The organism is Dendrosporobacter sp. 1207_IL3150 (genome assembly GCF_036763085.1).
Classification (GTDB): Bacteria; Bacillota; Negativicutes; order DSM-1736; family Dendrosporobacteraceae; genus JBAIYU01.
The window spans coordinates 230,685-287,349 of the sequence record NZ_JBAIYU010000007.1; the positions used below are offsets into that span (position 1 = coordinate 230,685).

At 37.5% G+C, this 56,665-nt stretch carries 64 protein-coding genes and 1 tRNA gene (2 of these 65 only partly in view); 35 read left to right on the plus strand and 30 right to left on the minus strand.

Annotated elements, in window-relative coordinates; genetic code table 11:
- The 9 genes from recF to V6C17_RS02440 form a co-directional block, all read left to right on the plus strand.
- Positions 1 to 1,052 carry the 3' portion of a DNA replication/repair protein RecF gene (gene recF / locus V6C17_RS02400; protein WP_333520946.1) on the plus strand. It extends 46 nt beyond the left edge of the window, so only the last 1,052 of its 1,098 coding nucleotides appear in the window; its start codon lies off the left edge, out of view; its stop codon occupies positions 1,050 to 1,052.
- 5 nt (positions 1,053 to 1,057) lie between these two features.
- Positions 1,058 to 1,912 carry a DUF721 domain-containing protein gene (locus V6C17_RS02405; RefSeq protein ID WP_333520947.1) on the plus strand — a complete coding sequence of 285 codons (855 nt, stop codon included), beginning with the start codon at positions 1,058 to 1,060 and terminating at the stop codon, positions 1,910 to 1,912.
- Positions 1,890 to 2,147 carry an extracellular matrix regulator RemB gene (remB, locus tag V6C17_RS02410; RefSeq protein WP_333520948.1) on the plus strand — a complete coding sequence of 86 codons (258 nt, stop codon included), beginning with the start codon at positions 1,890 to 1,892 and terminating at the stop codon, positions 2,145 to 2,147. Before V6C17_RS02405 ends, remB begins: the two co-directional genes overlap by 23 nt.
- A gap of 88 nt (positions 2,148 to 2,235) precedes the next feature.
- Complete coding sequence (gene gyrB, locus V6C17_RS02415) at positions 2,236 to 4,152, plus strand: DNA topoisomerase (ATP-hydrolyzing) subunit B (protein WP_333520949.1); 1,917 nt, start codon at positions 2,236 to 2,238, stop codon at positions 4,150 to 4,152.
- A 443-nt stretch (positions 4,153 to 4,595) separates the two neighbouring features.
- Complete coding sequence (locus V6C17_RS02420; protein ID WP_333520950.1) at positions 4,596 to 5,921, plus strand: hemolysin family protein; 1,326 nt, start codon at positions 4,596 to 4,598, stop codon at positions 5,919 to 5,921.
- A gap of 211 nt (positions 5,922 to 6,132) precedes the next feature.
- Positions 6,133 to 6,714, plus strand: coding sequence for a CBO0543 family protein (locus tag V6C17_RS02425; RefSeq protein WP_333520951.1), 582 nt, complete (start codon positions 6,133 to 6,135; stop codon positions 6,712 to 6,714).
- Positions 6,715 to 6,947: 233 nt separating this feature from the next.
- Positions 6,948 to 7,547 carry a DUF421 domain-containing protein gene (locus V6C17_RS02430; RefSeq protein WP_333520952.1) on the plus strand — a complete coding sequence of 200 codons (600 nt, stop codon included), beginning with the start codon at positions 6,948 to 6,950 and terminating at the stop codon, positions 7,545 to 7,547.
- 21 nt (positions 7,548 to 7,568) lie between these two features.
- On the plus strand, positions 7,569 to 8,468 hold the full coding sequence (locus tag V6C17_RS02435; RefSeq protein WP_333520953.1) for a YIEGIA domain-containing protein: 900 nt from the start codon (positions 7,569 to 7,571) through the stop codon (positions 8,466 to 8,468).
- Positions 8,465 to 8,674 (plus strand): capping complex subunit for YIEGIA, encoded by a 210-nt coding sequence (locus V6C17_RS02440; protein ID WP_333520954.1) that lies wholly within the window; start codon positions 8,465 to 8,467, stop codon positions 8,672 to 8,674. Before V6C17_RS02435 ends, V6C17_RS02440 begins: the two co-directional genes overlap by 4 nt.
- 314 nt (positions 8,675 to 8,988) lie before the next feature.
- Here V6C17_RS02440 and V6C17_RS02445 read toward each other — a convergent pair whose 3' ends face one another.
- Entirely contained in the window at positions 8,989 to 9,615 is a 627-nt protein-coding gene (locus V6C17_RS02445; RefSeq protein WP_333520955.1) for a DUF421 domain-containing protein, read from the minus strand.
- Positions 9,616 to 9,754: 139 nt separating this feature from the next.
- Here V6C17_RS02445 and V6C17_RS02450 point away from each other — a divergent pair, with 139 nt between their 5' ends.
- Positions 9,755 to 10,486 (plus strand): DUF421 domain-containing protein, encoded by a 732-nt coding sequence (locus V6C17_RS02450; protein WP_333520956.1) that lies wholly within the window; start codon positions 9,755 to 9,757, stop codon positions 10,484 to 10,486.
- Between the two features lie 91 nt (positions 10,487 to 10,577).
- On the opposite strand, the gene V6C17_RS02455 is transcribed toward V6C17_RS02450, so the two are convergent.
- From V6C17_RS02455 to V6C17_RS02470, 4 genes are all read right to left on the minus strand, one after another.
- On the minus strand, positions 10,578 to 11,111 hold the full coding sequence (locus tag V6C17_RS02455) for a CBO0543 family protein (protein ID WP_333520957.1): 534 nt from the start codon (positions 11,109 to 11,111) through the stop codon (positions 10,578 to 10,580).
- Between the two features lie 262 nt (positions 11,112 to 11,373).
- Positions 11,374 to 11,823: a GNAT family N-acetyltransferase gene (locus V6C17_RS02460; RefSeq protein ID WP_333520958.1), complete on the minus strand. Its 450-nt coding sequence runs from the start codon at positions 11,821 to 11,823 to the stop codon at positions 11,374 to 11,376.
- A gap of 54 nt (positions 11,824 to 11,877) precedes the next feature.
- A complete protein-coding gene (locus V6C17_RS02465; RefSeq protein ID WP_333520959.1) occupies positions 11,878 to 12,288 on the minus strand; it encodes an arsenate reductase ArsC in 411 nt (136 codons plus the stop codon).
- Positions 12,289 to 12,328: 40 nt separating this feature from the next.
- Positions 12,329 to 12,640 carry an ArsR/SmtB family transcription factor gene (locus V6C17_RS02470; RefSeq protein ID WP_333520960.1) on the minus strand — a complete coding sequence of 104 codons (312 nt, stop codon included), beginning with the start codon at positions 12,638 to 12,640 and terminating at the stop codon, positions 12,329 to 12,331.
- Positions 12,641 to 12,898: 258 nt separating this feature from the next.
- Here V6C17_RS02470 and V6C17_RS02475 point away from each other — a divergent pair, with 258 nt between their 5' ends.
- From V6C17_RS02475 to arsA, 3 genes are all read left to right on the plus strand, one after another.
- Positions 12,899 to 13,213, plus strand: a complete 315-nt coding sequence (locus V6C17_RS02475; RefSeq protein ID WP_333520961.1) for an ArsR/SmtB family transcription factor — start codon at positions 12,899 to 12,901, stop codon at positions 13,211 to 13,213.
- A gap of 89 nt (positions 13,214 to 13,302) precedes the next feature.
- On the plus strand, positions 13,303 to 13,659 hold the full coding sequence (arsD, locus tag V6C17_RS02480; protein ID WP_333520962.1) for an arsenite efflux transporter metallochaperone ArsD: 357 nt from the start codon (positions 13,303 to 13,305) through the stop codon (positions 13,657 to 13,659).
- A gap of 1 nt (position 13,660) precedes the next feature.
- On the plus strand, positions 13,661 to 15,433 hold the full coding sequence (arsA, locus tag V6C17_RS02485) for an arsenical pump-driving ATPase (RefSeq protein WP_333520963.1): 1,773 nt from the start codon (positions 13,661 to 13,663) through the stop codon (positions 15,431 to 15,433).
- A gap of 50 nt (positions 15,434 to 15,483) precedes the next feature.
- Here the strand turns inward: arsA and V6C17_RS02490 are convergent, their stop codons facing one another.
- From V6C17_RS02490 to V6C17_RS02535, 10 genes are all read right to left on the minus strand, one after another.
- A complete protein-coding gene (locus V6C17_RS02490; protein WP_333520964.1) occupies positions 15,484 to 16,674 on the minus strand; it encodes an anaerobic nitric oxide reductase flavorubredoxin in 1,191 nt (396 codons plus the stop codon).
- Positions 16,675 to 16,919: 245 nt separating this feature from the next.
- A complete protein-coding gene (hcp, locus tag V6C17_RS02495; protein ID WP_333520965.1) occupies positions 16,920 to 18,212 on the minus strand; it encodes a hydroxylamine reductase in 1,293 nt (430 codons plus the stop codon).
- Between the two features lie 145 nt (positions 18,213 to 18,357).
- A complete protein-coding gene (locus V6C17_RS02500) occupies positions 18,358 to 19,638 on the minus strand; it encodes an ammonia-forming cytochrome c nitrite reductase subunit c552 (protein WP_333520966.1) in 1,281 nt (426 codons plus the stop codon).
- Positions 19,631 to 20,104: a cytochrome c3 family protein gene (locus tag V6C17_RS02505; RefSeq protein WP_333520967.1), complete on the minus strand. Its 474-nt coding sequence runs from the start codon at positions 20,102 to 20,104 to the stop codon at positions 19,631 to 19,633. The genes V6C17_RS02500 and V6C17_RS02505 overlap by 8 nt, the downstream gene beginning before the upstream one ends.
- 24 nt (positions 20,105 to 20,128) lie before the next feature.
- Complete coding sequence (gene ccsA / locus V6C17_RS02510; protein ID WP_333520968.1) at positions 20,129 to 22,333, minus strand: cytochrome c biogenesis protein CcsA; 2,205 nt, start codon at positions 22,331 to 22,333, stop codon at positions 20,129 to 20,131.
- Positions 22,330 to 22,698 (minus strand): cytochrome c maturation protein CcmE domain-containing protein, encoded by a 369-nt coding sequence (locus V6C17_RS02515; protein WP_333520969.1) that lies wholly within the window; start codon positions 22,696 to 22,698, stop codon positions 22,330 to 22,332. The genes ccsA and V6C17_RS02515 overlap by 4 nt, the downstream gene beginning before the upstream one ends.
- Positions 22,695 to 23,351, minus strand: coding sequence for a cytochrome c biogenesis protein (locus tag V6C17_RS02520; RefSeq protein ID WP_333520970.1), 657 nt, complete (start codon positions 23,349 to 23,351; stop codon positions 22,695 to 22,697). The genes V6C17_RS02515 and V6C17_RS02520 overlap by 4 nt, the downstream gene beginning before the upstream one ends.
- A gap of 15 nt (positions 23,352 to 23,366) precedes the next feature.
- Positions 23,367 to 24,038 (minus strand): heme exporter protein CcmB, encoded by a 672-nt coding sequence (locus V6C17_RS02525; protein WP_333520971.1) that lies wholly within the window; start codon positions 24,036 to 24,038, stop codon positions 23,367 to 23,369.
- The gene (locus tag V6C17_RS02530; protein WP_333520972.1) at positions 24,013 to 24,618 is read right to left on the minus strand and encodes an ABC transporter ATP-binding protein; all 606 of its coding nucleotides are present in this window, start codon (positions 24,616 to 24,618) and stop codon (positions 24,013 to 24,015) included. The genes V6C17_RS02525 and V6C17_RS02530 overlap by 26 nt, the downstream gene beginning before the upstream one ends.
- 227 nt (positions 24,619 to 24,845) lie before the next feature.
- The gene (locus V6C17_RS02535) at positions 24,846 to 25,055 is read right to left on the minus strand and encodes a DUF1858 domain-containing protein (protein WP_333520973.1); all 210 of its coding nucleotides are present in this window, start codon (positions 25,053 to 25,055) and stop codon (positions 24,846 to 24,848) included.
- A gap of 94 nt (positions 25,056 to 25,149) precedes the next feature.
- On the opposite strand from V6C17_RS02535, the gene V6C17_RS02540 reads away from it, so the two are divergent.
- Entirely contained in the window at positions 25,150 to 26,367 is a 1,218-nt protein-coding gene (locus V6C17_RS02540; RefSeq protein WP_333520974.1) for a DUF438 domain-containing protein, read from the plus strand.
- A 39-nt stretch (positions 26,368 to 26,406) separates the two neighbouring features.
- Here the strand turns inward: V6C17_RS02540 and V6C17_RS02545 are convergent, their stop codons facing one another.
- From V6C17_RS02545 to V6C17_RS02570, 6 genes are all read right to left on the minus strand, one after another.
- Positions 26,407 to 28,089 carry an FAD-dependent oxidoreductase gene (locus tag V6C17_RS02545; RefSeq protein ID WP_333520975.1) on the minus strand — a complete coding sequence of 561 codons (1,683 nt, stop codon included), beginning with the start codon at positions 28,087 to 28,089 and terminating at the stop codon, positions 26,407 to 26,409.
- A gap of 35 nt (positions 28,090 to 28,124) precedes the next feature.
- On the minus strand, positions 28,125 to 28,757 hold the full coding sequence (locus tag V6C17_RS02550; RefSeq protein WP_333520976.1) for a 4Fe-4S binding protein: 633 nt from the start codon (positions 28,755 to 28,757) through the stop codon (positions 28,125 to 28,127).
- 35 nt (positions 28,758 to 28,792) lie between these two features.
- Positions 28,793 to 29,068, minus strand: a complete 276-nt coding sequence (locus tag V6C17_RS02555) for a metal-sensitive transcriptional regulator (protein ID WP_333520977.1) — start codon at positions 29,066 to 29,068, stop codon at positions 28,793 to 28,795.
- Between the two features lie 169 nt (positions 29,069 to 29,237).
- Positions 29,238 to 30,116 carry an MBL fold metallo-hydrolase gene (locus V6C17_RS02560; protein WP_333520978.1) on the minus strand — a complete coding sequence of 293 codons (879 nt, stop codon included), beginning with the start codon at positions 30,114 to 30,116 and terminating at the stop codon, positions 29,238 to 29,240.
- A gap of 48 nt (positions 30,117 to 30,164) precedes the next feature.
- Entirely contained in the window at positions 30,165 to 30,419 is a 255-nt protein-coding gene (locus V6C17_RS02565) for a hypothetical protein (RefSeq protein ID WP_333520979.1), read from the minus strand.
- Between the two features lie 306 nt (positions 30,420 to 30,725).
- Positions 30,726 to 31,145, minus strand: coding sequence for a hypothetical protein (locus V6C17_RS02570; protein WP_333520980.1), 420 nt, complete (start codon positions 31,143 to 31,145; stop codon positions 30,726 to 30,728).
- A gap of 206 nt (positions 31,146 to 31,351) precedes the next feature.
- Between V6C17_RS02570 and V6C17_RS02575 the strand changes: the two genes are divergently transcribed.
- Positions 31,352 to 31,428: transfer RNA gene (locus V6C17_RS02575), tRNA-Pro, on the plus strand.
- 196 nt (positions 31,429 to 31,624) lie between these two features.
- Here V6C17_RS02575 and V6C17_RS02580 read toward each other — a convergent pair.
- On the minus strand, positions 31,625 to 32,248 hold the full coding sequence (locus tag V6C17_RS02580; protein ID WP_333520981.1) for a lactate utilization protein: 624 nt from the start codon (positions 32,246 to 32,248) through the stop codon (positions 31,625 to 31,627).
- 136 nt (positions 32,249 to 32,384) lie between these two features.
- On the opposite strand from V6C17_RS02580, the gene V6C17_RS02585 reads away from it, so the two are divergent.
- Together V6C17_RS02585 and V6C17_RS02590 are read left to right on the plus strand one after the other, a co-directional pair.
- Positions 32,385 to 32,762, plus strand: a complete 378-nt coding sequence (locus tag V6C17_RS02585) for a winged helix-turn-helix transcriptional regulator (RefSeq protein WP_333520982.1) — start codon at positions 32,385 to 32,387, stop codon at positions 32,760 to 32,762.
- A gap of 77 nt (positions 32,763 to 32,839) precedes the next feature.
- Positions 32,840 to 33,106, plus strand: coding sequence for a LysM peptidoglycan-binding domain-containing protein (locus tag V6C17_RS02590; protein ID WP_333520983.1), 267 nt, complete (start codon positions 32,840 to 32,842; stop codon positions 33,104 to 33,106).
- A 307-nt stretch (positions 33,107 to 33,413) separates the two neighbouring features.
- On the opposite strand, the gene V6C17_RS02595 is transcribed toward V6C17_RS02590, so the two are convergent.
- The gene (locus V6C17_RS02595) at positions 33,414 to 33,653 is read right to left on the minus strand and encodes a hypothetical protein (protein WP_333520984.1); all 240 of its coding nucleotides are present in this window, start codon (positions 33,651 to 33,653) and stop codon (positions 33,414 to 33,416) included.
- A 182-nt stretch (positions 33,654 to 33,835) separates the two neighbouring features.
- On the opposite strand from V6C17_RS02595, the gene V6C17_RS02600 reads away from it, so the two are divergent.
- The 7 genes from V6C17_RS02600 (at position 33,836) to V6C17_RS02630 (ending at position 39,982) form a co-directional block, all read left to right on the plus strand.
- Entirely contained in the window at positions 33,836 to 34,243 is a 408-nt protein-coding gene (locus V6C17_RS02600) for a carboxymuconolactone decarboxylase family protein (protein WP_333520985.1), read from the plus strand.
- Between the two features lie 15 nt (positions 34,244 to 34,258).
- Complete coding sequence (locus V6C17_RS02605) at positions 34,259 to 35,182, plus strand: DMT family transporter (protein WP_333520986.1); 924 nt, start codon at positions 34,259 to 34,261, stop codon at positions 35,180 to 35,182.
- A gap of 303 nt (positions 35,183 to 35,485) precedes the next feature.
- Entirely contained in the window at positions 35,486 to 36,079 is a 594-nt protein-coding gene (locus V6C17_RS02610) for a TetR/AcrR family transcriptional regulator (RefSeq protein WP_333520987.1), read from the plus strand.
- Between the two features lies 1 nt (position 36,080).
- Positions 36,081 to 37,055, plus strand: coding sequence for an HlyD family secretion protein (locus V6C17_RS02615; RefSeq protein WP_333520988.1), 975 nt, complete (start codon positions 36,081 to 36,083; stop codon positions 37,053 to 37,055).
- On the plus strand, positions 37,052 to 37,978 hold the full coding sequence (locus tag V6C17_RS02620) for an ABC transporter ATP-binding protein (RefSeq protein WP_333520989.1): 927 nt from the start codon (positions 37,052 to 37,054) through the stop codon (positions 37,976 to 37,978). Before V6C17_RS02615 ends, V6C17_RS02620 begins: the two co-directional genes overlap by 4 nt.
- Positions 37,950 to 38,861, plus strand: coding sequence for an ABC transporter ATP-binding protein (locus V6C17_RS02625; protein WP_333520990.1), 912 nt, complete (start codon positions 37,950 to 37,952; stop codon positions 38,859 to 38,861). Before V6C17_RS02620 ends, V6C17_RS02625 begins: the two co-directional genes overlap by 29 nt.
- Positions 38,858 to 39,982, plus strand: a complete 1,125-nt coding sequence (locus V6C17_RS02630) for an ABC transporter permease (protein ID WP_333520991.1) — start codon at positions 38,858 to 38,860, stop codon at positions 39,980 to 39,982. The genes V6C17_RS02625 and V6C17_RS02630 overlap by 4 nt, the downstream gene beginning before the upstream one ends.
- Here V6C17_RS02630 and V6C17_RS02635 read toward each other — a convergent pair.
- Positions 39,979 to 40,755, minus strand: coding sequence for a carbon-nitrogen family hydrolase (locus V6C17_RS02635; RefSeq protein WP_333520992.1), 777 nt, complete (start codon positions 40,753 to 40,755; stop codon positions 39,979 to 39,981). The genes V6C17_RS02630 and V6C17_RS02635 overlap by 4 nt on opposite strands.
- Before the next feature lie 162 nt (positions 40,756 to 40,917).
- Between V6C17_RS02635 and V6C17_RS02640 the strand changes: the two genes are divergently transcribed.
- Positions 40,918 to 41,472 carry a guanylate kinase gene (locus V6C17_RS02640; protein WP_333520993.1) on the plus strand — a complete coding sequence of 185 codons (555 nt, stop codon included), beginning with the start codon at positions 40,918 to 40,920 and terminating at the stop codon, positions 41,470 to 41,472.
- 99 nt (positions 41,473 to 41,571) lie between these two features.
- On the opposite strand, the gene V6C17_RS02645 is transcribed toward V6C17_RS02640, so the two are convergent.
- Positions 41,572 to 41,841 carry a hypothetical protein gene (locus V6C17_RS02645; RefSeq protein ID WP_333520994.1) on the minus strand — a complete coding sequence of 90 codons (270 nt, stop codon included), beginning with the start codon at positions 41,839 to 41,841 and terminating at the stop codon, positions 41,572 to 41,574.
- A gap of 155 nt (positions 41,842 to 41,996) precedes the next feature.
- Between V6C17_RS02645 and V6C17_RS02650 the strand changes: the two genes are divergently transcribed.
- The 4 genes from V6C17_RS02650 (at position 41,997) to V6C17_RS02665 (ending at position 45,435) form a co-directional block, all read left to right on the plus strand.
- Positions 41,997 to 42,359: an ArsR/SmtB family transcription factor gene (locus V6C17_RS02650; protein ID WP_333520995.1), complete on the plus strand. Its 363-nt coding sequence runs from the start codon at positions 41,997 to 41,999 to the stop codon at positions 42,357 to 42,359.
- A gap of 13 nt (positions 42,360 to 42,372) precedes the next feature.
- Entirely contained in the window at positions 42,373 to 44,496 is a 2,124-nt protein-coding gene (locus V6C17_RS02655) for a heavy metal translocating P-type ATPase (RefSeq protein WP_333520996.1), read from the plus strand.
- Between the two features lie 116 nt (positions 44,497 to 44,612).
- Entirely contained in the window at positions 44,613 to 44,999 is a 387-nt protein-coding gene (gene crcB / locus V6C17_RS02660; protein ID WP_333520997.1) for a fluoride efflux transporter CrcB, read from the plus strand.
- Positions 45,000 to 45,024: 25 nt separating this feature from the next.
- On the plus strand, positions 45,025 to 45,435 hold the full coding sequence (locus V6C17_RS02665; protein WP_333520998.1) for a gamma-glutamylcyclotransferase family protein: 411 nt from the start codon (positions 45,025 to 45,027) through the stop codon (positions 45,433 to 45,435).
- A gap of 42 nt (positions 45,436 to 45,477) precedes the next feature.
- Here V6C17_RS02665 and htpX read toward each other — a convergent pair whose 3' ends face one another.
- The 3 genes from htpX to cidR form a co-directional block, all read right to left on the minus strand.
- Complete coding sequence (htpX, locus tag V6C17_RS02670; RefSeq protein ID WP_333520999.1) at positions 45,478 to 46,329, minus strand: zinc metalloprotease HtpX; 852 nt, start codon at positions 46,327 to 46,329, stop codon at positions 45,478 to 45,480.
- Positions 46,330 to 46,346: 17 nt separating this feature from the next.
- Positions 46,347 to 47,054, minus strand: a complete 708-nt coding sequence (locus V6C17_RS02675; RefSeq protein WP_333521000.1) for a TerC family protein — start codon at positions 47,052 to 47,054, stop codon at positions 46,347 to 46,349.
- Between the two features lie 465 nt (positions 47,055 to 47,519).
- Entirely contained in the window at positions 47,520 to 48,419 is a 900-nt protein-coding gene (gene cidR / locus V6C17_RS02680) for a cidABC operon transcriptional activator CidR (protein ID WP_333521001.1), read from the minus strand.
- 282 nt (positions 48,420 to 48,701) lie between these two features.
- Between cidR and bioB the strand changes: the two genes are divergently transcribed.
- The 6 genes from bioB to bioA are packed head-to-tail and all read left to right on the plus strand — an operon-like array spanning position 48,702 to position 54,251.
- Positions 48,702 to 49,703 (plus strand): biotin synthase BioB, encoded by a 1,002-nt coding sequence (gene bioB, locus V6C17_RS02685; protein ID WP_333521002.1) that lies wholly within the window; start codon positions 48,702 to 48,704, stop codon positions 49,701 to 49,703.
- A 17-nt stretch (positions 49,704 to 49,720) separates the two neighbouring features.
- Positions 49,721 to 50,215: a hypothetical protein gene (locus V6C17_RS02690; protein ID WP_333521003.1), complete on the plus strand. Its 495-nt coding sequence runs from the start codon at positions 49,721 to 49,723 to the stop codon at positions 50,213 to 50,215.
- Positions 50,199 to 50,963, plus strand: coding sequence for a 6-carboxyhexanoate--CoA ligase (locus V6C17_RS02695; protein ID WP_333521004.1), 765 nt, complete (start codon positions 50,199 to 50,201; stop codon positions 50,961 to 50,963). The genes V6C17_RS02690 and V6C17_RS02695 overlap by 17 nt, the downstream gene beginning before the upstream one ends.
- Positions 50,963 to 52,138, plus strand: a complete 1,176-nt coding sequence (gene bioF, locus V6C17_RS02700; protein ID WP_333521005.1) for an 8-amino-7-oxononanoate synthase — start codon at positions 50,963 to 50,965, stop codon at positions 52,136 to 52,138. Before V6C17_RS02695 ends, bioF begins: the two co-directional genes overlap by 1 nt.
- Positions 52,138 to 52,872, plus strand: coding sequence for a dethiobiotin synthase (gene bioD, locus V6C17_RS02705; protein ID WP_333521006.1), 735 nt, complete (start codon positions 52,138 to 52,140; stop codon positions 52,870 to 52,872). The genes bioF and bioD overlap by 1 nt, the downstream gene beginning before the upstream one ends.
- Positions 52,872 to 54,251 carry an adenosylmethionine--8-amino-7-oxononanoate transaminase gene (bioA, locus tag V6C17_RS02710; protein WP_333521007.1) on the plus strand — a complete coding sequence of 460 codons (1,380 nt, stop codon included), beginning with the start codon at positions 52,872 to 52,874 and terminating at the stop codon, positions 54,249 to 54,251. The genes bioD and bioA overlap by 1 nt, the downstream gene beginning before the upstream one ends.
- Positions 54,252 to 54,365: 114 nt before the next feature.
- Here the strand turns inward: bioA and V6C17_RS02715 are convergent, their stop codons facing one another.
- Positions 54,366 to 56,084 (minus strand): B12-binding domain-containing radical SAM protein, encoded by a 1,719-nt coding sequence (locus V6C17_RS02715; RefSeq protein WP_333521008.1) that lies wholly within the window; start codon positions 56,082 to 56,084, stop codon positions 54,366 to 54,368.
- A 23-nt stretch (positions 56,085 to 56,107) separates the two neighbouring features.
- Positions 56,108 to 56,665: the final stretch of a GNAT family N-acetyltransferase gene (locus V6C17_RS02720; RefSeq protein WP_333521009.1), read on the minus strand. Its footprint extends 564 nt past the window's final position; the window shows 558 of its 1,122 coding nt (coding positions 565-1,122); its start codon lies off the right edge, out of view — the gene reads right to left on this strand; its stop codon occupies positions 56,108 to 56,110.

Sequence of the window (56,665 nt, forward strand, 5' to 3'; positions counted from 1 at the left end):
ACTTGTCATTAAATTTTACGCAAAATATAAATATTTTTTTAGGACAAAATGCTCAAGGAAAAACCAATGTCCTTGAAGCAATCTATTATGGTGCTATGGGACGTTCACATAGAACCAATATTGATGCAGAGTTAATTCGTTGGAACGAAAATGCTGGCAGTGTAAACATTGTTTTTAATAGGTTGGATGTTGAAAATAATCTTAATTTTCGTTTTATAAATGACCAAAATAAAGAAATAATATATAATGGACAAGCTATTAAACCCCGTGAGCTTATTGGGGCTTTGAATGTTGTACTGTTTTCTCCAGAAGATTTATTACTAATAAAAGGAGCGCCTGTTGGACGCAGGCGCTTCCTTGATACAGAAATATCACAGGCAAACCCGGCTTACTATCGGCAGCTAATGCAATACAACCGAATTATTTCGCAGCGTAATACTTTACTTAAGAAGATTAGAGAGAAAAAAGCTAAGCCTGATTTATTGGATTCATGGGACGAGCAATTAGCTGTTTTGGCCGCTAACTTGGTAAATAAAAGGCTAAATGCAGTAAAAAAATTAGCGATGCTCGCTAACTTAATGCATAGAAGAATTACTAATAGTAAAGAGAATTTATTAGTTAACTATCAGACTAGTTGTATTGAACTTAACGATCAAAAAAATATTGCAGAATGCTATATCGAACAGCTTAATTCTATGAGAAATGTTGATATAATTCGCGGAAGCACCGGAGTTGGGCCACATCGTGATGATTTAGTATTGACTGTAAATGGTGTTAACTTGAGATCATTTGGATCACAGGGGCAGCAGCGAACTGGTGTATTAGCTCTAAAATTAGCTGAGCTCGAATTTATAAAATCAGAAACCGGTGAGTATCCAGTTTTGCTATTGGATGATGTTATGAGTGAACTAGATGCTAATCGAAGAGAACAGCTTCTGGCTTTTATTAAAGATAGAGTTCAGACCTTTATCACTGCTACTGATGATAAGTTTTTCCCTGAGTGGAAACCGGGAAAATATTATACCGTCACTGCGGGCACTATAACGGAGTGATTAGTATGAAACAATTAAGGGAAATAATACCAAATACAATAAAGAATCTAGGAATAGCAAAAAAGTATAATACAGAATGGGCAGTTTTAAATTGGCCTAAGATTGTAGGTGATGATATAGCAGCTCATGCATCACCTACTTCAGTGCAGCGGGGCGTTATGATTATCGCTGTTAATAATTCGGTCTGGTGCCACCATTTATCAATGATGAAAGATGAAATTATTAACAAGGTAAACGATTTTATCGGAGAAAAACTAGTTAATGATATAAGATTTCAAGCAGGATATTTCAAAAAATACCAGAATTATGACGAAGATCAGGAAAATTATGAAACTATTAACCAAAAGCTTAAAATGATAAAACTTGATGATACCGAATTAAGTCAAGCTAATAATTTAGCAAATGTTGTTAGTGATGATAATTTACAGCGAAAAATATTGCGAATTGCTAAGAAACATTTAGCCTTTAAAAAGTTAAAAAAAATAAATAACTGGCATAAATGCGCTAATTGTGATAGTTTATGTCCTAGTGATGTTTTATATTGTACTGTTTGCTCAATTGATAATAGAGAAAAGAAAATTTGCGATATTAGAAAGATGTTGAGTGAAGCTCCATGGTTGACTTATGCAGAACTAAACAAATACATTGATTGTTTGCCTCACGAATTTATAAACGCAAAAACATCGTTAATGATGCTTGTAGCTGCCGAAATAAATAATGGCAAAAATGATAATTTAAACTTATTAACACTAGTTATGTTATCTACTGGAGCAAAACCTGAAGAGGTTAATGAGAAACTGATTAAGAGAACGCTGGACAAGTTTGGGAGGAAAAACTATGTTTCTACACCTAGGCTCTGATACTGTTGTTGCACTAAGAGATGTAATCGCCATAAATGATCTCAAATCATTTCGCTCTGGAATAAATAAAGAATTTATCAAAAATATGCAAGATAAAAATCTTGTAGTTGATATTTCGACCGACAATGCAAAAAGCTTTGTAATAACTAATAAAAAAATATTTTTGTCAGCTATATCTTCGGTAACATTAAAAAAACGAGCTGAATCTTTCCTATATCATGATGATGATGAGTAATTAATCATTTTCTATAGATGATTATAACGATTAAGCTTTCGCCTAGTTTTTCGCATGGTGATAGCCTTTTTCTAATTGGGGGTTGAATATGAGTAATAACGAAACTACTACTGTAAGCGGTAGTTATGGTGCTGGTCAGATACAAGTACTAGAAGGTCTAGAAGCTGTTCGTAAGCGTCCGGGTATGTATATTGGTAGTACCTCATCAAAAGGTTTACATCATCTTGTTTATGAAGTTGTAGATAATAGTATTGATGAAGCTTTGGCTGGGTATTGCGATAAAGTTCAGGTTGTCATACATAACGACAACAGCATTACAGTTACAGATAATGGCCGCGGTATTCCAGTTGATATGCATGAAATTGGAAAGCCCGCGGTTGAAGTCGTTCTTACTGTTCTGCATGCAGGCGGTAAGTTTGGCGGAGAAGGTTATAAGGTGTCAGGAGGTTTGCATGGCGTAGGTGTATCAGTTGTTAATGCCTTGAGCAGCATTCTAGAAGTTGAAGTTAAACGTAATGGTAAGATCCATCAAATAACGTTTGAACGCGGTAATACTGTAAAAGAATTAGCTGTAATTGGTACTACGCAGGAAACGGGTACTAAAGTCACATTTAAACCTGATTCAGAAATATTTGAAGAAACTGAATATAGTTTTGATATCCTAAAACAGCGATTAAGGGAATTAGCCTTTCTGAATAAGGGCATTAATATTACTCTTTCTGATGAACGAGATAATAATAGTGAAACCTTCTATTTTGAGGGTGGTATTCGCTCGTTTGTCCAGCATTTAAACAAAAACAAAGATGTTGTTCACCCTGAACCTATATATTTTAGTGGTATTAAAGATACAACGATGGTTGAAATTGCAATTCAATATAATAACAGTTATGTTGAAAATATTTTCAGCTTTGTAAATAATATCAATACTCAAGAGGGTGGAACACATCTTAGCGGTTTTAAAATTGCTCTGACGCGTACAGCAAATGATTTTGCCCGTAAGTTCAATATGCTTAAGGAAGCTGATGAAAACTTAAGCGGCGAAGATATACGCGAAGGTTTAACCGGAATTATTAGTGTTAAAATTCGCGAACCTCAATTTGAAGGACAGACTAAAACTAAACTTGGTAATAGCGAAGTTCGTGGAATAGTGGATTCTATTGTAAGTGAAGGACTTAACGAGTTCTTTGAAGAGAATCCGGCTGTAACTAAGAAAATAATTGAGAAAGCCGTTATGGCGGCTCGTGCTCGTGAAGCAGCTCGTAAGGCTCGCGAATTAACTAGACGTAAAAACGCTTTAGAATTTAGTTCGTTACCAGGAAAACTTGCAGACTGCTCCCTTAAAGATCCGATGCAAACAGAAATTTATCTTGTTGAGGGTGACTCTGCCGGCGGATCAGCTAAACAGGGTCGTGACAGAAGATTTCAGGCCATTCTCCCTTTGCGCGGAAAAATAATAAACGTTGAAAAAGCACGTCTTGATAAAATACTAAATAACGAAGAAATCAGAACAATGATTACTGCTTTTGGTAATGGCATTGCTGATGAGTTCGATTTAGATAAAAGCCGTTACGGCAAAATAATTATAATGACAGATGCTGATGTCGACGGGGCACATATACGCACCCTATTGCTTACTTTCTTTTATCGCTATATGCAGCCGCTTTTAGAAGCGGGAAGAATTTATATAGCTCAGCCGCCTCTTTATTTAGTAAAAAAAGGCCGCGAAAGTTGGTATTTATATAGCGATGATGAGCTTGATAACCTGCTTAACAGAATCGGTCGTGAAAATATTAATGTTCAACGATATAAGGGTCTAGGTGAAATGAATCCGGATCAGCTATGGGAAACAACTATGAATCCCGAAGGCCGAACAATCCTCCAGGTAACCCTTGAAGATGCTATTAAAGCAGATGAAATTTTCTCCATACTAATGGGAGATAAAGTTGAACCACGCCGTAAATTTATAGAGGATCATGCTGAGGAAGTAAGAAACTTAGATATATAATTTTTATTGTGCGCAATGTAATACAAAAGCAATAACTTGTTCTTCAAAATGTAAAAAAATGTATAAAACGTGGATAGTTACAAACTATCCACGTTTTATATTATATTTTTCATGCTTTATAAAACATAAATAGCTCCTGTCGTTTTATATACAACTGCCGACAAATTTAATATTTATATGGCTAAATAATAATGATCCAAAATTAATGTTAAAAAATTCATTTGGTTTTGCTAACTAATCGTTATATCTTAACTGATATCAATATTAACCTGGAAATTACTCATGTTAATCAGTTTACCAAACAGTCCCCAATAATTATTCGAAGCACTTTTGTTACCGTTCCATAATTTACTATTTAATTATGTTCTGATATAATGGAGTATGTTTTAAGATAAAAGGAGGTGAACCGATACTCCTATGTTAGATTAGGAGTTCGGAATTTATTGGACCCTGCGTCTATTTTGTGGAATATATCACTGGTTATATTTTTAGTACTTTTAAATGGTTTTTTTGTTGCTGCTGAATTTGCAATGGTTAAAGTGCGAAGTACAAGAATTGATACTCTTGTACTGGAGGGTAATACGCGTGCCAAATATGCTAAAAAGTTGGTAGACAGTCTAGATGCATATTTATCGGCCTGTCAGCTTGGGATAACATTAGCCTCATTGGGGTTAGGATGGGTCGGCGAGCCAGCCATAGCGAGTATGATAGAGCCGGTTTTGGTAGAGTTAGGCTTGTCAGAAACAATGATTCACACTGTTGCCTTTACAATTGCTTTTTCTATTATTACAGCACTTCATATTATCCTTGGCGAATTGGCTCCGAAATCGTTAGCTATACAAAAGGCAGATAGTGTAACTATTTGGACATCTTTACCTCTTATTGCTTTTTATAAGTTGATGTATCCGTTTATATGGATATTGAATGGTATCGCTAACTGGATACTACGTTTGGTTGGCATTCAAGTGGCAGGTGAGCATGAAGCAGCACATACTGAGGAAGAAATTCGTATCCTTATGGAAGAAAGCCATAAACAAGGTTTTATTAATAAAACAGAATTAACTTATGTAGATAATATTTTTGATTTTGCCGAACGGCATGTAAGTGAGGTCATGATTCCGCGTACAGATATGTTTTGTCTTTATGTGCAGGACTCATTTGAGGAAAGTTTAGAAAAAGCCTTAACGGAGCAGCTTACCCGATACCCAGTCTGCGATCCAGATAAAGATAATATTATTGGGTTTGTTCATATCAAAGATTTACTCGCAGCGTTAGCAAGAGGACAAAAGCCAACTCTACGAGAGATAGCAAGAGATATAATGGCTGTACCTGAGTCAATGCCAATTAGTAACTTACTAAAAGCTATGCAAAAAGATAGGGCTCAAATAGCTATAGTAATCGATGAATACGGTGGTACTGCTGGATTGGTAACGGTAGAAGATATATTGGAAGAAATCGTCGGAGAAATCCAGGATGAATTTGATGAAGAGCGTCCTATAGTAGAAATCAGAGATAATAATGTTCATTCTGTAGATGGTCGCCTCCTAATAGAGGAAGTAAATGAAATTTTTGAATTAGACTTGAATGCAGAAGATGTTGATACTATAGGTGGCTGGGTGTCATCGCAGGTGGAAATGCCTCCTCCGATTGGCAAGCAAATCAGCTATGGGAAATATCAATTTATTATCGAGGAAGTAGACAATATGCGTATTACACGAGTGTTAATTCGTAAAAGTGAAAAATCATTGGGTGAAAAGGTTGATTATTAATATTGGGTTATGGCTCAATTAATAGTTAAATTATATTAAATAATCCAATAATCATAAATCTAGTACTAATTTAAAGGGCTATCCAGAGATACGAGTATCTTGGATAGCCCTTTAAATTATAAAGAAAATTAATAAAAAGATGGAAATTGAATAAGACTAGTATATAATTCCTTGGCAATATGGAAACAAGCGTAGTTGGGAGAGGTAGTTAATGAACGAGGCAGAATCATTAAAACAGATTTTAAATATGCATGCACTTTTCCTTAAGTTACGGCAAGATCATTGGCTACACTATGAAGCATTTACCTGGCAATGGTGGTCATTAGTGTTCTTTCTATTTGCACCTTGGTTGTTGTGGATCAAAATCGTAAACAAAAAGAAAATAGTTGAAATTTCACTTTTTGGAATATTGATTTTTGTACTTACTACAGGCATGGATGCGATTGGGGTATCCTATCAACTATGGAATTACCCTATAAAACTAGCAGCTAAACTACCTCATATGTTTTCCATGGATACTACCGTTTTTCCAATAACATTTATGATAATATATCAATACTATCCCACATGGCATTTGTATCTTAAGGTGACTATTATTATATCAGCAATATTCTCGTTTATCGGCGAGCCTCTTTTAGAATACTTAAAAGTATATAATACAACTGGTTGGAAATATATTTATTCTTTCCCGATATTTATTTTAATTGGAGCTGTTTGTAAGTATATTGTCGATTGGCTAATCTTGATACAACTAAAGCTAAGAAATACAAATAACTTTTACTGTTTATGGTAATTACTCATAATATGATAAAGTTAAAAGTTCAAATCAATAATAACAAAAGGCTAACAATTTTTAATTGGTGCCTTATTATAGAGAAAATATATCTTTTAAATGGGTAATTTGTTTTCTTGTAAACCGTATAAAAGTCTCTATATTTCACATTATATTTGAGTAAATGCGTAAAGGATTATATACCAGTTTATATTAGTAAATAAATAATCCTTAATGGAGTAAGGAAGATATATTTGGATTGGTTATCATTAGTTTTTAAAACTATGGCTACTATTATTTATGGTACTTTATTATTGCGTATAGCAGGTAGAAAGTCACTTGCACAAATGACGATTGCCCAGACTGTAGTTATGTTGGCGATAGGAACAGTACTTATAGAGCCTTTAGTTGGTACTTCACTTACAAATACATTCTTTATTGTTGGTATTGCGGTTGCGACACTCATTATCATTGAGTTTTCTGAGATAAGATTTCCATATATGAAAAAGCTGTTTACTGGCGAACCAGTGATTCTGATTAAAGATGGAAAGATAAATAGAGAAAACTTAAAGCGAGTACGAATGACAATTGAACAGTTAGAAATGGAACTTAGACAAGCAAGTATAGCAACTGTGGATGAGGTGAGATGCGCAACGATTGAACCTAATGGTCAATTTGGCTACGTTCTAAAAGATGATTATCAGCCAATCAGTAAGAGAGAGTATTATCAAATAATAAGTCGGCTAGATGCTATAGATGCCACTCTTAGAGTGCATAAGCCAATAAATCAAGTTAAAGAAGGTTATTCCAAAGAAAAATCTAGTAATGATGTTTTTGAAAAAGTGCTACATTAAGGAAAACTGGGAGGATAAAAGATGGGAGCAGGGCAAGGTGTTTTAAATAGTCACGATTTATTATTAATAGTGATTGCAACTGTTATGGGGACATTAGCACGCTTCCTTGCTTTAAAGGTGGATTATCGGCAATATCCTTCCTACCCTAATGGGTACATGATTCACATCGTTACAGGATTTATTTCAGCGTCTCTAGGAGCAGTAGCTATTCCAGCTCTTATGTCAAAGAACTATACAGCTGTAACTTTTCTAGCTTTAGCACTGACGCAATTTAGAGATGTACGTAAAACAGAAAAAGACAGTCTCAAAGATTTAGAGAATACAGAGTTTACACCACGTGGTGACGCATACATAGATGGTATAGCTAAATCTTTCGAATCAAGGAACTATTTTGCCCTTATGATAGCCATTAGTGCTGGTATTACAATTGAACTACTAAAAGAGTCTGGTCCTATTATAAGTTCAATATCTGGAATTATAGTTAGTTTTATATTGTACTATTTTATTAGTCAATTTTCTAAAGGTAGGATTGTCAACGATATTGCCAAAATTTCCATAGGCCATATCGAAATTAAAGAATCAAGTTTATTTGTAGATGAAATATTTATAAGTAATCTCGTTGGTACGGATAATGCCGAAAAAATGCTCCTTGATGAAGGTATGGCAATTGTTATAGAACCAAAAGAAGATCATTTTAGTATAACGCTTGATAACTTTGGACAAAGAAAAGCAATGCTATTTGAAGCAACTCGTACACTTGGAGTAAAACGGTACCACTTCACTAGAAAGGACTTTGCTACTGGTAAAACAGTAATAGTTTTTGTACCAATAATAAGAGACGTTGATAAGCTGATTAGTGTAGTAAAAAATACTCCACTTTTGGAGTCGGTAAAGAAAAGCTATAGTATTATGAGTAGGTGATTTATATTAAAGAGAGATCCCAACAACAAACAGGTAATATAATTGCCGCAGTTGTTCTCCCTCAGCATGATATTCAAGGGGGAAGCGCTTTAGTTGTTAAAGCCAAAGATGAAGAAGAACAAAAGAAACTTATGTTAGATATTGCTAAAGCTGTAAAAGCAGATGTATTAAAGCTTAGCAACGGCATTTATCTAATACTACACTGATTAAAGCAAAGGAGAGCCAATAGCTCTCCTTTATTTTTTTGATAATTTATTAATTAAGCCGGGGTGATTTTTTAAAAACTGGTAACAATACCATTTAGATTTATAAAGGAGGTAACTAATGCATCTCAGTGTCGATTAATAATTTTAACCGCGCTGATCAGTAAAACCTATATAGCCGTAATTATCTTTTACTGGTCCAATAGAGTAATTGCTAAACTTTGGCTTACTTTTAATTTTAAGGGACTGGGTTAGTGCTAAAGGACTCCTTCGATAGCTTACATTATTCTTATAACCCACGTAGATACTTCCTTTCGTTAGTGCATTTGATTTAATTTTTTATTCGGAATATTAGAAATTTCAGTGAAGATATTAGTGTCCTCATTTTGAGTTTGAAATGGATTATTTTCAGATTGCAGACTATTTTTAAAATTATTAATAGGTAGTCGCTGATTTATTAAATTTATCAGTTTATCGAGATCCTCACGGGTTACTGGTTGGGCACTTTCTTTTAAAACAAAGCCTACTCTGCCGTTTGGTTCAATAGTACCCCACTGGATATCCTCAATATTCTTAACGTTGCTCTGTCTTAACTGCATCTCGAGCTGATCAACAGTAAGTGCAACCTTAGCTAAATTAGGGACGTTTAGTTGGCCATTCTCTATAATTACAAGAGATTTCCCTGTAAATATTTTCTCAATCCAGTTGAATTTTATCTGGAGATAACCAAGCAGCCGTGTAGTTATAACCATTGTTGCTGCAACACCGAAAGTTACTAACAGACTTTCTTCAGCAAGAGGCTGGACAAGCAGACTACCAATTGAAATCATTACAACAGTCTCAGCAACAGTCATTTGAGCTAATGATTTTCGACCAGCAATTCTTAATAAAAGGCCTCCTAGAAGAACTACTGATATTGTTTGTGCAATTAAAATATAATCCACAATAACACCTCATGAATTGGAATTTCAATTTTATTAATAGTATACCGATCTTTAAATCTCTTAAGCTTGGTTATTGATGGATAATTGCCTTTAGTATTTTATAGACTAAATAAGTGCAAATCTAGTAGGGAGTGACAATATGGAGGACATACTTAAGGATTTATTAAAAATTCTTGGTAGAATTGTTACAATTCTACCGTTGATGCTAATGATTGCTTTGTTTATGGGCAGAAGATCTGTAGGTGAATTACCTGTATTTGATTTTTTAATAATTTTAAGTCTAGGGGCAGTAGTAGGTGCAGATATAGCTGATCCACAAATTAATCACATACATACAGCTTTTGCAATAATAGCAATTGGTTTGTTACAGCGGACTTACTCTGAGTTGTGTATGCGTAATACTAAGTTTAGAAAAATGACTACATTCGATCCGGTAGTAGTTATAAAGGATGGAAATTTTCTTGTAAAGAATTTAAGAAGCATTAACTATTCAATTGATAATGTATTAGAATTACTTAGAGAGGAAGGAGTTTTTGACATAAGTGAAGTACAACTAGCGCTTGTAGAGTCAAACGGTAGAATTTCGGTATACAAAAATCCTGAAAAATCTCCATTAACTCTTAAAGACATAGGTATTTCTAAATATAAAGGAGATATAGCTTATCCTGTTATCGTTGAAGGATGTATATATAGAAAAGTATTATCAGGTTTAGGACTGAACGAAAACTGGTTGAGTAGTCAACTTAAAGAAAAAGGAATAGATGAATTTGAAAAAGTCTTTTTTGCTTCTGTTAATGATAAAAAAGAATTACATATATCAAAACCGGATAATTCAAAATCGGAAACTGATATTACTCCTTTATATCATTAGTCAGAATACTAAGAAAAGAGCGGAGAAAAACAGAAGTTCTGAGTTTTCTCCGCTCTTTTCTTAATTTTTATAGAAGCTATAATTTATATAATTATTTAAACTCACCAGAATAAAAATCAAAGACAAATACAATGATTAGAGTTACGAAAAAACAACTTACCCATGCCCAGCTTGGTCTCGAAAAATGCAGGCGTATAATGGAGAACATAGCAATATCAAATATTGCAGATGTTAACCATGACCAACCGTTCGAGTAATAAATACCGCCGACTACGTAATGATCAATAAATTCCAATACTGCAAATATACCTACCCATAAAGCAATATAGCCAATTTGAAGGATATTGCTTGTGTTGTATGGATAAAGAGAAAGATAAATTAAAGTAGTGACTGGCAACATAAAAAAACTGTTTATTAATTCGACAGAAGTTTGGGTTTTAACAAAAATATCAGGATTATAGTTCCATAACCCATGATGGTATGTTAAAAAACTTGCTGCTAAATTAATAGTAGTTACAAAAAGGATGGTTGGATAACATTTCTGCCATTTAATACGATCTCGTAATTTTATAATAATAAGAAGAAATATGAGAATAAAGCAAATTCTAAAGATAAAAATTTCCATAGAGACATCCTTGTATAATGATTTAATGCTAATTTTTGTATAAATTATGCTTTATAAACTAATCACTTATTAAAAAGATAAAAGTAGTTTATAGTGAACTGAAAGCTTTATATTGTATTCTATATTGGATATAAAAAGCTGTATTATAACTTAGAGCAACTTACGTCGTTAATTTATATTTATATTTATATGCATCCTAAATAAAGTAGATGCATTGTTTATAAATAAACATCGCTGATGCTTTTATATCCTTATTTAAAAGCTAGCTATCTTTATATTGCTTAATATTCTTATGCATCAACAGACATGAGCAGGGACAGAGGCCATTTAAAAAGGGTGATTTTAGTATAGCTGGAGGAACTTCATTCCTTGTTATAATGCTAAATCCGTAGCGAGTCATAATATCGCTTATAGTTTCTGTTAAGAGATATATATCATAAACTTTTTCATTATATGCATAATCAAAGGCTTCCTTCAGTAAATTACGGGCAATTCCTAAATTTCTTTTATCTTCTTTTACAGCTAATGAGCGAAGGAGACAAACATTACCATATGTTTCAACACCAATTACACCTATTAGTTGATTTAAATCATCAACATGATAAAAAAAGGTAAGGTTTTCTTTTTCAAGACCTTCAGGTACAAGTCGGGAATTAACTAATAGTTCACTGATTTGAAAAAGTATGTCTGAATTTTTTATCTCCAGCCTCATAAACTACCCCCACACCAGTTTTTAAGACATTTGTTTAATCATCTAGTTCTCTTACTACCCGAATGTTTCTTCCAGCCAGTTTCTTATTTCTTCTCTTACTGTAGCAACTCCAGCTAAAATTTCTTCTTCTGTTCCAGTAAATTTGGATGGATCAGAGAAGCTTTTATGAATCCGATGTTTAGCATTAGGAAAATAGGGACATGCTTCCCTAGCATTATCGCAAACTGTTACAACATAATCAAATTCATCTTTAATAAACTCTTGTAAGTGCTTTGAACGATGGCTGCTAAGATCTATCCCAGCCTCTACCATAGATTTAAAGACATATGGGTTAACTCTTGTTACTTCTGTACCTGCACTATATGATTCATATTTATCCCCATATATCGTTCTTAAAAGCCCTTCTGCAATTTGTGAGCGTGCCGAGTTATGAGTGCAAAGAAATAATACTTTCTTTTTTTTCATTGTTTCAATCACTCCTAATTAATTTTATTTATATAATAATTTATTTGCGAATTGGTAAACAAGCATGTTGTCGTTCCTTTTTGTGCAAGTCTCCTTTAGCTTTATCAATAAAGCTTCCTATTAACTCAAATGCTTTATGATCAAGACTATAATAAACCCATTTTCCTTCTCTTGAATCTGTTACCAGCCCAGCATGTTTAAGTATCTTTAGATGATGGGAAATTACTGGTTGGGTTATATTAAATGAATCTAAGATATCGCAAACGCATAACTCTTTGCCAACAAGCATTTCAACAATTCTCATACGCGTCGGATCGCCAAGTGCTTTAAAAATATCTGGTAGGATTTTCATAAATATACCTCATCATTTACATCAAAAAATCTTTTTTATAATAACTTAGTTTTCTCTATTTAATGTTTGCGCAGCACTAAAATATATTCATACTCATCTATATGTTAATAATATCTTAATAAATTTACAAGTAATGAATTATTAAAAGTTTGTTAACTTTTTTTTATTTTGGAGTGTTGCATTTAGTATTCATAATCATATAATATAAATATAGATATATTCCTATATTGGAATATAATAAAATATTGCAGGTGACTTATGAATTATATTGATGTTCTAAAAGCTTTAGCTGATTTTAACAGATTATCTATAATGTGCTTCCTTTTAAAAGGGAAAAAATGTGTATGTGAAATAGAAGAACTTTTATCAATTTCACAATCATCTACATCTAAACACCTTAACAAACTTAGGATGGCGGGGCTCATTGAAGCCGAAAAAAAAGCACAGTGGGTGCATTATAGCATACCAGATAAAGTATACAGCGATTTTCCTTTTATGAAAGAACTTCTAAATGATGCTACGATTAAGGGTATTCCTGCCCATATTAATGTAACTAATTATGATTGTGAATAATAATAAAATTAATATTATTTATCCATCGGATGGCATCCGATTTAATCAATGGATAAAAGGCCATATTATATAAAATGGAGCGTGGTAAAATGAAAAAAGTAACCATTTATGATCCAGCAATGTGTTGTTCTACAGGAATATGCGGGGCAAGTGTTGATAAAGAACTGCTAAGAGTAGCCACTGTTATTGAAAACCTTAAGCAAAAAGGTGCAGATATAACCAGATTTAACCTATCAAGCCAGCCAAATGAGTTTGTCGATAATAAGTTAATAAACGGACAGTTAAAAGAGAATGGCCCGGATATACTTCCAATTACCTTAGTTGATGGCAATTTAGTAAAATCCAAAATATACCCTACTAATGAAGAATTTACTCAATGGACTGGAATAGCAATAGAAGATAAGCCTAAAGCTGGCGGGTGCTGCTGTAGTGGAGGTTGTTGCTAAAATGTCAAAAATGGGAATGCAATTGCAGCCCTATAAACCTTCGAATATGAGTTTGACAAAGTATGTTTTCTTTACTGGTAAAGGAGGCGTTGGGAAAACGTCTGCTGCTTGTGCAACAGCAGTCAACTTAGCAGACAGCGGTAAGAAAATTTTGCTAATAAGTACTGATCCAGCTTCCAATTTACAGGATGTATTTGGAGTAGAGCTTGATAACAAAGGTACACCAATTCCAGAAGTGCCGAACCTTATGGTCATAAATCTTGATCCAATCGAGGCAGCTCGCGATTATAAGGAAAAAGTAATTGGGCCATATAAGGGCATATTACCTGACGCTGTTATTGCCAATATGGAGGAGCAATTGTCTGGTTCTTGTACCGTAGAAATTGCTGCTTTTAATGAGTTTTCGCACTTTCTAACTGATGAAATCATTAACAGCAGCTATGATCATATTATTTTTGACACTGCTCCAACCGGACATACTTTGAGAATGCTCCAACTACCGTCTGCCTGGAGTAGTTTTATCAGCGAAAATACTCACGGTGCATCATGTCTTGGGCAATTATCTGGACTAGAGAGTAATAAACAAATGTATAAGGACGCTGTTGATACTCTAGCAAACAAAGAAATGACTACAGTTATGCTTGTTTCAAGACCAGAGAAAACCCCATTGCTTGAAGCAAAACGCGCTGCAGAAGAGCTTGGTGATCTTGGTGTAAATAATCAAACCTTACTTATTAATGGAGTACTTGAAATAGATGAACCAGATGATGAAACAGCCAAAAGCTTATTTAATAAGCAGCAGCTAGATCTAAGTAATATGCCTGAGTACTTGCGCAGCCTGGCCACTTACTATATACCACTTAGGGCATATAACGTTTATGGTATAAAGAATATTCGTATGATGCTAAATGATAACTATCTAGAAGAAAAGAAAACTGATTTAAAAATAAATAAAGTCTATAAACTAGAAACGCTTATAGAAGATGTTCATAGTACTAATAAGAAAGTAATTTTTACTATGGGTAAAGGCGGGGTTGGGAAAAGCACTATAGCTGCAGCAATTGCTCTAGGGCTTGTTAATAAGGGTGTAAAGGTGCATCTTACGACAACAGACCCTGCTCATCATCTGAATTTTCTGGTTGGGGAAAGCAATAATTTTCAAGTGAGTCATATTGATGAAGCCGAAGAACTAGAAAAGTATAAGGCGGAAGTTTTAGCTAAAGCTAAAGAAGCAATGGGTGATGCTGACTTAGCATATATCGAAGAAGACTTAAGATCCCCATGTACTCAAGAAATTGCAGTATTTAGAGCTTTTGCTGAAATTGTTGAACAAGCTGACAATCAAGTTGTTGTTATTGATACAGCACCGACGGGGCATACTTTGCTACTATTGGATGCAACTCAAAGTTATCATAAGGAAATACAAAAAAGCCAAGGTGACATTCCGGAAAGTGTGAAAAAACTTCTGCCTAGACTTAGAAATGCTGATGAAACAGAAGTTGTTATTGTAACTCTTCCTGAAGCAACGCCCGTGCATGAAGCATCTAGATTAGGCGAAGACTTAAAGAGAGCCGGTATTAGTTCAAAATGGTGGGTAGTTAATTCGAGTCTCTATCTTACTAATACTAAAAGCCCTCTTCTTAAGTCTAAGTCTCAAAGCGAAGTAGAGTGGATAAACAAAGTTATCGAAAAATCTAATGGTAGTACTGTCTTAATAAAGTGGTTTAAAAAAGATATAAAAAATGAAGAATTGTTAAATTTGGATAATGAGTAAAAAAATCGAAGTAGTCAATTGACTACTTCGATTTTGTGCTTTACTATTATTTATCTTAATTGTTCTACAAAATTTCTACCAAATTGCACGCAGTCTGCTGTTGTTTTTTCATCAGGATTCCATAGACCCTTAATACCATCATTTACGACAGTAAAACCAGCTTCTTTTAGAAGTTCGGTAAGGACTTTTACTGATTCGCCGCTCCAGCCATATGTTCCAAAAGCAGCGGCTTTTTTATTTTTAAAGGCTAGTCCTTTAATCTCTTCCATGATTCCGGCAATAGAGGATAGAATGCCTTTATTGACCGTTGGGGAGCCAACTACAATAGCTTTTGATTTAAATACTTCTGTTATTATATCGTTTTTATCGCGGCGTGCAGTGTTATATAACTTAACATTAACAGTTGGATCAGCTGACTTAATGCCCTCAGCTATTGCTTCCGCCATTTTGCGGGTTCCATCCCACATGGTATCATAGAAAACAGTAATTTGGTTTTCTTGATAGTCGGCAGCCCACTCGGCATACTTAGTTACAATTTGCAGGGGATTATCGCGCCATATAACACCATGACTTGGACAAATCATAGTAACCGGTAAATTAAATCCAACTACTTCTTTAATTTTGCGATCTACTAATTTGCTAAAAGGGGTAAGGATATTAGCATAATACTTAATACATTCATGATAGAGTTCATGCTGATCAACTAAGTCATTAAACATGTACTCAGAAGCATAATGCTGCCCAAAAGCGTCATTACTGAAAAGAATATTATCGCCAGTTAGATAACACATCATAGTGTCCGGCCAATGCAACATTGGAGCTTCAACAAATATTAACTCTTTTGCGCCAATATTAAGCTTGTCGCCAGTTTTTACAACATTGAAATTCCAGTCTTGATGGTAATGGCCTTTTAGAGATTTAACAGCATTTGCTGTACAATATATCGGAGTATTAGGAATATGCTTCATAAGCTCAGGAAGAGCACCGCTATGATCAATTTCACCATGATTGATGACAATATAATCAATCTGAGCTAAATCAATTTCATCTTTTAATTTATCGACGAATTCATGGGAAAAGGGCAGCCATACAGTATCAATTAAAACATTTTTTTCGTCCCTAATTAAATATGAATTATATGTTGAGCCCTTATGGGTAGAGTATTCTTCGCCATGGAATTTTTTTAGCTCCCAGTCAATTTTTCCTACCCATTTTACATTATCAGTTACTTTAAAACTCATATTATTCCCCGCCTTTATCCTGATATATTTTATATACTACCCAATATGTAGAATTTTTCATATGATTTTCCTCACAGTTTAATAAGGATAAATAATTTCAAGATCTATTAATTTAATACTACATAATAATAATTATCTATTATTTATAAAAATCCTTCTAATAAAATTAAAAAATTAAATTTTTGTAGTTAAAAAATATTTTAAGAGAAAGCATATAGTGCTTTCTCTTAAAATATTTTGACGCATTAACCTAATATTGCCTTAATATCTTCTTCTGGTGTTGTTATTAATTTGATACCGAAGTTTTCCTGGAGAACACCCATCACAGTTGGGGTAATAAAGGCAGGAGGTGTTGGACCAAGACGGATGTTTTTAACGCCTAGATGCAATAGAGTAAACAGTATTGCTACTGCTTTTTGCTCATACCATGAAAGTATTAGATTCAGTGGCAAGTCATTAACTCCACAGTTAAATACTTTGGAAAGAGCGAGTGCAACTTGGATACCGGAGTACGCATTATTACATTGGCCAAGATCTAGCAATCGTGGAATGCCGTCAATATCTCCAAGATCAAGGTGATTAAAGCGATACTTGCCACAGGCTACAGTAAGAACTACACAATCTTTAGGCAAATTTTGTACAAGCTCAGTATAGTAATTTCTGCCTGGTTTTGCACCGTCACAGCCGCCAATAAGGAAGAAACGCTTAATTTTTCCTGCTTTAACCGCATCAACAATTTTATCAGCAAGGCTTAGAATAACGTTATGATGGAAGCCGGTGGTTAGTGTATAATCTCCAGCTTTTTCTTCTAGTTTAGGTAAAGCTTTAGCCTTTTCGATAATAGGTGTGAAATCTCTGCCAGATATGTAGGTTGCTCCTTGCAAGCCTGTTACACCACGCATAAAGATTCTATCGCCATAAGTTTGTTTTGCCGTTAATGGCATAACGCAGTTTGTGGTAACAAGAATTGCCCCAGGAAACTCTTCAAATTCTTTACGTTGATTTTGCCAAGCAGTCCCATAGTTTCCAACCAAATGTGGGTATTTTTTCAATGCTGGGTAAGCATGAGCTGGAAGCATTTCTCCATGAGTATATATATTAATACCCATGCCTTCGGTTTGTTTTAAAAGTTCTTCTAAATCAAGTAAATCATGGCCAGTAACTAATATTCCATAACCGCCTTTAGTGCCAGTCGAAACTTCAGTTGGCTCAGGCTGGCCAAATTTTTCGATATGTACTTTGTCTAATAACTCCATAATGCGGTAGTTCATTTCACCGCACTTTAATACCATTTCAATATGTTTATTTAGATCAAAATTAACGTTAGTTAAGGTTGTAAATAAGGCATCATGCATAAAACCGTCGACTTGTTCATCACGAGCTCCAAGTTCCTTGGCATGATGACCATAAGCTGCAATACCCTTTAATCCAAAAATTAGCATATCTTGAAGTGCTGCTATATCTTCTGTTTTACCACATACTCCAACCTTAGTACAGCCTGTGCCGCCTGCTGTTTGTTCACATTGATAACAAAACATGGTAACACCTTCCTTTTTTAGTATTATATAATAAGAATTATCCAATTACATAAAAATACCTTTTTTGACAATAGTTTCACAGGAATATTTTTTTAATTTTCAAATAATAACTAAGAAAGCAAAAGAGAAAGCATATGCTTTCTCTTTAAAACATTTTAATGCCTGCTGCCAGATTGGCAGACTGTATTGCTTGATGAGCTAGTTCATTTGCCTGCCCTAACGTGTTAAGGGCTTGGGAAGGATTGTGGAAGCCCATACTATTCTCGGCTGATAATAGATCCCAATACCATTGTGCCTGGCGAACCAATTCGCGTGCTTTGGCAAGCTCTTGCTGGTTCACGTCAGGTTGATTTGAGGCGTATAGTATTGCTTGGTGAGCTTTAGCAATATTTTGACCAGCCATATGTTGCAGCTCAAAAGTCTGATCTTGAATAGTTTTTACCCGTTCTTCCAGCCAAACTGTACCTTGTGTATGACAAGATGAGCAAGAAGCTTCTATGTTCTTTAATGGGCTCGTTACCCAATGTGAGCTATACTTCTGACCGTCTTTTCTTACATAAGGCATATGACAGTCGGCACAAGAAACGCCAGCCTTTCCATGAGTACTTGTTGCAAATAATTCATAGTCAGGATGCTGAGCTTTTAACATTGGCGCTTTCGAATCAGGATGCTGCCAGTCTTGAGCAAAACCGTTCGGTTTCTCACTGTAGTAAGCGTACATATCGGCAGGTTTAAGCCCTTTATCCCAAGGAAATACAACTCTCATTGTGCCTGGCTCAAAGTAATACTCAGAATGACATTGAGCACATACAAAACTGCGCATTTCTTCTCGGGAAGCTTTTGTTACATCAATGCCTCTACGAGCTTGGGCTTCAGTGAAAGCCGGGTTGGTAATCTTTAAATTCATTGTCTCTGGATCATGGCAGCTTGCGCAGGATACGGGATGTTTTGCATTTGTCATCATTTCAGCGAGCGGTTTATTAGCATATCCCCAGCCCATCTCACGATAAGCTTGCTCAACATAAGGAGTTTTACAAGTTATGCAGGCCCCTTTGCTAGCTGGGCCAATTCGTTTGGATTCACGAAGATCTTCTAGTGCGTAAATATGACCGCGATCCTCGCCATAGTCCTTACTAAAAGGCATGCCTTTAAATAGTGTCAAGATTTCAGGCTGCATTTCAGACTTTTGAACTATTATGCTGCCCCCATACCCTGTTGGGGATGGAGATTCCTCTCTGGTCATTTTAAAGCTAGCATATTGTAATGGATAGTACTGTCCCCAAACGGCAGGATCATATTCACCTGCTGGAATTTTGGAAGCTGTAACAGTGTTGACCGGTTTTACCCCAATCCTCATGATAACAAACCCAAAGAAAAGCAGTAGTACAGATAGCAAAGCGATTAAAGATTTTTGCCGTTTACTCAACCTTTATCCCTCCTTTGCTCTTATTTGTACCATGTACAAGACCTCGATGACATTTAGTGCAGTCTTCACCGCTTGTCATCATTGCAGTGGTTTCAACAGTAGACTTATGACATCGCAAGCAATTATCGTTAACAATTGCCTTCCCTTTGGGTGATATCACCATTGTCGCAGGGTAATCTCTAAGTACTTCGTGGTAAGTGTCATTCATACCGGTCTGGGCTTTAACGACTAATTTTGTCGCTAAATTTTGTTGCGGCAGGTGGCATTCAGTGCATTTAAACTGCTTATGATTTGATTCCTGCCAGCTGGCAGTTGGTTCGACCATAGAGTGACATGAGCCGCAAAACTGCGGGCTATCTGAATATGCATAGCCGGCACCAGCAACCAGCATTCCCACTACCGCAAATACAAAAACTGCAAGGGCAATCTTTAATGCATTACGGTTAAGGAATTGACCAGTATCCAAAAAACTCCCTCCCCCCATTTACCTTTATTGGGCTTTATTATTAGTCCCAGCAATAGGACTTTGCCCCATTTCTAATGATTGGCGCTTATTTGTAACCCTTGAAATAGCAGCCCATCCAGCACCAAAAGTTATCAAACAAGTACCTAACCAAACTAAGTTAATAAGAGGTTTGTAACTGACTTCAGCCTCTAGTCTTCTTTGCTCTGCATTTGCAGCCGCTAATATATCTCTAAATTCGACAATAACCTTGCCTTCACCAGGCTTGATTCCTATAATATGAATTTCATAGCGTTTAAAGGCCATAACTGTCGAGCCAAGAATTGCACCGTCTTGATTAGTAAGTTCGGGGCGTATTTCTTCAATTTGTCTGCCTTCTGATACTTCAATCAAAGCTTCAACTCTTACTGGCTCGGAACCATCCATGCCTCTCATTTTAAATTTGATAAATTTTAAGATGACATTATCCTTTGTTAAAACTTGATTTTTAGTTAGTGTAAGCTCTTCACCAGTATGCTCGCTTTCATCATGGGCAGGCGCAATATAAATATCAGCAAGAAGATTGCGATAAATTCCAGGTTCCCTAGCGGCTGGATTGCCTAGTTTATTTAGCTTAGTAAGTGCGCCTACAATAGTGCCGTTAGTACCGACTTTAAAATTAGTGTAAATTTCATTAGTAGATACCTCTGTTCCTATGAAGCTGATTTTTTCTCCAAATACACTTTGTTCTTGGCCTTCAGTAAAGGTTATATTGGTTGTTTTGTTACCTGCACCTGATGCCATAATTCCAATTAGAAGAACTGCCACTCCAATATGGCTGCAAACGGCAGCATAGGACATTTTTTGTTTTTTAATAGCGTAAATATTGGCGGCGAGCACCCCAAACGAAAGGCAGACAGTAAGTATTATTAGAGGTTGAGTTAACTTTAGATAACTTGCTGTTGCTAGACCTAGCAGCATACCGACCACGATTAAGCCATATGTCTTTGCACCTAACGTTTCAATTCCGTTCCAGCTGATAAATATGCTAATTAGTAAAGCTCCGGCTATTGCTGCTGCTACCGGCAGTGTTGAGTTATTATAAAAATCTGTACCAAGACTCTTTGGTGCTCCAAAAGCTTTAGTAACAAGCGGGGTAGACATCCCAACGAACACTAATAATCCTACAAATACTAAAGTTAAGGCTGTGAAAGAGAGGATAAACTCTCTGCTCGAGGCTTTCTCATAAAGGTTGCCGGACGGTATAGTATGATACTTTGATATGTAAAGGGTAAATGATATAAAAGTGAATAATAGAACTGTAACACCTAAAAGTCCGCCAACCCCCTCATCGGCAAAAGAATGTGTTGAAAAATCACTTAATACTCCACTTCGGGTGAGAAAAGTTCCATAGAGCACTAATATAAAGCTGCAAAATGTCAGTACGTAAGAATGACGGATTGCACCTACTCTTACCTTGGCTAAAGTAAGCATATGAACAAGTGCAGCTGTAGCGAGCCATGGTACCAGTGATGAGTTTTCTACTGGATCCCAGGCCCAGTAGCCGCCCCAGCCTAGAACTTTGTATGCCCAAAAACCGCCAATAAACATTCCTGCTCCAATTGTTGATAATGCAAACAGAACCCAGGGTGTTGCATACGTGAGCCAGCTTTTATGATTACCGATAAGAATACCATTTACTGCATAAGAAAAGGGTACAGCCAATGCCGCGTATCCCAAGAAGATAATCGGCGGATGAATTATCATCCAAAAATCCTGAAGCAAAGGATTAAGACCGATACCATCCAGATTATTTTCGGTCAACATCATAAACGGACTTTTCATCAGGATAAATAGCAAGAGAAATGCTTGTATAAGAGAGAAAACTGTCATAACTTTCGGTAATACTTCAGAATTTCTCATTATAATAAGGCCAAATATTGCATGGAATATAGCCCATAGCATAAAGGAGCCCTCTTGACCAGCCCAAAAAGCCGATATCTTATAAGCTATAGGAAGTGTTAGTGAAGAATAGCCATAAACGTAGGCGTATTCAAATTTGTCGTTTAGAATGATATAAAACAAGTAAAATGCCGCAATGCCTAACAGCCCAACAGAGATTATATAACTAAGATTGGCTATTTTATGAACGTTTTTTCTTGACGTATTATTGTTGTTTTCAGCTATATAATAAATGCCTGATGCGACAAGTGAAACAATAAGTGCTAGTGCTACTCCTATGTAACCGATCATTTATTCACGCTCCCTTGGTATTTTGACGGACACTTAACTAAAAGTTTATCTGCATGAAATTGACCATTATTATATCTGCCTATGGCTACAACACTTTCTGCTTGGTCCATGCCTTCAGGCTTTGTACCCTTGTAAACTACTGTTACTTCCTCTCCTGCTTCATCTCTAAGAGCAAATATCAGTGAATTTCTTTCACTTTGAATTAGATTAGACTTAGAGAGCGTACCTTTTACTTGCACCTGACTTTTGGAGCTTTTTGCTTGGGCGAAAGTAACATATGGCGTTAAAGAGCTTTGATATGCCCACATGCTATAGAAAACAAAGCCTAAAATTACGGCAAGATATAAGAGCCGATGTTTTTTCATGTTTTCATCTCCTTTGTACAGGTAAATTTCTTTGATACACTATGGGCTAACAAATAACAGTAGATACTTGAACATAAGGAAACGGCTGCCAAAAGGACGTAAAGCATAACTGTATCCATGTCCAGTCTGCCTGCACTATTCAACACAGGTTCGGGATGAAGTGAGAAATACATTCGTGGTATAACAAAAACTAAAAAGGGCACAGTCAGAAATGACATTAAAGCATAGACAGCGGCTATAGTTGCCCGCCGATCTTCGTCTTCTATCGTGGGACGCAATGATAAATATGCTCCATAGATTAAACACAGTATAAATATCGTAGTCTGACGAGGATCCCAATTCCAGTATGCTCCCCAGGTGAGCTTAGCGAAGATTGCACCGCTGACAACGGCTAATAGACAGAAGATGAGACCTAATTTAGCTGAGTAGGCACTTAGATGATCGTATTTCAAATTTCTTGTTTTTAAGTATTGAGCAGCGGTAATTGCCGATACTAAAAAAGCAAGTACCGACACCCAGGCTACGGGGATATGGAAAAAAGCAATTCGCACTAGATAGCCAAGACCTTCCACTGGTGGAACAAATGCAAAAATGGCATAGACGACAAAAATGGTAAACGTTATAAGTATTAAACCTATCAGCTTAAAGTTCATAGTGTTCCTGCCCTCCTAATCATGCCAAATGTAATCAAATAAGAGTAATCCAGCCGCCAATACTGCTAGATTATAACCGAACATAAATAATAGCCCTTCAGGAGCTAGGCCTGAAAAAACTTTTACAGTAGAATTTACAGCACATAGAAATTGCGGAAGTAGTATGGGAAAGGTAATGACAGTAAAAATTGCCTGTTTACCATGAGTATATATAACAATTGCTGCCATTAAGGTTGATACTGCGGCAATACCAGTACAACCGAGAATAAGAATCTTAATAAAAGCTAGCCAATCGTTAATGTCTATGTTAAAAAACAATACAAACAAGGGAATAACAAAACATGATAAAAAGAGTAGTAGTAATAAATTAAATAAGAATTTTCCTATGAAAACAGCCTGGCCTGAAGCATACATGCGCAGACCAATTAGCGTACCACTTTCCTGCTCATTAACAAAAACGCGTGATAGACCAGCCATAGCACAAAAGAATAAAACAACCCACAACAAGGAAGCGGCAAAATCGGGAGAAAGAGCTACTCCGGGATTGGTCATACTTACACTGGATAATGCCGTTAAGGCAAACATAATTAGCGTTGCTATAGAATAGCTCGATCGAAATTCACAAAGTAAATCTTTACGAAATATTGCCCAAATAGAAGTACTAAAGTTTGATTTTAAAGTTTGCATATTCGGCCTCCTTTGCTTCATTTGTTGCAAGGAATACTGCCGAATTACTATTAACAGCTCTGTTTATAACGTCTTTAACAATTTGTTTACCGCTTTCATCAAGGTTGGATGAAGGCTCGTCAAGCAGCCATACTAAAGGGTTAACGGCCATAATTGTTGCTAGCTTTAATCGTTGGAACATACCGGTGGAATAAGTGGATAATTGCTTATACTCAGAACCCGCCAACCCAACTGTGCCGCACAATTCTTTTGCTTGTGATTCTGTAATACTTAAACCGAGCAACTTGGACCAAAAAGTAATGTTCTCTATAGCGGTTAAAGCCTTATACATCGCCATATCCGGTGAAACTAGACCAAACTTAGGACGATTGTTAATATTGCTTAAATTATTATAATGAATAGCGATAGAACCAGTTGCTGGTCTGGTCAAACCAGAAATAATTTTTAACAGCGTCGATTTTCCTGTACCATTGTCACCAGTGATAGCGAGGCATTGACCTGAGTGAAGCTCGATATTAATATTTTCAAACAGCAGCCTGCTGCCGAAACGCTTGCTAATATTCGCTAATACTATTTTCATTGCTTTACTCCACGGTTTTTTTATTTACTAATTCTATGTAAATGTGTCCACTAAACATAACTACAAATTTTATACGGGCTAAACATATTATGAAAAAAGCGAATAGCCCTATCTTTTCCATAAATTATACCTAATTTATCCAATGAATGGCTGTGATTTTAATCACTTCCTGAAAATAAAAAAGCCATTAACTGCTCGTTAAGGCTTAAATAAAGGCTGGTGTACCCTTAAATATTTTTATTTAAAAAAGTAAGTAATTCATCAAGATTTTCCCCTGTGTTTTTTGCAACATCTTCAATGCTGGCGAATTTACCAACTGTTCTAAATACTATTGGATTATTTAAATTCTTGAATTTCGGCGAGCGTTCAACTAGTTTATCTTTGAGGTGAGGATACTTAGTTAGTACATCAGCAATTTTATCTGATTTTGCTATCATTGGCTGGCCTCCTTATTTCAACTATAATTTACATATAAAAGTATATATTTACCATTATTATTAAAAAATATTAAAAAAGCAATGGAGGGTAAGTATGAGTGAGTTAATTAATAATCGCGAACATAGAAAACAGATCATTAGAGAAATACTTATTGATTTGCACAAAGGTAAAACTGTTCAAGAGGTTAAGCCTCGATTCGATGCTATAGCAGAATATATGGATGCGGCAGAGCTTTCTTTGATTGAACAGAGCTTAATTGATGAAGGAATACCTGTTGAGGAAATCCAAAACCTTTGTGACGTCCATGCTGCTGTATTTAAAGAGGCCTTGAGCGACAAGCCAGACGTGCAGGTCGAAGAGGGACATCCTCTTGATATTTATCGAGATGAGAACCAAGAAATAGAAAAACTAATGGATAATGAAATCCGTCCGTTATTAGATAAACTACGTGATAGTGCTGCTGAATTTGAAGCAGAAATAGTAATAAAAATTATAGAAAAGCTAAATTTACTGTGGGATATAGACAAACATTACAGCCGCAAAGAAAACCTTATCTTTCCCATTCTCGAGGGTTATGGCATCACGGCTCCCCCTAAAGTAATGTGGGGAGTAGATGATGAGATTCGTGCTCTGCTTAAAGACTCCAAACGCTTGGCTCTTCAGTATAAAAAGGACTCTAAAGAAGAAGTTATCGCAAAAATAGAAGAAACGCTAAATCAGATTAAAGAAATGATCTTTAAAGAAAATAAGATTCTATTCCCTATGCTTATGGAAACTTTAAATGAAAATGATTGGCTAAGAATACACGAAGATAGTGATCAAATTGGCTATTGCCTAATTGAACCAAATTTGAAGTGGACCCCAAGTAATTTAAGTGAAAAAATTAATGAAACAGATAAGCAAGATGCAGGCGTAGTTAAATTCTCGACAGGGGTTCTAACAACAAAAGAAATTGAATTGATTTTCAGTCATCTTCCTGTTGACATTACTTTTGTCGACAAAAACGATATTGTCAAATTCTTTTCAGCGGCAAAAGATAGAATTTTTCACCGTACTAGAACAATAATCGGAAGAAAAGTTGAGAATTGTCATCCTCCTGCAAGCGTTCATGTAGTAGAGAAGCTTGCACAAGATCTAAAGTCTGGTAAAAAAGATAGTGAAGCTTTCTGGATTAAAATGGGCGGAAAATATGTATATATTCAATACTTTGCTGTAAGAGATTCAGAGGGTGAATTTATGGGAGTACTTGAGGTAACACAAGACATAAAGCCTCTTCAAGAAATTTCCGGAGAAAAGAGAATAATGGATTAACGACTAAAAAAACTGACGCATGACGCGTCAGTTTTTTTGTTATTTTTCGCATTTAAAGGGCCATGCTACAAGTCCACCTTCTAGCACTTTAACATTATTAAAACCTTCACCTTCTAATATTACTTCTGCCTCATAGCCACGCAGGCTTATTTTGCAAAAGGCAATAATCTCTTGATCTTTATCAAGCTCGCTGAGCCTGCCGCGAAGTTGACCAAGCGGAATGTACTTCACATTTTGGCAGTCACCTATTCTAAGCTTTTCACATTCGGTAGGAGTTCTAACATCAAGGAAAACAGTATTATCTGATGCGGCTTTGTCTTTTGCAGCAAGGGAGGAGATACCCTTGAACTTACCTTCCAGTTTATTCATTATAGCATTAGCGGCTACTGCTACGTTGTCAATAGGAGAGTTAAAGGGCGGAGCGTATGATAAATCGATATCAAATAGCATTTGGATATCACCTTTAGCGGTAATAACAGCTGCTACAATATCTATTCTCTTAGTTACATCACCTTCGCCTATTATCTGGGCGCCAAGAACTCTTCGGGTATTAGCATCAACAACAAGCTTTGTTGTAATAATCTTGGCTTCGGACATATAATGTGGTCTATCATGTCCAGAAACTGTTGTTGAAATAAAATCTATTCCAAGTTCTTTGGCATCTCTTTCAGTCAGTCCTGTCTTGCCAACGTTATAGCCAAGCATACTAACAGCAACGGTATTCAAAACTCCGGCAAACTCAGTATTATTACCGCATAAGTTTTCACCAATTACGCGGCCGTGTTTATTTGCAGTAGAACCCATAGGTGCAAATACTTTTTTCCCTGTTATTAAATTAAAATTCTCTACGCAGTCTCCGCCGGCGTAAATATCTGGGTCATTTGTTCGCATAAATTTGTCAACCGCGATTGCCCCTGTCGGTCCTATGTCTAGCCCTGCTGCTTGAGCTAAATCAACATTAGGTCGAGCTCCGATGGCTATTATAACTAAATCAGCTGGGATAGCGCCTTTATCTGTTACTACTTCTGTAACATAGTCTTCACCATTAAAATGAAGCACCTTTTCGTTAAGTTTTAAAGTAATTCCCTCTGCCCAGAGATGTTTTTCCACATTGGCAGCCATTTCCTTATCTAAAAATGCCGGGAAAATCTGGTCTTTCATTTCCACAATTGTAACATCGACTCCTCGCATTAATAAGGCGTCTGCTACTTCTAATCCAATAAGGCCAGCACCGATAATTACTGCGTTTTTATAGAGTCGTTTATCTAATCCGTCACGTATTTCTTTGACAACATTGGGATGCCAAAACTGAAAAACATTTTTAAGGTTGATGCCAGACAGGTTTGGTTTAATTGGGGTTGCACCTGTTGCTATAACTAATTTATCATATGAAATATTTCTTTCATTACCATCACTTAAATTTTTAATTGTGACATACTTTTCTTGGCGATTAATAGATGTTGCTAATGACTGAGTTAAGACAGTGATATCTTTGATATTTTGGAAGTATTCCGGATTTCTCTTTACTCCAACAGGTGTCTTCATAAGATCATCGATCGATATTATCTCTCCAGCTAGATAAAAGGGTAATCCACAGGCTCCATAAGAGATTAGCTCACCTTTTTCAATTACGGTAACTTCTGCTTTGGGATTACATCTTTTTACTTTGGCTGCTGCCTTGAGTCCAGCTGCCACACCACCTATTATAACGATCTTTTCCATACTATCCCTCCCATTTGTCCCCGTTTATTAAGGGGTTAAAAACTTAATGCTTTTTTAGGGCACTTAGTAATACATTTACTACATTTTAGACAATCACTATCACTAAATCCTGCTTCACTGCCTTTTTCTTTGTGTGGCGATAGATTCATTGGGCATACTTTATTGCAAAGATTACATTCCACACAGCTAGTTTCAACTTTCAGAGGTAGTGGTTTTGATTTTTTACTAGCCCAACTGGCTAAAGTGCCCATCGGACAGAAATTGCACCAAGTTCGTTGATGGTAAATGCTACCCAATATTATACCAACAATAGTTGTTATTAGTATTATCTGAATAAATACTGCGCCAATAGCGGTTAAATCACCCCAGGCAAAGTACATTTGGATACTGAAGACACCCATAATAAAAAATACCATAAAAGTTCTAAACCAAGGTTTGCGAAATGTGGGCGGCGTAGTTATGTTGGGCGAGATTCTAGAAATTACGCTATCATAGAAACTCCCGCGAGGGCAGTAGTTTCCGCACCAGTGCCGCCCTTTTTTTGGAGCCATAATGACTGGAGCCAACATACATATCAGCGCCAAAACGCCAATAATCGGATAAATAGTACCTATAATTAGGTAAAATATAAGAATCCAAAACAGATATGGTTGGATATTATTTTTCATAGCAGTCCTTTCAGTAGTTTTATCGCGGCTTTCAATTATTTTTTTAGCATGTTGAGCATTGTTTTAGTTAGTTCTTCAATTCTCTGTCGAGATTTTGCATCATCAAAATTTGACTCATCTAAACAAGCCTGAGAGTATCCTTCGAGAATGTGAGCAGATAGTTTATTTACCGAACCCATTACTGCGCTCAATTGAAAAAGAATATCTTCACAGTTTTTGTTTTCTTCTACCATCTTTTCTATACCAGCAATGTGACCTTTAATTGTTCCTAAACGCCTTAGAACACTTTTTCTCAGTTGCTCTTTTTCCATTATTATATTCACCCTATTCTAAATAGTATTAGCCAAACAATATTTCATACCTACCCCTATGGGGGGGGTATGAAAATTATAAAATAAAGTTGGTTTAAATTCAACTAGTTTAAACCAACTTTTTATATTTTATTGGATATTACCATATTCATGTTAGTACCATGGAGTACTAAGGGACATATCTACCCTTCTCCGGAATTGCTATTTTATCGAAGTTTTGAGCTAATTCATTCAATCTAAGCCTTAGTTCGCTGCCAACCATTGGTAGACCATGGCCTGTGATTGCCGTTTCTGGCTTTAGTGAATTTAGAACCTTAACAGACTGCCAGGCTTGCTGCCATTCTGTCGTAAAATATTTAGGAGGACCATGTATTTCTTTCGTTTGATTTATTACAGCTAGTGCCGATTCTTGCTCTGTTGTTGTAAAAGCGTCTCCTGCTATTAGCGTTCTATCAGAATCTCTAAACAAAGAAATATGGCCAGGTGTATGACCTGGTGTAGCAATCCAGCGCCATTGGGGTGCCCCTGGTATCCTATAATCATCCGGCAGGGGTTTTACATAGCTTCCAAGGTTAATACTCTGGTTAGGATATAAAGGGGATATTTTGGACATAAGACCATCGTTAACCGTCGGATCGGGTGTAAAATAGTCTTTTTCACCAGTTAGGAAAGGTATCTCAAACTTGTGGGCATAAACTGGTACACTCCACTTTTCAATGAGTTCGACGATCGCCCCAACGTGGTCAAAATGACCATGTGTCAGAATAATAGCACTTGGGCGGCAATTAGTGCCGAAACGTTGCTGAGCCGAATAGATTATTGCCTCGGCTGAATCTGGCAAGCCGCAATCTACTAAAACCCAGTCTGCACCAGATTTTCCGATAAAGCAAATATTAACCATTAAAATTCTCATAAAAGCAACATCCGGGGCTATCAATTCAAGTGTAGAGCTTTGGTCAGTTATGTTTTGCATAACACCTAAGGCGCCCATAGTAAGCTGTTGAGCGGTTGAAGTAGTTTCATTGATTCCAGATAGTCTTTGTTCCATATTGACCTCCTTTAGCTGCTGCGTCTATATTCGAGGGAGTATCATACATTAGTGATGGTTTTTAGGCGATGTTAGCTGTTGAACAAGGCAGCTCTCTGAGGTCGTACCCTCTGGCACCATTCCATACTTTAAACCTTGAATATATATTTTCATATTGTTTCGCAGCCACTGTTCAGTATCAGGCATATTCAGGGTTATGGCGGTATTTAAAACTGACTGGTAGTCATTCATGACTACTCCTGTTGACCGAATTTTTTCTATTTCTTCATATATGTGCTGTGATACTTCGACAGGTTTATCCATATAGATTTACCTCCGTCAAAATGGAATTTGACTTATCTATCGATTTTTGATATGTTTTGCAATATACCGTTTTTTATCCTTTGGTAATAAAATTTACGTAGGTTCAGACAACCAAAAAGTGGCACTTAAAAAGCAAATATATATTCATTCAGACGGGAATGTAGGGAGGACATGAATATGAATGATTCATTGAAGGGATTTTTAATTTTCATCGGCTGCGTAATACTTTCCATTATTGCTAGCTTATAGTCGTTTTGGTGGCTAAAAGGTCGGCTCAAAGAAATAAACTGGCCGTTTGGCCAGTTACTAAGAATTTCTATTGATGGCATCTTGTAATATTTTGGGGTTTATATCCTTTCCGAAACTGTCCATGGATGCTAGAAAATCTTTTTTATCGGTTACATCCTTTATTAATTCCAACACGTATTTTGTATTTTGATAGTTAACTGGTAATGCTGTAACCATATATATCTTATCGCCGGAAGCCTCAATTTTAACGAAAGCAGCGTTTTCTGATGCAGCCTTTTTAGCAATGCAGTTTTTGCACGAATGGCCTCGATGCCAAAAAGTATAACAATTCTCGGTATCATACGTTAGATTTATCTTAGTATCATCAGCTTTTATCAGTGACAAAGTTTTCATTTTAAAAGGATCTAATACTCTTACGCAATCATAGTATTTTCTTAGGATAGGCATCTTTCTAATGATATCAGATATTTCTTGCATATATTTCACATCCCCTTTAATCAAAGTATGCAAACTTTTTAGGATGTTGAATACGATATATAAGGTATATATAATTATAGTATTCGCTTTTCTTAATTATGTTGCCTAATGGAAAATATTAATTTTAAAAAATTATGAGAAACCCCTTGACTTATAACTGATTTTTTATTAAAATACATTATGTCGACACAGTGAAATAACGACTTCGGGGCGTGGCTCAGTTTGGTAGAGTACCTGGCTTGGGACCAGGGGGTCGCAGGTTCGAATCCTGCCGCTCCGACCATTAAGAAATTCAAACCTTTCTTCTTAGAAGAAAGGTTTTTCTGTTTAGTCAAAGTTTAAGATTTTACATATTGACGACTATAGTCTGCATAGAGTGATTCTAATTGAAAAAATGCTATAGAAATTGCAATAACAAAGGTCAATACCGATAGGTATTGACCTTTGTTATTTTATTAGGCAGATTACTGATGGGTATCCTAAAAACCTAATTCTTCCCCTATGAGTACAATGTGAACATCAGTTAGCATTGGCCGTTTATTCAAGATAGTGGTTACAGTACAGATTCTTGTTGGTAATTGACAATCTACGCAGTTTCCGGTTTTAACACAGGGATTTGGTTTATTTAGCCGTTTATTATTAAGCGGAGCAGCAGTGGTCTTTATCCGTTGCTGGGCTTGTTCAAGATCTGCTGCTATCTTATTTGTTCCAGCAACAACTATGACTTTTTTTGGTCCAAATATCATGGCAGCTACTCGATTGCCGACGCCGTCAGTATTAACAAGCTGACCTTGAGCTGTTATCCCGTTGGTGCTAGTAATAAAGACATCTGACATGAGTTGCTGGCGGCGAATTTCTAACACATCTTCAGGTTTAGTACCTGGACGGTTGTGATCTAGTATTTTATGGCCTTGATTTTCTAAGCTATCAATAATACCTAGTTGTTGAACAGTCCAAGATCCACCTACACCGATTACCGATTTTTCCGGTATAAGTGAATAAATGTGTTCGATTGCAGCTTCCCTTGATTCAAAAAAGTCAGCAGTAAAATTATTTTTCCTTAGACGTTCCACAGTTGAATGTACAAGTGAATCAGTGCTCATAGATAAACCCCCTGTAATTTATTAAACTATGATATAATCATATAAAGTATGGATAAAACATTCAAGTATGCACTTTTTTGCAACATAGTATTACTTTTTATACTAAGTAACTAAATGGTAACTAGGAGGAAGAACCATGCTCGAATTTCGTAATAAGCAATATAAATGTGAAATGGAAATAACCATCGATATTATTGGCGGTAAGTGGAAGGTACTAATAATTTGGCACTTAGGCAACAATAAGGTTATGCGATTTAGTGAATTAAACCGCCTCCATCCTAAATTGACTCAAAAAATGCTTACTCAGCAACTAAGAGAATTAGAACGTGATGGAATAATAAAAAGAAAAGTTTATACCCAGGTTCCTCCTAAAGTTGAGTATTCACTTACTTCATTAGGCGAGAAATTAAGACCGATATTGACGTCAATGTGTGACTGGGGAAAAGAGTATATTAAGGTTACACCAATTAGCGAAGAGGAAAACACATGTCAAAATAAAGTTACGGAAATTTAAAAACAAGTATTGACTCGAACATATGTACTGTAATAGAATATAATCATTATAGTACATATGTTCGGGAGAGTGGTTTTATGAAGCTAATTTTAGGTATTGCGTTAGTGTTAAGCTTATGGTCAATTACTCCTTTGGTAAGTTCTAATAATTATTTAGAAAGTAATATTTATAGTACTGTAAACGTCAGTGAAGGTGATAGTGTTTGGACTATCGCAGCTAGACACGTATCAGATAAAGAAGACATCAGAAATTTAGTTATGGCAATCCGCGAAGTAAACAAACTGAGTAATAATGCTCAGATTTATCCTGGTCAGGAACTAAAGATACCTGTTAAGAAGTTATAATAAAACAGGATTTATATAAGTGGGACATATTTTTTTGAGTAAAGCTAATTTTTCAATTCGAAGTAATGGTATTTAACTTGAATTTTCTTCTTTAAGAGTGTATGATAACTATGGGGACTACTATAGGTAATACTATAGTAGGATGGCAAAGGGTATAGAGGCGGCAAAAGCGAGAGCGGATCGGAAAGGCTCTCGCTTTTGTGTTGCAAAAATAAAAACTGCCGCATCGTGATAGATGCGGCAGTTTTTATTTTTACGATAAGAAAATATGAATTTTTCTTTATTTGCAGGCTTTAAGACAGCGATTTTAACTGATGTTTTCTAAGGTATTAATATTATCTAGGATAAATGTACTTAGTATCTGTCTAAGATCTGAAGCGAAAGACACGTTATAACTAGCATCTCCTATATTATTTAACACCTGAGTATTGACAAAATCCTGCAGCTCAGGGGGGAAGTTTAGTATAGGGTTATTTTGAGCTATATTAGCAAGATTAGCAATAAGAAATACCTCAAGTATATCCCTTGAATCAGGTTGAATAGCCATGCTGGAATCTCCCTTCGCGTATTGTATTTTTAATACTTTAGTATATTGGAAATGTGCAATATGAGATTTATTTAAAATAATATGTTAAAAATTTAATTAAAATGTTCAATATGGGTTTACTTATTGCCTGTTAAGCAATACTATGTTATTAGTGAATATTACTTAGGGGGGAGGCTGAAGTTATGCCTAGAATTATTTATTCGAATAATGGTGCTTCGCCTTTTGAACGTTTATTAGGACATAATCCTGATATACTAGAAGCCTGGAACGAATTGAATAAAAGGTTTTCCTCTAGTTTATTAGACGACGAAATAAAGGAACAAGTACGCCGCACTTTGGCTTTTTGCAATGGTTGTGAATATCATATGGCACAGGGGAAAGCTATTGTAGAACGCAGTAACAAACGACTGGCTTTAGCTGTTGATTTTGCAAGAATGGTAACAAATAATCATTTAAATATACGAGATGATGTATTTGACGTTATGAAAGCGGTATTTACAGATGCTGAAATTGCAGAGTTATGCGCATTTATTTTCTTTACTAATGCTTCTCATAAATTTGGAGCAACACTAAAACTCAAGCCGGAGTAAATAGAGGGGTATTCTATGCAGCCAGATTCCAACTTATCAAGAACGGGATTATTTCATCTACTAGTTGTTTACATCGTATGGAGCAGTACTTATCTCGCTATTCGAGTGGCTGTGAGCTTAGGCAGCGGTTTTCCGCCATTTATTATGAGCGGGAGCAGATTGCTAACAGCAGCAGCTATTTTATTTTTGATTGCATACTTGTGCAAACAGCGAATAAAGATAACCAAAACTGAGCTAGTTAACCTTGCTATATCAGGAACCTTGTTATGGGTTTTTGGTAACGGCTTGGTTATTTGGGCGGAACAGTACGCCAGCTCAAGTTTTGCAGCGCTTGTTGTATCTTCAAGTCCTATTTGGGTTACTTTATTTGAATCTGTGATGTACAGGAAAAAACCTAGTGTTACATTAACTATTGCACTACTTACTGGTTTTTTAGGTATTGGAGTGCTTATGTATCCTGCACTTAGTAAAGGTATTTCAACAGAAATTACCGCAGGTATAGCACTGGTATGTTCGGCAATATGCTGGTCGATAGGGTCAATTTATCAGAGCAGAAATCCAGTCAATCTGTCAAGTCATACTGCTTCTGCCTATCAGCATGTGGCTGCTTGTGTTGGCTTTTTCTTTATCTCGCTTTTATTTCAGGAGCCTGCTCCTGCCCCAACGCAAAATGCCTACATTGCGTGGTTATATCTAATTGTTTTTGGTTCAGTTTTTGCATTTACGTCATTTGTTTCGGTACTTAAGCTACTGCCAATTCAGATTGCTATGACATTTGCTTATGTCAATCCTGTGCTAGCGTTGTTTCTCGGATGGTTTATTCTTGATGAACCTGTAACTAGTTGGACAATTGGCGGCGCAGTATTGGTAATCTCAAGTGTCGCTGGTATATTCAGCGATCGCTATAAACCTAAAATGCATATTGCAGCTGAATGCTAAAGATATTGAATTCCGAAAAAAGACTTGATGAGTAATCAAGTCTTTTTATACGATAAAAAAGAATAAACCTTCTTACTTACATGCATAGTGGCAGTATCGATTTGCGCTGACTCCAAGGCTCGGAGCAAGCTGTTTTCTCTTTATTTATCGCTTATCTTAATAATACTCAGTAGTAATTGAAAAGGTGCGATATTAATTTTTGTAAAGGCTCATATAGATTTTTCTAAGGAGCATTGATTATTTATGACTTTATAGCATATAATTTAATCAATCGATTAATTAAAACTTTTGGGGGATCTAAATTTGGATAATGACAGCAGGCTGAAATTAATTGAAGCGGCAACGATACTTTTTGCGCAAAAAGGACTAGCGGGTGTTTCTATTAGGGAAATAGCAAAGCAAGCAGGCGTAAACAGTGCACTTATTTCCTACCATTTTGAAGGAAAGGAAGGGCTTTATGCGGCTGTTCTGGAACATCAGCTTTTCTTTATGTCGGAGATAGTTAAAAGGATAAACAATGATCATTTATCGCCAAGTGAGCAAATCAAAGAGTATGCGAGCGCTGTTTTAGGATTGCATCAACGTTCGCCAATGCTTGTTAGATTTATTTATAGTGAGCTATTTAATCCTTCACCCTGCTTTGAGATGATGAAGCAAAAGTTTTTTGCAAAGCTATTTCAGGCACTAAAGGGGATAATTACTGATGGAATTGTTAAGAGGCAGTTTAGAGCGGACCTTAATCCCGAGAAAGCAGTAATTTCGCTTGTTGGTATTATGAATTTTTATTTTATATCGCGACCCATAACTAAAAATATTATTACTGAAGATGCCAGTGACCAACAATACATTGACCAGGCGGTAGAAATATATTTAAGAGGTATTGTAAGGAGGGGGTAAGATGGATAATAAAAAATTGATAGTAGTGTTAGTGCTTTTTGTTATGTTAGCTGGAGCTGCCGGGTACAAACTATTTCTCCGGACCGAAGAAGGAATTACTGCTACAGGAACCGTTGAAGTTACCAAAGTAGATATAACTCCAAAGGTAAGCGGATATCTAAATGAGCTGACCATTAGAGAAGGAGATTTTGTTGAAGCGGGGCAGCAGGTAGTTCGAATTATGCGTCCTGATCTTGAAGCCCAGGTTTTGCGTGATACAGCGGCATTAGAAAAGGCCGATGTGCAGTTAACTGATTTAAAGAAAGGCTCACGAAAACAAGAACAGGCGCAAGCGTCTGCTAATTTAGCGGCAGCTGAGGCTATGTTTGAAAAGGCTAAAAATGACTATGAACGATATCAACAGTTATTCCATAGCAGCGCTATATCCAGGCAGCAGCTTGATATGGCTAAGTCATCCTATGAGGTTGCCTACAATTCACTCATCGCAGCAAAGGCTCAACAAAATTTAATCGAAGAGGGCAGCCGCCCGGATGTGATAACTGCTCAGCAATTAGAGGTTGAAAGAAACAAGGCGATACTCGCGGTTAGTAAAACGGCCTTAGCAGACACGTTAATTGTCAGCCCGTTAAAAGGACCAGTCATTTCTAAAAACTTTGAAAACGGCGAATATGTAAGCGCTGGCAGTCCAATCGCTACTATAGCAGATTTAAGGGACTGCTGGATAAAAGTATATATAGCTTCAACTCAGCTTGGACTAATCAAAATAGGTCAACCTGTAACTATTAAAATAGACTCTTTTCCCGGAAAGGTTTTCAAAGGCGAAATTAAGGAAATAAGTCAAAATGCTGAATTTACACCGCGGCAAAGCATAACGCAGCAGGAACGTGCTAATACCGTTTTTGCTGTAAAAATTAAAATTGATAATGAAGAAGGAATTTTAAAGCCAGGTATGCCCGCAGATGTGGTGATTAAATGATTGCATTAAGCGATTTAAGTAAGAACTTTACTGGTAAGGCGGCAGTAAATGACGTAACGCTTACAGTAAATGAAGGAGAAATATTTGGGTTAGTAGGCCCAGATGGTGCAGGAAAAACAACCCTAATTCGAATGCTTACTGGCGTTTTAGAATTAACGAGCGGCACAATAACAATCATGGGTAAAACCAGCCCAGAGGAAATAAAGTCCCAAATTGGCTATGTCCCGCAAAAGTTCAGTCTATATCGCGACCTTACAGTGATTGAAAATATTCATTTAATTGGTTCTCTCTATGGTGCCGATCGATTAGCTATCGATACTTTAGCCCAAGAAATACTTACGTTTACAAATCTTTGGACTTTCAAGGACAGACTTAGTGATAATTTATCAGGGGGAATGAAGCAGAAGCTGGCATTAGCGGCTGGTTTAATGCATAAACCAAAACTGCTTTTTTTAGACGAGCCAACTACTGGTGTTGACCCTGTTTCAAGACGTGAATTTTGGCAAATGCTTTATCGTCTTAATAAAGAAGGAATGACTGTTTTTGTATCTACTCCGTATATGGATGAAGCAGAACTATGTACTAGGATAGCCTTTATGGACAATGGCAGAATTGTATGCTGCGCAACACCTCAAGAACTTCGCAAGGATTACCAGTACCAAGTTCTAGAACTGCAAGCTGAAGGCAAAGAGATTAAAAAGTATCTTAGTGATTGCCCAATTCTCGACATTAATTCCTTTGGCAATAAGCATCATCTGGTGGTAAAGGATGCTGCTTCCTCAAGCGAGCACATTTCTGAAGCGCTTAAGATAGCTGGCAAAAAGGTCATCTCTTTAAAGGAAGTTGAGCCGACTTTAGAAGATGTGTTTGTAGCTATGGCACAAGGAGGTATCCATGGCGGAGTTAGCGATACGGACAAATAATTTAACGCGCAAGTTTGGCAGCTTTACGGCAGTTGATAATATAAATCTTGAAATAAAAAAAGGCAGCATATATGGTTTTTTAGGACCCAATGGGTCAGGAAAGTCCACAACAATTAGAATGTTATGCGGTATTCTCGAGCCGACTTCCGGCAGTGGGACAGTCTTAGGTCTTGATATTGCTCGAGATAATGATGAAATAAAATCTCAAATTGGGTATATGTCGCAAAAATTTAGCTTGTATAATGATCTAACTATTATGGAAAATCTCGAATTTTATGCCGGTATGTACGGTATCTCGGGAGCTGTTAAAAAGCAAAGAATAGAAGAAATGTTAACAATGGCTGGCCTTAAAGGGCGGGAAAATGAGCTTACTATTAATTTATCAGGCGGATGGAAACAGCGTTTAGCGCTAGGATGTTCCATTCTGCATAACCCGCCGATATTATTTTTAGATGAGCCCACTGGCGGAGTTGACCCCAAAGCGCGGCGGATGTTTTGGGATATTATTTATAGCATGGCTGTTCAGGGGACTACAATTATGGTAACAACCCACTTTATGGACGAAGCTGAGCATTGTGACGAAATAGGATTCATTTACCAGGGAGGCCTAATTGCTTCTGGGACACCAGAGCAGCTTAAAGAGAACATTACCGGAACTTTGGTTGAAATTTCTGCTGCTGACCCTATTGAAATGCTACAATCACTAAACTCAGCTGAATTACCTCTGCTAGATGCATATGTTTTTGGCAGCAAGCTGCATGTGCTTGTTAATCAGCAAAATCTTCTGCAGCTTTCATCGTGGCAATATAAAATAATAGCCCCTACGATGGAGGACGTTTTTGTTCAATATGTTAAGCATCATCGAAAGGAGGGTGATATATGATCCGCCTTAAAGCACTGCTCATCAAAGAATTTATTCAAATGAAGCGAGATAGGTTAACTTTAGGTATGATGGTAGCTATGCCAATTTTTCAATTATTAATTTTTGGCTTTGCTATTAATACCGATATTAAGCATCTACCTACAGTGGTTTTTGATCAATCACTTAAGCAAGAAAGTAGGGAGCTGTTAGAGGCGTTTACAGCCAGCGGCTATTTTGATATAGATTATGCTGCAAAGAGTTATGAAGAAGTAAATACTAGAATTGAAAAAGGTGAGGCCAAGGTTGGAATTATTATTCCGCCTGATCTAGCAGAAAATATTAATCATGGCCGGCAGGCATCCGTTCAGGTAATTGTCGATGCTTCCGACTCTATGGCTGCATCCTCAGCTATAAGTACCGCTCAAATAATTGGTCAGTTAAAGTCGCAGGAACTACTAGTTAAGAAATCGCAAGGAATAAATGGGAAGCAAATTATACAACCCTATGATATTAGGATAAGGCCTTGGTATAATCCAGATTTTATTACTGCTTACTATATGGTGCCAGGCATACTTGGGGTAATACTTACCATGACAATGGTTATGATAACCTCTATGGCAATTGTCCGGGAGAGAGAGAACGGAACATTAGAACAACTTATGGTTACCCCGTTAAAAGCGCATGAATTAATGTTGGGAAAAATTATCCCCTATATCTTCGTGGGCTATGCCCAGGCCACATTAGCGTTGTTAGTCGGAATTGTTGTTTTTGATTTACCGATGAGAGGCAGTATTGGTTTGCTGTATGCTCTAACATCTATATTTATTGTTGCGTCACTAACCCTGGGGGTATTAATTTCCAATATTGCTAAAACTCAAATGCAGGCAATGCAAATGTCCTTTTTTGTGTTTCTACCAAGTATTTTATTATCAGGTTTTATGTTTCCGCGTGAAGCCATGCCGAAGTTGTTTTATTATATCGGCAATGTCCTTCCGTTAACATATTTTCTTCAAATTTTGCGCGGTATTATTTTAAAAGGCATTGGGCTGCAGTTTCTATGGATTCAGGTGTTATCACTATTAGCATTTATCGTATTAACCTTAGCAATTAGCATAAAGAGGTTTAAAAAAACGCTGGCTTAATAATACTCAGGACGTCTGTCGGTGAATACCGGCAGCCTTTTTCTTATTTCATGTACAATAGAAAAATCAACATCAGCAATAATAAGCTCTTCGCCTTCGCCTCCTTCCATGATAATTTCGCCCCATGGGTTAATTATCATGGAGTGGCCATACATTTTGCCCCGCCCGCGTCCGTTAACAGTATTAGCACTAATAACAAACATTTGGTTTTCAATGGCTCGGGCAAGGTTAAGGATGCGCCAATGGTCACCTCTAAGTTCAGGCCATTGGGCTGGGATAAACAGAGTTGTACATCCTGCTAAAGCCAGAGATCTTGGAAGTTCTGTAAACCGGATATCGTAACAAATTATTAAACCAGACTTTCCAATGCTTAAATCAAAGCTGCATTTTTGGTCACCTGGAGTGATATGTTTTTCTTCGGCCATCAGTCCAATTAAATGGATTTTGCTATATTTTGCAATAACTTCGCCTGTTTTATCAATGACATAGGCAGTATTATAAACTTTATTATTCCGAGCTTCAGCGATAGAACCTGTGATGATTTCAACAGAATGCTCAGTAGCCAGCTGCTTGAGCATTTTTATACTGGGTCCATTTTCTTGCTCTGCTAACTCACTTATTTGATCAAGCTTGTAGCCTGTAGTCCACATCTCGGGCAGTACAAATAACGTAACCCCTTGCCTTATTCCCTCAGTAATCATTGTTCGAGCTTTTTGACGGTTGGCTTCGACATCACCTAGTATAATGTCCATTTGCAGTATCGCTATTTTCATTATCGATAGCTCCTTTACTTATTAATATATTTTTATTTTATCAAATAATTATAAAAACAGACGTAATGTTTATGTTGTACGTAATATTGCGTATTAAGCTGTTTTATTGTACGATTACAGTAAGTATCGTTACATAATGATAACATTAGAGGAGGGGATTTTATGAATAAAGTGTTTGCAATTGTTGGGCCACCTGCTTCAGGCAAAACCTCCATTACCGCAAGGTTGACTAGTGTAGGAATTCCAGAGATAATCAGCCATACTACTCGCAGCCCTCGTGACGGGGAGATAGACGGTATACATTATCATTTTGTTTCGAAAGAAGAATTCAGTAAACTTGATTTAATTGAGCGTGTCAATTACTCGGGTCATTATTACGGATTAAGTAAACATGAAGTTATAACCAAGGTCAATGAGAATCGGATAAATATTGTAGATGTTGACCGCAGTGGATTAGAGCAATTAAAGAAGCTGCTTGGCGGGCGGGTTGAATCGATTTTTATAATGGTTGATGATATTACTATTATAGAACGAATGCTCAATCGCGGTGAAGCTAATGTTAATATTCAGCGCCGTTTCGAGTATGCTAAAAAGAATGGTGAATTTGATGACTGGCGTATTGCCGATTATGTCATAAAGAACACTAAATCTCTTGATGTGGCAGTAAGGCAGATATTAGCGATTATGGGGCTGGAAGTACCTGCTTTGATAAAGTAAACCACGCTTGCGCCGAGCTTTAGCGGCAGAGGAAGATGCCGATCGTATAAATAGAAATCTCCATGGTATAAGCTGATAAGCATATACCATGGAGATTTTTTAGTTTAGCCTTATTGGCATATCGGTAACATATCCACCCAGAAAAGTTCCGTTTAGTTCAAATATATATTTATAAGTTCGCTCATTGAGCTTTACAATAAATGTCTTCGTTTCACTGGTATAGTACCATTTTCCAGCATCTTGATAGTAGTATGGCGTTGGATCGTCTGTTACATCCCAGCCATAGTAAGCTACGGATACTGTAGGTGAAATAGATATTATAAACGCCATAAATACTATGACTACTGTATGTAAGACTAATTTATTCACTGAAATCGCCTCCTATAATATCAGTATTACCATGTCAGCAGCACTTTTAGACTACATTTCAGGGAATTTTTAAGTATTGACATAGCAGTAACAATAAAATAATATATTATCAGTAGAACATATGAATATATGTTCATATGATGGGAGTGTAGATAGTGAAAAAACTAGATTGTGACCTATGTGAACAATTTTGTGAGCATCCTCAGATAGTTTGTCTAGCCAAAGCAGAATTAGTTTCAGATGATATGGCCTATAAGACGGCTGAGTTCTTTAAGATATTAGCAGATCCAACGCGAATTAAAATATTGCAGACACTTTCAACAAGAGAGTTATGTGTTTGCGACATAGCGGCCGTTCTTGATATGGGGCAATCGGCAATTTCCCATCAGCTTCGAATTTTAAGAGGTGCCCGTTTAGTTAAATATCGCAAAGAAGGCAAAATGGCCTGGTATTCGCTAGACGATGCTCATGTAACAAATCTGTTGATGCAAGGCTTAAATCACGTAGGCCATATTTGAAAGGAGCTCTAATATGGGAGAAGGTAATGCGATTGGTTTGCGAAAATCAGTATTCATAGTTAAAGGTTTTGATTGTGCTGACTGCGCAGTAAAGTTGGAAAAAAAGATTGCAGCAATTGCAGGTGTTTATAAAGCAAATGTCAATTTTGGAGCAGGAAAGCTATCTGTTGAACATTCTCTGGAAGATGCTCAGATCATTACGTTTATTGAGCAGTCAGGGTATGAAAGCTGGCTGGAAGGAATGGGGCAGTCCAAGGATGTAGCGACTGTATGGTGGAAGAATTTGCGCCTTATAGCAACAGGTGTTTCAGGTTTGCTGTTAGCCGCAGCTACGCTTATAGACTATCTAGGCATTTACGAGAATATACTGATTCCATTATATTTGCTAACACTTATAATTGGAGGATATTATACTGCTCGAAGCGCTTTTTATTCTTTACGAAGTTTTTCAATGGATATGAATTTCTTGATGACAATAGCTGTAGTTGGTGCAGCCTTTATTGGTGAATGGAGTGAAGCAGCAACGGTTGTTTTTCTCTTTTCGCTTGGTAACACCTTACAGGCCTATACGCTAGATAAAACAAGACAGTCAATTAAGGAGCTTATGGAGCTTGCGCCCAGAGATGCGTTAGTACGGCGGCAGAACGTCGAACAGCGTTTGCCTATAGAAGAGATAAGGCTTGGCGATGTCATAATTATAAAGCCTGGTGAAAGAATTGCTATGGATGGCGGAGTTATTAAAGGAATGTCAGCCGTAAATCAGGCAGCAATAACAGGTGAATCTATGCCAGTTGAAAAACAGCTTGGTGATATGGTATATGCTGGTTCTATCAATGAAGCTGGCAGCATGGAAATCGTTGTTACGAAACTTGCGCAAGATTCGACTTTAGCTAAAATCTTAAAATTAGTTGAAGAGGCACAAGCACAAAAGGCACCGTCACAGCAGTTTGTCGATAAGTTCGCTGCTTACTACACACCAGTTATTATCATCTCGGCGCTAGGGATAGCACTTATTCCTTGGCTAGTTTTCAATCAGTCTTTTGATGTTTGGCTCTATCGTGCGCTCGTTCTTTTAGTTATTTCTTGTCCTTGTGCCTTAGTTATATCTACACCAGTTTCAATAGTATCAGCAATCGGCAATGCGTCACGAAGAGGTGTTTTAATCAAAGGCGGAGCTTATCTAGAACAGATTGGACAATTAAAAGCAATTGCTTTTGATAAAACAGGAACGCTGACCTATGGTAAGCCTGAGGTAATAGACATCATCCCAGAATCTACTATTTCTAAAGAACAACTTTTAGCTATAGCCGGCGCTGTTGAAAGATTGTCTGAGCATCCGATTGCTCAAGCTATTTTTGATAAAGCGAAAGGTCTTAAATTGCCAAAAACGACTAGCTTTAAAGCACTTGTAGGCAAAGGAGTACAGGCTGAGATTGAAGGATCAATTGTCTATATAGGTAATGCTCGATTATTTAAAGAGATGATATCCGATTTTACGGTTTATCAAAGTAAAGTTGAGGAACTTGAAAAACAGGGCAAAACTGTTATGCTAGTAGGAACATCAGCTCAAATTCACGGTATTATTTCGGTGGCGGATACTCTAAGGGCCAATAGTGTCGAAGCGGTCAAAGCTTTAAAGGATACCGGAGTCGAGAAAATTATAATGCTGACAGGAGACAACAACCGAGTTGCCCGTAGTATTGCGGATCAACTCGGTATAGATAGTTATGGTGAACTTTTACCTGAAGATAAGGTATCGTTAATCAAAGAATTGTCGCAAAAATACGGCGGGGTAGCCATGGTTGGTGATGGGGTTAACGATGCTCCTGCACTGGCGGTAGCTAATGTAGGTATTGCGATGGGAGCCCATGGTTCAGACGCAGTTTTAGAGACTGCCGATATTGCGTTAATGTCTGATGATATAAGTAAGGTAAGCTATTTAATTAGGCTTAGCCGCAAGACTGTAAATATAATAAAGCAAAATGTTGCGCTATCTATAATAATTAAGGTTGTATTCATAGCTGTTACTCTCGCTGGTGCGGCTAACCTTTGGCTGGCAGTAATTGCCGACATGGGGACATCACTGGCAGTAACGCTAAATGGCATGAGGCTGGCGCGCGGACTAAAAGAACAGTAGCACCAATTGCAACTTTTGATAGTTATGCTATAATTTACTGCAAATAGTAAGTGGAGTTCTTAAAATTAGCTCCTACCAAAGTGGTGGGAGCTAATTTTTGACGAAGGGATGAGCTGATGATGCTAAAAAATATTCTTATGGTTGCTGTAGGCGGAAGTATTGGGGCTGTTACCAGATATTTGATTTCACTATGGGCAGTAGCAAGAATTGGCGCAGACTTTCCTTATGGAACTTTAATAGCCAATGTTGTCGGTTGCTTTATTATTGGTGTCTTTATGACTATTACCATGGAAAAGTTTATAGTTAGCTCCCATATGCGACTACTAGTAACGGTAGGTTTTTTAGGAGGATTAACTACTTTTTCATCTTTTAGCTACGAAACTTTTAAAGTTTTTGGTGATGCCGGGTTTAATATAGCTATGTATAATGTTTTAGCTAATATAGTGCTGGGCTTTTTAGCAACGTGGGGTGGCATCTTATTAGGCAAAATGATAGCTATGTAGCTTTCGGAGGAGAGGTTTTAGGGAAATGAGTTACGTATTTGTTTATGGAACTTTGATGAGAGGGTTTGTAAATCACTTCTTACTTGAGCCGTACATAGTATCAATAAAACCAGCGACTATCTTGGGTAAAATACGCCATTTAGTTGAAGGCTATCCTATGTTGTTTAAGGGCGATGGGGTGGTATATGGAGAATTAGTAGAGCTAACGAATGAGCAGCAGGCTTTAGCCGAGTTGGATGCACTAGAAGAATATTATGGAGCAGGCAATGTTAGCAACTACTATGAACGCTGCAGTAAAATAGTTAAAGACAGTTCTGGGCGCGAATTTAGAGCATGGGTTTATTTATGCCCTGATGCTAGAATCGATGAAATAAGCGGACAGAGTAATGCCATACCGGATGGCGATTGGCGCAAGTTCATTCTCAGTAGAAAATAAAACGAGCATCACTCAGTTTGAGTGATGCTCGTTATTTACTTATTATCTTCTAGCTTGTTCTTGGAGTTTTGCCACACGCTGGGCAGTAGCTGGATGTGTGCTGAACAGGTTTCTAAGCATTCCGCCGACACCGCTTAATGGATTAATGATAAACATATGGGAAGTTGCTGGTGTGGCTTGATGCATTACTGCATGCTTAGCATAATGTTCGATTTTTTGCAGTGCACTAGCTAGCGCTAAAGGATTCCCTGAAATTTGGCCACCCGTTTGGTCAGCTTGAAACTCACGAGCGCGAGATATGCCAAGTTGAATGAGTGTAGCCGCTAATGGAGCAACAATAATTGTAAAGAGAAGCTCTCCCATACCGCCGCCTTCTTCGTCATCGCGATTTGTTCCAAAAATAGCAGCCCATTGAGCCATGCTGCCTATCCAGGAAATAACACCAGCGATAGAAGCAACAACAGTACTGATTAAGGTATCGCGATTTTTAATATGAGCTAATTCGTGAGCTACGACTCCCTCAAGTTCTTCGTAATTTAGAGTACGCATAATTCCAGTGGTTACAGCTACGACACCGTTTTCAGGATTACGGCCTGTTGCAAAAGCATTAGGCACATCGGTGTCCACTATATAAACCCTAGGCATTGGCATTTTTGCACGCTCGGCAAGTTTTGCGACCATTTTGTATAGATCAGGAGCTTGGTCTGGGCCAACAGGTCGAGCGCTGTACATTTTAAGTACAATTTTGTCGCTGAACCAGTAACTGCCAAAATTCATGGCAATTGAGATGAGGAGCATAAAAGTTGCTCCAGTTTTGCCGCCAAAGGCGCCGCCAACTGCAACTAAAAGTCCTGTTAGAGCGGCAAGCAGCAGAGTTGTTTTAAAAGTATTCACTATAAATCCCTCCTAATTTAATTTTCAGATGGGGTTACTTCAGTACTAGCGTTCTTACAACGGATTTTCATCATATGGCCAATTACAACAACACCTATAGTTAAGGTAGCTTGGATAAAGAATGAATAGTAATGGAACATAGGACCAATTACTTTATCGGCTAGAATCATTTCAGCAGATGCGAAACCTAGAACTGCGGCACCCGCATAAATAATTAATGGGAATTTGTTTATCAGTTTGATGAAGAGCTGCGAACCCCAGACTACTAAAGGTATGCTTGCAAGCAAGCCAATTAATATTAGAGAGTACTTTCCATTTGGCACTGCTTGTGCAACGGCTGCAAGTGATAACACGTTATCTAGACTCATTATAAGGTCAGCAAAAAGAATTGTTTTGACTGCAGCGGTTAGGGTAGTTGCTTCCTTACAGTTAACATCATCTGACTCATTAGCCAGCAGCTTAATTGCAATCCATAGCAATGCCACCCCGGCAATAAACTGAAGGTACGGGATCTCGAGTAGACGGGCAGCAACTAAGGTTAACGATACTCTTAGAGCGACGGCACCGAAACTGCCCCAAAAAATTGCTTTTCTTCGCTGTTCTGGCGGCAAATCTTTACACGCCAGTGCTATAATAATGGCATTATCGCCGCTCAAAATCAAGTCTAGCAATAATATACTTCCTAATGCCATAAACCAATCAGGACTAAAAATAAATTCAAACATTTTAAAATATTCTCCTCACTTTATTTTAATTCATGCATGTTATTTTTATGTCACGCATAACAGCGTTGCGACATAAAATGAGACTTAATTCAGGTGGAATTGCCTGTGCCCTTCGGGTGAGAACTCCATCTGAATTCTATCCTAACGGAAAGAATAACTTTCCTAAAGGCAGGATAAGCGCAACATCAACTTGCGCTGTCGCTAAGGCTCGGTGCAAGCCGTGTTTTCTTTATCGAATTTATTAGCTCTGGCTAATAGAAAGCTGGAGTATTAGAGCGGATTAGTCATCGGACAAAAATTTAAATAAAAAAGACCTAGTCTCCTTCTAGAGACAAGGTCTTGCTTGCAAGTTCATTGCCAGCATAGCCGGGGTTTACACCCGTAGTGACGACTAATGCTGTACAGCTACTCCCCTTGTAGGAATAATTTAATTTGATATAAGTGTAACACAAATATTTATAACCGTCAACTTCTCAAATCAAATTTTACATTAAAGCGGCTGCTTGTAAACTTGAGCCATTCACGGGCGGCGAAGGATAAATATTTATCTTTGCGCCAGATAATCGCCAGGTTCCAAGGAATTTCCGGCTCAAGTGATAGTAGTTTAATACGTTTTGGTGAAAGTTCCTTGGCGATGGTATCAGGGAGCAACGCTATTCCCAGTTTGGCCGCAACCATTTCAGCGATAAAGTCCCATTGTGAACTTTCGCAGACAATTTTTGGGTAGAAGCCATTTTCGTTACAGCGTTCTAAAATGCGGTCACGGATAGTAAAATCCTCGCGAAATAAAACAAAAGGATCTTTTCTTAACTCGGAAAAATGGGCGGTATCTTTATCTGCTAGATGGTGGCTTGGATGAACTATTAGCTTTAGTGGTTCTTTTACAAAAGCAAACATATTGAACAATTCTTCTTTTACAGGAAGAGCAACAACGCCAATATCAAGACTTCCGTCTTCTACACCATGTTCAATCTGTTTAGAGCCTACCTCGATTAGTTTTAAAGTAATCTGAGGATATAAATGATTAAACTCGCCGATGATACTAGGAAAAAAACTTACTCCTACCATAGGAGGGAGACCAATAATAATATTACCTTTTTTAAGGTTTATAACATCAGATAACTCTGAAGTTAAATTATGAAAAGAATGGACAATTTGCTGTGCTTGCCTAAGAACAGCTTTCCCTGCATCAGTTAGCTCGGCCTGCTTAGCATTGCGGTTAAATAGGGTGACATCAAGCTCTTCTTCAAGGATTTTTACCATTTTGCTTATTGAGGGCTGAGTTATATGAAGTGCTTGAGCTGCTTTAGTAAAACTACGGTGTCGGGCAACTTCAATAAAATAGGTTAGGTGTCTAACGTCCATTGGTCCAGCTCCTTATATTAAAGAACATAATACAAGCTATAACTAATAACTGTTATGATAACATATTTTAACCCATTCCTAAAAGGAATAATTGTAATTATCTCAAGGAATTTTTATTAGTTCAGAGATAAAACCGAGTCTTTATATTTACTCGAAGTTGCAGTTAGTATATAATTAGCATTGTTAACAGAGGTAAAATGAGCTGTTAACAATTTTTTAGCCTATAGCGTCAACTAAAAATACCCAAGTGGTTAACATACTAAAATCAAAGGAGCTAATAAAATGAAATATGTAGATCTTATAATTGAGTTAGGGAACAAAGTTTTAGCTGGAAATCAAGTTACAATGGATGAAGCACTTAAATTGGCCCAAACGCCGGATAAAGACTTGCCTTTTTTAATGGCAATGGCTGATAAGATTCGTCAGAAATTTGTCGGTGATGAGGTTGATTTGTGTTCCATTGTAAATGGTCGATCCGGAATGTGTTCGGAAAACTGTACATTCTGCGCTCAATCCGCTCATCATAAAGCCGATGTTAAGGTATATCCGCTAATGTCTGATGACGAATTAGTTGCGGCCGCTAAGCAAGCAGAAGCTGGGGGAGCGCTTCGTTTTGCGATTGTTACCAGCGGCCGGGGAATGGAACGTGATAAAGAGTTTCCTCTAATACTTAAAGCACTTAAGCGGATTTTAGAAGAAACAAAACTAAAGGTTTGCTGTTCGTTAGGCACCTTGTCACTTGAGAATGCCAAAGCATTAAAAGAGGCAGGCGTTTCGCGCTATCATCACAATGTAGAAACGAGCCGCAGTTACTATTCATCTATTTGTACTACTCATACATATGAAGATCGCGCAAATACTGTCCGTAACGCACATGCAGCTGGGTTGGAAGTATGTTCGGGCGGTATTATTGGCTTAGGCGAAACCATGCAGCAAAGGTTAGAAATGGCTTTTGAAGTCAAGGAATTAGGAGTACACTCTGTACCTTTAAATATACTAAATCCAATAAAGGGAACTCTTTTGGAAAATCAAGCCGCAATACCACCGAGAGAACTTTTAAAGACATTTGCATTGTTTAGATTTATATTGCATGACCGTGGGCTAAGAACAGCAGGCGGTCGCGAAGTCAATCTACGGGATTTACAATCACTTGGTTTAATGAGTGGTATAAATGGTATGTTAATTGGCGGATATCTGACAACTGGCGGGCGTAACTGTGATATGGATGTAGCCATGATAAGTGATATGGGATTGCGTCCGCTATCGGCTAAAAATATCAATTAGGAGGTCTGACGGTAGTAATGAATAGAACACGTTGGATAACGGAAATCGGACTGTTGGCGGCTCTTATTACTGTCACGGGTGCAGTTAAAATGCCTGGCCTTATACCTGGTACAGAATTTCAGCTTTCGGCACCACTAGCCGTGGCAATATGTGCAGTTTTCGGATTTACAAAGTATATAACAGCCGGAATTTTATCAAGCTTAATCGGCTTAATCCTTGGTACTCAAAATTTGCTTAATGTATTTATAGCTATGGTGTTTCGCTTAAGTGTTGGCGGGATATTGGGAGTATTAGGAACATCATGGCCAGTAGTTGTGGCAGCGGGGCCAATTGGTTCGGCTGTTGCTCGGCTAGCTATGGGAGGCCTTTTAGGAAAGGCAGTAATTCCGCTGCTCCTAGCCGCGCTGCCAGGTATGGTTTATACTGCGGTTGCTGCTTGGCCGTTGACAATTATGTTGAAAAAAGTAAAAACACAAACCGAGAAGGTGCTGGTAGATGCTTTACAGCGTTAGAATGCGTGCTGCGCAAGGAGCCGCCCATGAGGCAGGCGGGCGGCATATTTCGGGGGCTGAGCGATTAGTCCCCAAAGAACTTGTAGCTGAAACAACCCAAGCAATGTTAGATCGGGCTTTTGAGCATAGCCGGGGTCAAGCAGATTTTATAAATATTACTGTAGAAAGCGTAGCTGCAGAATCTGTAAGATTACTGCAGCTTCTCCCTATTACTACTATTGATACTGATGATGTACCAAGTGGGCGGGCCGAAGCTAAACTGGTTCTAGCCAATAGTGGCGTTAGTGAGAAAGCGATTGAGGCTGGATTTGAAAAGCTATTAGCTTTAGAGGATAGCATGCGCGGCGCTATGCTGATTTGCGCTGAAACCGGAATCAGGCTAGACTTAAGAGAAAACCGCGGCGTACGGGTATCTAGAATGGATATAGGCGATGATGCTGCATTTTCTAAATGGCTGGCAAGTCAGGGGTTTGGAAATTTACATATACGTGAAGCTATCGTATTAGCAACGAAAGTTGCAAACGCCCCAGGAATGGTTGCAGAAATATGCTGGTCTGATGATCCTGAGTACACTGCCGGTTATGCTGCATCACTAGGTGGTTATATGAGATTTCCTAAATTAAAGGCTTACGGAAGTCCGCTGGGTGGAAGGGTGTTTTTTATAAAGCCTGGTACTAATATTGAAGCTTTGATCGAATATCTAGAAAATCAGCCGGTGTTGGTTATTAATGGCGAGGAGGCCGGTTAATGGAGTTTCTAAAAAAATATTTGTCTGAAGTTAAGAAGCTGGATTTATATCGTCAGACAAATACCTATATTCCTACCGATGCAACTCATGTGAAGTTCGAAAACAAAACATTCTTAATGTTGGCATCTAATAATTATCTTGGCTTAACGCATCACGCCTGTGTAAAGCAAGCGGCAATCGATGCTGTTCAAATGTATGGTACAGGATCAGGCGGTGCCAGGCTAACTACTGGATCTCACCCTCTTTATGCTGAATTAGAGCAAGAAATAGCTCGCTTTAAGGGTACAGAGGCTGCCCTTGTCTTTAATACAGGGTATATGGCTAATATTGGGGTTATTAGTGCACTGATGAACTCTCAGGACGTAATTTTTAGTGACGAGCTAAATCACGCCAGCATTATCGACGGCTGTCGTTTATCTAAGGCTACGACTGTAGTATTCAGACATTCGGATATCAATCATCTAGAAGATCTTTTGGCTAAAACCACTTGTCACGGACGAAAACTTATTGTAGTTGACGGTGTCTTTAGTATGGACGGAGATATTGCTCCACTTAAGGATATTGTTGAGCTGGCTGAAAAATATGACGCAATGGTTATGGTAGATGACGCACATGCAACAGGTGTTCTTGGAAATGGTCGGGGAACGGCTGCTCATTTTGGACTAAAAGATCGTGTACATATACAAATGGGTACCTTAAGTAAAGCCCTCGGTTCAGAAGGCGGCTATGTTGCTGGCAGCAGGTGCCTTATCGAGTATCTTATAAACAAGGCCCGCAGTTATATTTTTTCTACGGCTTTAGCGCCAGCAACAATTGCCGCCGCTAAAGCAGCACTCAAAGTGGTTGCTGATAATCCTGAAATTGTTGATAGACTAAACCAAAACGCGGATATAATGCGCAGTGGTTTACGGGTTGCTGGTCTTAAGGTAGATACAGGTGAGACTCCAATTATTCCGGTGATTGTCGGTGATGCGGGAGCAGCTGTCGAGCTCGCTAAAGAGCTTAGAAATGAAGGACTTATTATAGCAGCAATAAGGCCGCCTACTGTACCTGTAGGCGAAAGCAGGCTGAGAATTACAGTATCGGCAGCACACAAGCCAGAAGAGCTCGAACAGGCGACTATGAAAATTGCTGCCGCAGCACAGCGGCTAGGATTATTAAGGGGTGAAAGATAGTGCAAGGCATATTTATAACAGCAACAGATACAGAAGTAGGTAAAACGGTTATTACGGGAGCGATTGCTGCGGCATTAAAAGCCCGCGGCCTTAATATAGGAGTGGTAAAGCCACTTGCCTCTGGCGGGTTTACCGATAATAATGGACAACTAGTCGCCGAGGATGCAACTTTTCTTATGAAAGCTGCTGGAATTAATGAGGATAAAAGAGCATTAGTAAACACCGTTTGCTTGCAGCTTGCGTTGACACCGGCAGTTGCCGCTGTACAGGCTGGTATCACTATTGATATGCCTGAAGTTATCTCTAACTGCCGTTTAGCAGGCAACGAGTTTGATAGAGTAATTATTGAGGGAGTTGGCGGAATAACGGCTCCATTATGGGAAGATTACCTAGTCGCCGATATGATTGTTGAATTGAATTTACCTGCAATCATAGTCGCTAGACCAAACTTAGGAACAATCAACCATACTGTTTTAACAGCCGAGTATGCTAAGCAAAGAGGAATAAAAGTAGCAGGTATTATAATTAATAAATGGGATGAACAAAATGCTGGGGTGTTGGAACATAGCAATATTGCATATATAGAGAGACTAACCAAGCTTCCCATTTTAGGCAAATTCCCTGCTTCAGAAACAATCAGTGTGCCTGATGCCCGTGTTGAAGGCCTAGCTGAATTAGCTGAGAAGTATATAGATATTGATAGGCTGATAAAGGCAATGGAGGTTAGTGTGTAATGAATATTTTCGAGGCAAAGGATAAGCAGTTTGTATGGCATCCGTTTACTCAGATGAAGGGATGGCTGGAGAATGATCAGACCGTTATAGCTGACGCTAAAGGTATTAAGCTGTTTGATACAGACGGAAAAGAATACTATGATGCTGTTTCGTCACTATGGGTAAATATTCATGGACACAGGCGAGCTGAAATTGACCAGGCCATAATTGATCAGCTTGGCCGTGTCGCTCACAGTACTGCCCTTGGCTTGGCAAATATTCCAGCCTCGGAATTCGCCGAAAAGCTTGTAAAAGCAGCTCCGGCTGGATTAAACAAGGTTTTTTACTCTGATGATGGTTCCACTGCTGTTGAAGTAGCAATCAAAATGGCTTTTCAATATTGGCAGCATAAAGGACAGCCTAAGAAAAACCGCTTTGTTGCGCTGGATCAAGCCTATCATGGCGACACTGTAGGAACGGTGAGTGTGGGCGGGATAGATTTATTTCACCGAGTTTTTAAACCACTGCTGTTTGAGCCTTTTCATATACCTGCGCCTTCTTGCTACCATTGTCAGCTTGCAGATGATCCTAAAAAGTGCAAACTAGCTTGCGTTCAGGCTTTAGAAAATTTGTTGGCCGAACATCATGATGAAATTGCCGCGCTGATTATTGAACCTTTGGTACAAGCTGCTGCGGGCATGCTCATGTCTCCCTCTGGATATTTGGCAAAAGTGCGTGAACTAACAAAGAAATATAATGTTCTGCTAATAGCCGACGAAGTTGCAACAGGCTTTGGCCGTACCGGAAAGATGTTTGCCTGTGACCATGAAGGAGTAAGCCCTGATTTAATGTGTCTTTCTAAAGGAATAACAGGCGGTTATCTACCTCTGGCCGCAACTCTAACTACTGATGAAATTTATAATGAATTTCTTGGTGATATGAAAGAGAAGCGGACTTTCTACCACGGTCACTCTTACACCGCTAATCAGCTAGGCTGTGCTGCTGCGCTAGCAAGCATAAAAATATTTGAAGATGATAATGTTATTGCAGGATTAGAACCTAAAATCAAGGCAATTGCCGATAAACTAGCCTTAATAGGGCAGCATGATCATGTCGGCGATGCCCGCCAGTGTGGAATGATTGTTGGTATTGAACTTATGGAAGATAAGGTGGCCAAGAAGCCTTATCCTTGGGATCAGACTACTGGTGCGAAAGTGTGTATGAAAGCTAGAGAGTATGGTATCTTTATTCGTCCTGTTGGTGACGTTGTAGTTTTTATGCCGCCATTATGCAGCACTGTCGAAGAAATAAACCATATGCTTGACGTTGTATATAAATCTATCGATGAGATAACCAGCCAAGGGAAAACAGCCGCAGGGGGCGGGGGAGCTCATTTTTAGTAGTTTCTTAGAACTAAGTTTAATAAGGATGGAAAAGAACTTTTGCCGAGTAAGAGAAAAGTTTCTGAGATAAAAATGAAAGCATCTGAACGTTGTTCAGATGCTTTCATTTTTTTATCGGATATTAGATTTAGCAACTTTCTGGCTATGCGCATTTATCTTAGCTACAATCTCTTTAATATAGTTTGATGAGCCGGTCATAATATCGATAAGAGAGCGCTGTTTAAACTTAAGCAGATCAATTTTCGAACCTTGACCAATGGCTGTTAACATCATCAAATATTCATCTGAAATTCCAAGTGGTATATGCATAGCTTCGACGGCCTTATGGAGCTTGCCTGTTTCATTAAGTATGCTGTACATATCTTGGCCATTTAACGAATAACCGAGTTTTGTCCAGGCATGGATTGGCTTATACATAGAATACTCGTAGTGCATCAAGTCTTTCACAAAAGTATCTGCCATTTGAAAGCCGAAAGAGGAAGCCTGGTCAAACCACTTAGTACCTGGAAGAACTCCGGGAGGGTTAATTATAACTGTATCAGGAGATGTCTGTTCAATTAAATCAATGTTTTCACGGAATACATCTTCTAAAGTAACACTTTCGATAATTGGTGTTGGGTAAATAAGAGATAAGCCGATATTGCAAGGCAGGCCTACGTGTTCGGACGCCAGCTTGATGCATTGGATGGTATCAACGATATTTTTTTTGGCAACTCCTTTGTTCATGACCTTTGTATTAATTAAATCATGTCCCGTTTCGCCTCCTAGAAATACAGCTCTTAAACCTGACCTAATCATTAAGCAATATGCTTCATAGGTCTCTCTTGTCACATTACTTGCACGGATAAACATTGAATAATTAACAGCAATATTATCATCTAAAAGCATTCTAGCAATAGCTTTTCCGTGAAATATAGGAGTCTCAGAGCTGCTGAATCTGAAGAAGGAAATTCCTTTAGCATTCATTTTTAATATTTCTTCTTTTATATCTTCAACAGGCCTAGGGATATACTGCATGTTTTGCCTTGTATGGGAGCAAAAGTTGCACTGATTCCAAGAGCAGCCAACACCATCTATTAAAGTATGAAAAAGTATTTTATCTTGCAGATCCGCATTATTGTATTCTGGAATTGTAAATTTACTGATCATGTAATTGCTCTGCCCATTGTAGTTTCCTGTGCGTATCAGCCGGTTTTCACCGAGTCTATTGTAGACTAATTCCATAAAGTCTGTATGGTTTTTTGATGATCTTCGCATTTTAAGTAAACTTTCTAGTATCTCCTCCCCAGGTCCCATAATCACAAGATCAAATATGTCTGCCTCTAATACTTTTTCCCCATAAACTTTGACTTGTGGCCCTCCTGCTACAATAGTAGTCTCAGGGCTTAGCTCCTTAATTTTTTCTGCTAATTGGATGCTCCAAGTATAAGCATCTCCATTCCAAAGTTTTATTCCGACCATTGGGATTTTTTCATGCTGAATCTGGTTGACTATGGCAGTAATTAGATTATCCATGTGTTTTTTTCGATAAAATAAAGCTAAGCTCTGCAAAGGCCAAGTTAGGATAATGAATAATGCTGCTAATGGCTTCATTTTTGAATAGGCCTTAATCTGCAGCATAATAAAAAAACGCAGAAACATTAAGCACCAAGAAGGTACGCCTTGTTCTGCGCCAGATATTCTTTGCTCATCATTAACGTGCACGTTAAAGCCTTTATTCTCCAAGTATGTCCTAATTATAGCCAGGCTATTTTCGAGTGCGGCGTCAGATACAATTCTTTGCCTAGGAGCAAAGCTATTAACTAAAAGCAACTCTATAGGTTTTTTCATATTAGTTCCTCCCATTTTTTAGTTTAGCCTAATGATAATCCTAATTTTTCTATAATATTTAATGCTGCATTCGGATAGGCTTGTTTATACTTCTCAAAGTGCTGTCCTGGAATAATCATAATTTGAGATTTACCTATAGACGTAACATTGTATTTTTGTATGGAAACTACGGCTAAGTTAAATCCAAAGAATTGACCTGGTCGTAAAAACGAGGATTCGCACGCTAGTTTTCCTGATAATAATAAATAAAGATCACTGTTTTTATCACCACTACTAATTATCTGATCACCAGCGTAGCAAGTAAAAATTGATCCTAATTCTAAAAAAGCAATACACTCTTTAAGATTTAGCGAAGGGGAAAATAATAGTTGTCCCAAGTCAATATCAGAGAACTTCAAATTTAAATAATCTAGTAAATCAAGACCTTTCACTAATCGGCTATTGACAACGTCAAGTGACTGAGGAAAAAGCTTATAAAATAAATCTAATCCGGCTAGATTGGTATCCTTTGATTTAACAAAGCGTAAAGCGGTAGCACGAGATGCCTTAAAGTGGTTTATATTATCAGTAATTAATACAAT

Excerpts from the sequence above, each read along its gene's own strand:
- V6C17_RS02405 (WP_333520947.1), top strand. The coding sequence starts at position 1,058 with ATGAAACAATTAAGGGAAATAATACCAAATACAATAAAGAATCTAGGA.
- remB (WP_333520948.1), top strand. The coding sequence starts at position 1,890 with ATGTTTCTACACCTAGGCTCTGATACTGTTGTTGCACTAAGAGATGTA.
- gyrB (WP_333520949.1), top strand. The coding sequence starts at position 2,236 with ATGAGTAATAACGAAACTACTACTGTAAGCGGTAGTTATGGTGCTGGT.
- V6C17_RS02425 (WP_333520951.1), top strand. The coding sequence starts at position 6,133 with ATGAACGAGGCAGAATCATTAAAACAGATTTTAAATATGCATGCACTT.
- V6C17_RS02435 (WP_333520953.1), top strand. The coding sequence starts at position 7,569 with ATGGGAGCAGGGCAAGGTGTTTTAAATAGTCACGATTTATTATTAATA.
- V6C17_RS02450 (WP_333520956.1), top strand. The coding sequence starts at position 9,755 with ATGGAGGACATACTTAAGGATTTATTAAAAATTCTTGGTAGAATTGTT.
- V6C17_RS02455 (WP_333520957.1), bottom strand. The coding sequence starts at position 11,111 with ATGGAAATTTTTATCTTTAGAATTTGCTTTATTCTCATATTTCTTCTT.
- V6C17_RS02460 (WP_333520958.1), bottom strand. The coding sequence starts at position 11,823 with ATGAGGCTGGAGATAAAAAATTCAGACATACTTTTTCAAATCAGTGAA.
- V6C17_RS02465 (WP_333520959.1), bottom strand. The coding sequence starts at position 12,288 with ATGAAAAAAAAGAAAGTATTATTTCTTTGCACTCATAACTCGGCACGC.
- V6C17_RS02470 (WP_333520960.1), bottom strand. The coding sequence starts at position 12,640 with ATGAAAATCCTACCAGATATTTTTAAAGCACTTGGCGATCCGACGCGT.
- V6C17_RS02475 (WP_333520961.1), top strand. The coding sequence starts at position 12,899 with ATGAATTATATTGATGTTCTAAAAGCTTTAGCTGATTTTAACAGATTA.
- arsD (WP_333520962.1), top strand. The coding sequence starts at position 13,303 with ATGAAAAAAGTAACCATTTATGATCCAGCAATGTGTTGTTCTACAGGA.
- arsA (WP_333520963.1), top strand. The coding sequence starts at position 13,661 with ATGTCAAAAATGGGAATGCAATTGCAGCCCTATAAACCTTCGAATATG.
- V6C17_RS02490 (WP_333520964.1), bottom strand. The coding sequence starts at position 16,674 with ATGAGTTTTAAAGTAACTGATAATGTAAAATGGGTAGGAAAAATTGAC.
- hcp (WP_333520965.1), bottom strand. The coding sequence starts at position 18,212 with ATGTTTTGTTATCAATGTGAACAAACAGCAGGCGGCACAGGCTGTACT.
- ccsA (WP_333520968.1), bottom strand. The coding sequence starts at position 22,333 with ATGATCGGTTACATAGGAGTAGCACTAGCACTTATTGTTTCACTTGTC.
- V6C17_RS02515 (WP_333520969.1), bottom strand. The coding sequence starts at position 22,698 with ATGAAAAAACATCGGCTCTTATATCTTGCCGTAATTTTAGGCTTTGTT.
- V6C17_RS02520 (WP_333520970.1), bottom strand. The coding sequence starts at position 23,351 with ATGAACTTTAAGCTGATAGGTTTAATACTTATAACGTTTACCATTTTT.
- V6C17_RS02525 (WP_333520971.1), bottom strand. The coding sequence starts at position 24,038 with ATGCAAACTTTAAAATCAAACTTTAGTACTTCTATTTGGGCAATATTT.
- V6C17_RS02530 (WP_333520972.1), bottom strand. The coding sequence starts at position 24,618 with ATGAAAATAGTATTAGCGAATATTAGCAAGCGTTTCGGCAGCAGGCTG.
- V6C17_RS02535 (WP_333520973.1), bottom strand. The coding sequence starts at position 25,055 with ATGATAGCAAAATCAGATAAAATTGCTGATGTACTAACTAAGTATCCT.
- V6C17_RS02540 (WP_333520974.1), top strand. The coding sequence starts at position 25,150 with ATGAGTGAGTTAATTAATAATCGCGAACATAGAAAACAGATCATTAGA.
- V6C17_RS02545 (WP_333520975.1), bottom strand. The coding sequence starts at position 28,089 with ATGGAAAAGATCGTTATAATAGGTGGTGTGGCAGCTGGACTCAAGGCA.
- V6C17_RS02550 (WP_333520976.1), bottom strand. The coding sequence starts at position 28,757 with ATGAAAAATAATATCCAACCATATCTGTTTTGGATTCTTATATTTTAC.
- V6C17_RS02555 (WP_333520977.1), bottom strand. The coding sequence starts at position 29,068 with ATGGAAAAAGAGCAACTGAGAAAAAGTGTTCTAAGGCGTTTAGGAACA.
- V6C17_RS02560 (WP_333520978.1), bottom strand. The coding sequence starts at position 30,116 with ATGGAACAAAGACTATCTGGAATCAATGAAACTACTTCAACCGCTCAA.
- V6C17_RS02565 (WP_333520979.1), bottom strand. The coding sequence starts at position 30,419 with ATGGATAAACCTGTCGAAGTATCACAGCACATATATGAAGAAATAGAA.
- V6C17_RS02570 (WP_333520980.1), bottom strand. The coding sequence starts at position 31,145 with ATGCAAGAAATATCTGATATCATTAGAAAGATGCCTATCCTAAGAAAA.
- V6C17_RS02580 (WP_333520981.1), bottom strand. The coding sequence starts at position 32,248 with ATGAGCACTGATTCACTTGTACATTCAACTGTGGAACGTCTAAGGAAA.
- V6C17_RS02585 (WP_333520982.1), top strand. The coding sequence starts at position 32,385 with ATGCTCGAATTTCGTAATAAGCAATATAAATGTGAAATGGAAATAACC.
- V6C17_RS02590 (WP_333520983.1), top strand. The coding sequence starts at position 32,840 with ATGAAGCTAATTTTAGGTATTGCGTTAGTGTTAAGCTTATGGTCAATT.
- V6C17_RS02595 (WP_333520984.1), bottom strand. The coding sequence starts at position 33,653 with ATGGCTATTCAACCTGATTCAAGGGATATACTTGAGGTATTTCTTATT.
- V6C17_RS02600 (WP_333520985.1), top strand. The coding sequence starts at position 33,836 with ATGCCTAGAATTATTTATTCGAATAATGGTGCTTCGCCTTTTGAACGT.
- V6C17_RS02605 (WP_333520986.1), top strand. The coding sequence starts at position 34,259 with ATGCAGCCAGATTCCAACTTATCAAGAACGGGATTATTTCATCTACTA.
- V6C17_RS02615 (WP_333520988.1), top strand. The coding sequence starts at position 36,081 with ATGGATAATAAAAAATTGATAGTAGTGTTAGTGCTTTTTGTTATGTTA.
- V6C17_RS02620 (WP_333520989.1), top strand. The coding sequence starts at position 37,052 with ATGATTGCATTAAGCGATTTAAGTAAGAACTTTACTGGTAAGGCGGCA.
- V6C17_RS02625 (WP_333520990.1), top strand. The coding sequence starts at position 37,950 with ATGGCGGAGTTAGCGATACGGACAAATAATTTAACGCGCAAGTTTGGC.
- V6C17_RS02630 (WP_333520991.1), top strand. The coding sequence starts at position 38,858 with ATGATCCGCCTTAAAGCACTGCTCATCAAAGAATTTATTCAAATGAAG.
- V6C17_RS02635 (WP_333520992.1), bottom strand. The coding sequence starts at position 40,755 with ATGAAAATAGCGATACTGCAAATGGACATTATACTAGGTGATGTCGAA.
- V6C17_RS02640 (WP_333520993.1), top strand. The coding sequence starts at position 40,918 with ATGAATAAAGTGTTTGCAATTGTTGGGCCACCTGCTTCAGGCAAAACC.
- V6C17_RS02655 (WP_333520996.1), top strand. The coding sequence starts at position 42,373 with ATGGGAGAAGGTAATGCGATTGGTTTGCGAAAATCAGTATTCATAGTT.
- crcB (WP_333520997.1), top strand. The coding sequence starts at position 44,613 with ATGATGCTAAAAAATATTCTTATGGTTGCTGTAGGCGGAAGTATTGGG.
- V6C17_RS02665 (WP_333520998.1), top strand. The coding sequence starts at position 45,025 with ATGAGTTACGTATTTGTTTATGGAACTTTGATGAGAGGGTTTGTAAAT.
- V6C17_RS02675 (WP_333521000.1), bottom strand. The coding sequence starts at position 47,054 with ATGTTTGAATTTATTTTTAGTCCTGATTGGTTTATGGCATTAGGAAGT.
- cidR (WP_333521001.1), bottom strand. The coding sequence starts at position 48,419 with ATGGACGTTAGACACCTAACCTATTTTATTGAAGTTGCCCGACACCGT.
- bioB (WP_333521002.1), top strand. The coding sequence starts at position 48,702 with ATGAAATATGTAGATCTTATAATTGAGTTAGGGAACAAAGTTTTAGCT.
- V6C17_RS02690 (WP_333521003.1), top strand. The coding sequence starts at position 49,721 with ATGAATAGAACACGTTGGATAACGGAAATCGGACTGTTGGCGGCTCTT.
- V6C17_RS02695 (WP_333521004.1), top strand. The coding sequence starts at position 50,199 with ATGCTTTACAGCGTTAGAATGCGTGCTGCGCAAGGAGCCGCCCATGAG.
- bioF (WP_333521005.1), top strand. The coding sequence starts at position 50,963 with ATGGAGTTTCTAAAAAAATATTTGTCTGAAGTTAAGAAGCTGGATTTA.
- bioA (WP_333521007.1), top strand. The coding sequence starts at position 52,872 with ATGAATATTTTCGAGGCAAAGGATAAGCAGTTTGTATGGCATCCGTTT.
- V6C17_RS02715 (WP_333521008.1), bottom strand. The coding sequence starts at position 56,084 with ATGAAAAAACCTATAGAGTTGCTTTTAGTTAATAGCTTTGCTCCTAGG.